The sequence below is a fragment of the Pseudomonas congelans genome, assembly GCF_900103225.1.
Classification (GTDB): Bacteria; Pseudomonadota; Gammaproteobacteria; order Pseudomonadales; family Pseudomonadaceae; genus Aquipseudomonas; species Aquipseudomonas congelans.
Genome location: NZ_FNJH01000002.1, coordinates 332870 through 390540, shown reverse-complemented (window position 1 = coordinate 390540; position 57671 = coordinate 332870). Strand labels below are relative to the sequence as shown.

The window sequence follows — 57671 nt, the reverse complement described above, 5'->3', positions numbered from 1 at the left end:
ATTTCGCATTTTTTCGATCCCAAGCCTAAAAGTAGCGCCGGCGTTCATCCGACGGCAGTGATTGCCGCAGATGCGCTGATTGATCCTGCTGCCAGCATTGGCGCCTTTGCTGTGATCGAGAGCGGTGTGCGCGTTGCAGCAGGTGTCACCATCGGTGCTCACTGCTTCATTGGTGCTCGCTGCGAGATCGGTGAAGACGGCTGGCTGGCACCGCGGGTCACGCTTTATCACGATGTGCGCATTGGCAAGCGCGTGGTCATCCAGTCGGGTGCCGTGCTGGGCGGCGAAGGCTTTGGCTTTGCCAAGGATAAAGGTATCTACCACAAGGTTGCACAGATCGGTGGCGTCACCCTGGGTGATGACGTCGAGGTTGGCGTCAATACCGCAATCGATCGTGGTGCGCTGGCTGATACGCGAATTGGCAATGGCGTCAAACTGGACAACCAGATTCAGATTGCCCACAACGTGCAGGTCGGCGACCACACGGCGATGGCTGCGTGTGTCGGTATCTCCGGAAGCACCAAAATCGGCAAGCATTGCATGCTGGCGGGCGGTGTCGGGCTGGTTGGGCATATCGATATTTGCGATGGCGTTTACATCACGGGTATGACCATGGTCACGCATTCCATCACCGAGCCGGGTTCCTACTCCTCGGGTACGGCCATGCAGCCAGCGGACGAATGGCGCAAGAGTGCAGCTCGTCTGCGCAAGATCGACGACATGGCGCGACGTCTGCAAAAGCTCGAAAAGGTTGTAGAGACGGTGACCTCCTCGGGTAATCGCTCATCTGATGGCTGATACCTTTTTAATATCAAGCGTGCTCAGTCGATAAACTGCCTCCTTGATGTAGAGGGGTGCTGCGCAGTCGCGACGCACTCCTAATCTTTACTACAGGCTTCCCCTCGAAATGATGGACATCAAAGAAATTCGCGAATACCTGCCTCATCGTTACCCGTTCCTGCTGGTGGATCGTGTGACCGAGCTGGATATCGAGAACAAGAACATTCGCGCCTACAAGAATGTCAGCGTCAATGAGCCTTTTTTCAACGGTCACTTCCCTGAGCATCCCATCATGCCGGGCGTGCTGATCATCGAAGCGATGGCACAGGCTGCCGGTATCCTCGCGTTCAAGATGCTCGACTCCAAGCCGTCGGACGGCACGCTCTATTATTTCGTTGGTTCGGACAAACTGCGCTTCCGTCAGCCGGTTCTGCCGGGCGACCAGTTGGTTCTCGAGGCGAAATTCCTGAGCAGCAAGCGTCAGATCTGGAAGTTCGAATGCAAGGCTACCGTTGATGGCAAGGCAGTCTGCTCTGCTGAAATCATCTGTGCGGAACGCAAACTATGAGTTTGATTGACCCTCGCGCAATCATCGATCCGACGGCCGTTCTGGCCGCCAATGTTGAGGTCGGCCCCTGGTCGATCATCGGACCCGGTGTGGAAATTGGCGAGGGTACAGTCGTCGGTCCTCATGTTGTCCTCAAGGGGCCAACCAGAATCGGCAAGCACAACCGTATCTACCAGTTTTCATCGGTGGGTGAGGACACGCCTGATCTGAAATACAAGGGCGAGGAAACCCGTCTTGTCATCGGCGATCACAACGTGATCCGCGAAGGCGTGACCATTCACCGCGGGACCGTTCAGGACCGTGCCGAAACCACGCTGGGCGATCACAACCTGATCATGGCCTATGCCCACATCGGGCATGACAGCGTGATCGGCAACCACGTGATTCTGGTCAACAATACGGCCCTGGCAGGCCATGTTCATGTGGATGACTGGGCTATCCTGTCCGGCTTTACCCTGGTGCATCAGTTCTGCCACATCGGTGCACACAGTTTCTCCGGCATGGGGACTGCGATCGGCAAGGATGTACCTGCGTTCGTCACGGTCTTCGGCAACCCGGCCGAGGCGCGCAGCATGAACTTCGAGGGCATGCGCCGTCGGGGCTTCTCCGAAGAAGCCATTCATGCGCTGCGCAGAGCCTACAAGACGGTTTATCGCCAGGGTCTGACCATCGGTCAGGCGCTGGCCGATCTGGCAGAGCCTGCGGCGCAGTTTCCTGAAGTGGCCGTATTTCTTCAGTCCATCCAGACGTCGACTCGCGGCATCATTCGCTAATCATGACCAGTCCACTCTGTATCGCTCTGGTCGCGGGTGAAGCATCCGGCGATATCCTCGGATCCGGTCTGATGCGTGCCCTCAAGGTGCGCCATCCCGATATCCGCTTCATCGGTGTCGGCGGTCCGTTGATGGAAGCCGAAGGCATGCAGTCCTCCTTCCCGATGGAACGTCTGTCGGTGATGGGGCTGGTTGAAGTGCTCGGGCGACTGCGCGAACTGCTGGCCCGGCGCAAGCTGCTGGTCCAGACCCTGATCAATGAAAAGCCGGATGTCTTCATCGGCATCGACGCGCCTGACTTCACGCTCAATATCGAACTTCAGCTGCGTCGCGCGGGCATCAAGACCGTGCACTACGTCAGCCCGTCAGTCTGGGCCTGGCGTCAGAAGCGTGTGCTGAAGATTCGTGAAGGCTGCGATCTGATGCTCACCCTGCTGCCATTCGAAGCGCGTTTCTACGAAGAGCAGGGCGTGCCGGTGCGTTTTGTCGGTCATCCGCTGGCCGACACCATCCCTCTGGATTCCGATCGTTCCGGTGCCCGCGCTGGCCTGGGATTCGCCGCGGATGCGCCGGTTGTCGCGTTGATGCCGGGCAGCCGCGGCGGTGAGGTGGGACGTCTGGGCGGGTTGTTTTTCGATACGGCCGAGCTACTGCTTGCCCGGCGTCCTGGCCTGCGCTTCGTTCTGCCCTGCGCCAGCCCGCAGCGACGGGCTCAGGTGGAGCAGTTGCTGCAGGGGCGTGATCTGCCCGTCACGCTGCTCGACGGCCAGTCGCACGTCGCCCTGGCCGCGTGCGATGCGGTACTGATCGCCTCCGGCACGGCGACCCTGGAAGCCCTGCTGTACAAGCGTCCCATGGTGGTTGCCTACCGCCTGGCGCCGCTGACCTTCTGGATACTCAAACGAATGGTCAAAAGCCCTTACGTGTCGCTGCCGAACCTGCTGGCCCAGCGTCTGCTGGTGCCTGAGTTGCTGCAGGACGATGCCACGCCCGAGGCCCTGGCGCGTACGCTGCTGCCATTGATCGAAGACGGTCGCGAGCAAACCGCCGGTTTTGATGCCATTCACCGCATCCTGCGCCGCGATGCGTCCAATCAGGCCGCCGATGCGGTATTGAGCCTGCTCGGACGGTCGCCTTCACTGTGAGGTCGCCCATGCTGCAAACAGGTCTGGATTTTACTCTCGTCGAGGACCTGGTGGCGGGTGTTGATGAAGTGGGTCGCGGCCCGCTGTGCGGTGCAGTGGTCACCGCGGCCGTCATTCTCGACCCGACCAGGCCCATCCTCGGTCTCAACGACTCGAAGAAACTGACCGAAGCCCGGCGCGAAAAGCTCTACGTCGAAATTCAGGAGAAAGCCCTGTGCTGGTTCATCGCCAGGGCTGAAGTCGAAGAGATCGACCAGCTGAATATCCTGCACGCCACCATGCTGGCCATGCAGCGCGCCGTCGAAGGGTTGAGTATCACGCCAAAGCTGGCGCTTATCGACGGCAACCGCTGCCCGCAGTTGTCGGTGCCCTCGGCGCCGGTGGTGAAGGGAGACTCCAAGGTACCTGCCATTGCTGCCGCATCGATTCTCGCCAAGGTAAGTCGGGATCGGGAAATGGCAGCGCTTGAACTCATCTATCCGGGTTATGGCATCGGTGGGCACAAGGGTTATCCTACGCCGGTGCATCTGGAAGCACTGGCCCGGCTCGGGCCTACGCCCATCCATCGGCGTTCCTTCGCACCGGTGCGTGCAGCCCATGAAGCGCGCGCCACGATAATGATAGGCGGCTCGCTAGCGCCGTCAGTCGGTTTGCTGCAGGACTGACGTTTCACTCCGGGCCAGCTACAATCCTGCCCTTCGTTTTTTGTACTTTCGCGTTTTATAGGATCACCATGCCGGCTTCTTTCGTTCATCTACGCCTGCACACCGAATATTCGCTGGTTGACGGTCTGGTCCGGGTCAAACCGTTGATCAAGGCGCTGACCGGCATGAACATGCCCGCCGTGGCGGTGACCGACCAGAACAACATGTGTTCGCTGGTCAAGTTCTACAAGGCCGCCCAGGGCTCAGGCATCAAGCCTATCTGTGGTGTCGACCTGTGGCTGGCGGGCAGGGATGAAGATGCCGCGCTCAGCCGCATCAGCCTGCTGGCCATGAATGCCCAGGGCTACCGCAACCTGACCGAGCTGATTTCCCGAGGCTTCATCGAAGGCCAGCGCAATGGACAGATCGTCATTCAGCGCCAGTGGGTGGCGCAGGCTAGTGAAGGCGTGATTGCGCTTTCCGCGGCCAAGGAAGGCGAGATCGGCATGGCGTTACTCGGCGGTAATCCGGGTGAGGCAGACGAACTGTTGCGCGAATGGCTGGAAGTCTTTCCTGACCGTTTCTACATCGAAGTGCAGCGTACCAACCGCGCCAACGACGAAGAACATCTGCATGCTGCGGTGGCTCTGGCCGAGCGTCACGGCGCGCCGCTGGTAGCGACCAACGATGTGCGCTTCATCAAGCAGGCCGATTTCGAAGCTCACGAAACCCGCGTATGCATCGGTGAAGGGCGTGCGCTGGACGACCCGCGTCGCTCGCACAACTACAGCGATCAGCAATACCTGAAAAGCCCGGAAGAAATGGCCGAGCTGTTCAGCGATCTGCCGGAAGCGCTGGAAAATACCGTCGAAATTGCCAAGCGCTGCAACATCGACGTCAAGCTGGGCACGCACTTCCTGCCCAACTTCCCGATTCCCGATGGCATGACCATCGATGAGTATTTCCGCAAGGTCTCCTTCGACGGTCTCGAAGAGCGTCTTGCCGTCCTGTTGCCCAAGGACACCACCGAAGATTACGAAGCCAAGCGTCAGGTGTATGTCGACCGGCTGAATTTCGAGCTGGATATCATTATCCAGATGGGCTTCCCCGGTTATTTCCTGATCGTGATGGACTTCATCCAGTGGGCCAAGAGCAACGGCGTACCGGTGGGACCGGGTCGTGGTTCGGGTGCCGGTTCGCTGGTTGCCTATGTGCAGAAGATCACTGACCTCGACCCGCTGGAATATGACCTGCTGTTCGAACGCTTCCTGAACCCGGAACGGGTTTCCATGCCCGACTTCGACGTCGACTTCTGCATGGACGGTCGTGATCGGGTGATCGAATATGTGGCCGAGAAGTATGGTCGCAACGCGGTCAGCCAGATCATCACCTTCGGTTCCATGGCCGCCAAGGCGGTAGTGCGTGACGTGGCGCGGGTGCAGGGCAAGTCTTACGGGCTGGCCGATCGTCTGTCGAAGATGATCCCGTTCGAAGTCGGCATGACCCTCGAAAAGGCTTACGAGCAGGAAGAGATTCTTCGCGATTTCCTCAAGGTCGATGAGGAAGCTGCGGAAATCTGGGAGATGGCGCTCAAGCTCGAGGGCATTGTGCGTAACGTCGGCAAGCACGCCGGTGGTGTGGTCATTGCCCCGACCAAGCTGACCGACTTCTCGCCGATCTATTGCGACGAGGCCGGTGACGGTCTGGTGACCCAGTTCGACAAGGACGATGTCGAGGCTGCGGGGCTGGTGAAGTTCGACTTCCTCGGTCTGCGTACCCTGACCATCATCGACTGGGCGCTCAAGACCATCAACCGTGACCGCGCCAAGGTCAACGAAGAGCCGCTGGACATCGCCTTCATTCCGCTCGATGACATGCCGACCTATCAGTTGCTGCAGCGCGCCGAGACCACGGCGGTGTTCCAGCTCGAGTCGCGGGGCATGAAAGAGCTGATCAAAAAGCTCAAGCCCGACTGCCTGGAAGACTTGATCGCACTGGTGGCGCTGTTCCGTCCCGGCCCGCTGCAATCGGGCATGGTGGACGACTTCATCAACCGTAAGCACGGTCGCGCCGAGCTCTCCTATCCGCACGTCGATTACCAGTACGAAGGCCTCAAGCCGGTACTGGCGCCGACTTACGGCATCATCCTGTATCAGGAGCAGGTGATGCAGATCGCCCAGGTCATGGCCGGTTACACCCTCGGCGGTGCGGACATGCTGCGTCGTGCAATGGGCAAGAAAAAGCCCGAGGAAATGGCCAAGCAGCGCGGTGGTTTCATCGATGGCTGCAAGACCAATAACATCGACCCCGACCTTGCCGGTAACATTTTCGACCTGGTGGAAAAGTTCGCCGGTTACGGTTTCAACAAATCCCACTCCGCGGCCTACGGGCTGGTGTCGTACCAGACCGCCTGGCTGAAGACTCACTACCCGGCGCCGTTCATGGCGGCGGTGTTGTCGGCGGATATGCACAACACCGACAAGGTCGTGACCTTGATCGAAGAAGTGCGCACGATGAAGCTGCGCCTCGACGCGCCGGACGTGAACACTTCGGAGTTCAAGTTCACAGTGAGCGACGATGGCCGCATTCTTTATGGGCTTGGGGCGATCAAGGGGGTAGGCGAGGGGCCGGTCGAGGCGATTACCGATGCGCGCCAGAGCGGGCCGTTCAAGGACTTGTTCGATTTCTGCGCCCGCGTCGATCTCAAGCGGGTCAACAAGCGAACGCTGGATGGTCTGATTCGCAGCGGTGCGCTGGATCGTCTGGGACCGTACTTCGAACTGGAGCCCAAGGCCTATCAGGCCAATATCGATCGTAACCGTTCGGTGTTGCTTGCCGCTCTGGAAGAAGCCATTCAGGCGGCAGAACAGACTGCACGCAGTCATGACAGTGGTCACGCCGACCTGTTCGGCGGTCTGTTCGTCGAAGCGGATGCCGATGTCTACGCCAACCACCGCAAGACCCGCGAGCTGAGCCTCAAGGATCGTCTGCGTGGTGAAAAGGAAACCCTGGGGCTGTACCTGACCGGGCACCCGATCGATGAGTATGAAGGCGAGATCCGCCGTTTCGCTCGTCAACGGATTATCGATCTAAAGCCTGCAAGAGACACCCAGACGGTCGCAGGCCTGATCATTGCCCTGCGCGTCATGAAGAACAAGAAGGGCGACAAGATGGGGTTCATTACCCTGGACGATCGCTCGGCGCGCATTGAGGCGTCGCTGTTTGCCGAAGCATTCCATTCGGCTCAGTCACTGTTGCAGACCGATGCTATGGTGGTGGTCGAGGGCGAAGTCAGTAATGATGACTTCTCCGGAGGGCTGCGCCTGCGTGCCAAGCGTGTCATGAGCATCGAAGATGCCCGCACCAATCTGGCCGAGAGCCTGCGCGTGACGGTGCGTGCCGAAGCGCTCAAGGGCGACCGGCTGCGCTGGCTGGGCGATCTGTGCAAGCGCCATCGCGGTGCCTGTCCGATCACGGTGGACTACACGGGGCAGGACGCCCGCGCATTGCTGCAATTGGGAGAAGCATGGCGGATTGATCCTGCGGACAGCTTGATTCAAGCTCTGCGTGACCAGTTCGGGCGTGAGAACGTCTTTCTCCAGTATCGTTGAACGTCGCAGGCTCGACTTGCGCTCAACCCTGAATTTTAATTTCGACCTGAACGCGCCGGTTCCGAACAGGAACGGCGCAGACGGATCAACCGGCCGGCCTCTTGGCCGTCGACCCAAGACGGATGCCTATGAACCCGAATTTTCTTGATTTCGAACAGCCTATCGCTGACTTGCAGGCCAAAATCGAAGAACTGCGCTTGGTGGGTAACGACAACTCGCTGAACATCGGCGACGAGATCTCCCGGCTGCAAGACAAGAGCAAGACGCTCACCGAAAGCATCTTCGGCAACCTCACCAGCTGGCAGATTGCGCGCATGGCGCGCCATCCGCGTCGTCCTTACACGCTGGACTACATCGAAAACATCTTTACCGAGTTCGATGAGCTGCACGGTGATCGTCATTTCTCCGATGATGCGGCGATCGTCGGCGGTATTGCCCGTCTGGACAACCAGCCAGTCATGGTCATCGGTCATCAGAAAGGCCGGGAAGTGCGCGAGAAGGTTCGCCGCAACTTCGGCATGCCGCGCCCTGAGGGTTATCGCAAGGCCTGCCGTCTGATGGAGATGGCCGAGCGCTTCAAGATGCCGATCCTGACCTTCATCGACACGCCGGGTGCCTATCCTGGTATCGACGCCGAAGAGCGCAACCAGAGCGAGGCGATTGCCTGGAACCTGCGCGTGATGGCCCGTCTCAAGACCCCGATCATCGCTACCGTTATTGGTGAAGGCGGTTCCGGTGGTGCGCTGGCGATCGGCGTCTGCGACCAGTTGAACATGCTGCAGTATTCGACCTACGCGGTGATCTCTCCGGAAGGCTGCGCGTCGATTCTGTGGAAAACCGCCGAGAAGGCTCCGGATGCTGCCGAAGCCATGGGCATCACCGCTGACCGCCTGAAAGGCCTGGGTATCGTCGACAAGGTCATCGCCGAGCCACTGGGTGGCGCGCATCGTGATCCGGTCGCCGCCGCTGCCCTGATTCGCGAAGAGCTGAGCAGTCAGCTGGCGATGCTCAAGGAGTTCGATAACGACGCGCTGCTGGCTCGCCGTTATGACCGCTTGATGAGCTACGGTCTGTAAGCTGCGTCGCCCCGATTGCTTCCACGTCTTGCGGGCTTCTTCCCGAAAGGCGTGGGAGCGAACCTGTTCGCGAAAGGACTGGTTTGAGCACTGAAGCAGTGAGTGTGCGAATCAGCCAGGCCGGTGAAAAACATCCATGACCACCCCTTCACGCACCGGTCATGATCTTTCTGCCAGGCTTCTTCAAGCCTTGATCCCATGGCACGATGCGCCTGTCTGGCATGTCGGTTTCTCCGGAGGCCTCGACTCAACCGTGCTTTTGCATCTTCTGGCTGAACTCGCCAGTCGCGAAACCCTGCCTGCGCTCAATGCAATCCATGTTCACCATGGTCTGCAGCCCGCTGCCGATGCCTGGCCAGAGCATTGTCAGCAGGTCTGCAAGACGCTCGGGGTGGCATTTGAGTCTGTTCGCGTTCAGGTCGAGCCTGGCGCAAGTATCGAGCAGGCTGCCCGGAAGGCGCGTTACAGCGCGTTCAGCCAGCGGCTGGCTGAGGGGGAGGTGCTGCTGACGGGGCAGCATCGCGATGATCAGGCCGAGACCCTGTTGTTCCGTCTGCTGCGCGGCGCGGGCGTACGCGGTCTGGCTGCCATGCCCTATAGGCGAGTGCTGGGGCGTGGGCATCTGGTGAGGCCGCTACTGGATGTGTCGCGAATGCAGCTGGAGGATTACGCGCGTCGGCATGGGCTGAACTGGATCGACGATCCCAGCAATGACTATCAGCAGTTCTCGCGCAACTTTCTGCGCAGTCAGGTGCTGCCGTTGCTGACCTCCAGATGGCCGCAGGCAGCGGCCAGTCTGGCACGTACGGCACGCCACCTCGGCGAAGCGCAGCATTTGCTGGACGAGCTTGCGCTGCAGGATATTGCCAATGCTCAGGCTGCAACGTCGTTCGGCTGGGTCGGCCTGCCGGTGTTGAGTCTTGGCCCGATTGCCGTGTTGTCCCCAGCACGGCAGCGTAATGCACTGCGTCACTGGCTTGCGCCACTGACACGCTTGCCGGACACCGATCACTGGGCTGGCTGGGAGGCGTTGCGCGATGCTGCGCAAGACGCGGGTCCGCTGTGGCGGCTCGCCGATGGAACGCTGTACAGGGCGCAGGGCTTTCTCTGGTGGGTGCCCGCTGACTGGGAGCCGCTCTGTCATCAGGCAATGGACTGGTCGGACACTGGTGTGGCGCTGGATTTGCCGGGCAATGGCCGCGTGGTTCTGGAAGGTGAGGCGCCGTCGGGGTGTCTGCAAGTCCGCTATCGGCAGGGCGGTGAAGTCTTGCGCCTCGGCGGGCGTGGCAGCCGAGATCTCAAGCGCTTGCTCAACGAGCAATCAGTGCCGGCGTTTCTGCGCGGCAGATTGCCGCTGCTGTACCTCGATAACGTGCTGCTGGCCGTCGCCAACCTGCCTGGACTGGACGGTTCGCCCAATGAAAACTGGCGTTTGCGCTGGGTTACGCCGACCGGCGACCAAAGTTTGAGCTGAAAGGCCCTTTCAGGTAGACTACGCTCCCTTCTTGATACAGCTTCTGTCGGCTCTTTTGAAACGACATGAGTTGCCGGTTACCAACCAGTATTTACTGGGTAATTCTTAAAATGTAGCGCACACCACACTGGCTTTTGCCGGTCGGTTTCAACGCAGCAGTTTCGGGAGTGCACCGTGAATTTTGTCGGTAATCGGGGGCTTCGGCCTTCCTTCGCTATCCCCGGCGGCTCTGACCGCTTTAACGCAGACTTCTAGGGTTTTTCATGACGCGCTACATCTTCGTCACGGGCGGTGTTGTTTCTTCATTGGGGAAAGGCATTGCCTCGGCTTCATTGGCGGCCATCCTGGAGGCGCGGGGACTCAAGGTCACCATGCTCAAACTGGATCCCTACATCAACGTGGACCCAGGCACCATGAGCCCGTTCCAGCACGGTGAGGTGTTCGTCACTCACGACGGCGCCGAGACCGACCTGGACCTTGGTCACTATGAGCGGTTCATCCGCACCACCATGACCCAGAACAACAACTTCACCACCGGCCGTGTGTACGAACACGTCCTGCGCAAAGAGCGCCGTGGTGATTACCTGGGCGCGACCATTCAGGTCATCCCGCACATCACCGATGAAATCAAGCGCCGCATCATCAAGGGTGCAGGCGATGCCGACGTGGCGCTGGTCGAGATCGGCGGTACGGTAGGCGACATCGAGTCCCAGCCGTTTCTGGAAGCCATCCGCCAGTTGCGCTTCGAAGTCGGCGCACGCCGCGCGATGCTGATGCACCTGACGCTGGTGCCGTACATCGCCACTGCCGGAGAGACCAAGACCAAGCCGACCCAGCATTCGGTGAAGGAATTGCGCTCCATCGGCCTGCAGCCTGATGTGCTGGTCTGCCGTTCCGACCACCCGATCGACGTTTCCTCGCGTCGCAAGATCGCTCAGTTCACCAACGTCGAAGAGCGTGCGGTCATTGCCCTCGAAGACGCGGATACCATCTACAAGATCCCGGGCATTCTGCACTCGCAAGGCCTGGACGATTTTGTGGTCGAGCGCTTCGGCCTGCAATGTGGTGGTGCCGACCTGTCCGAGTGGGACAAGGTTGTCGACGCCAAGCTCAACCCGGAACACGAAGTGACCATCGCGATGGTCGGCAAGTACATGGAACTGCTCGACGCCTACAAGTCGTTGATCGAAGCCATGAGCCACGCCGGTATCACCAATCGCACCAAGGTCAACCTGCGTTACATCGACTCTGAAGACATTGAAAACCAGGGCACCGGCCTGCTCGAAGGCGTGGACGCGATCCTGGTTCCGGGTGGCTTCGGTCTGCGCGGCGTCGAAGGCAAGATCACTGCCGTTCAGTTCGCCCGTGAGAACAAGGTTCCGTACCTGGGTATCTGCCTGGGCATGCAGGTCGCGGTCATCGAGTTCGCCCGTAACGTGCTGGGCTGGAAAGACGCCAACTCCACCGAGTTCGACCGTACCAGCGCGCACGCTGTAGTGGGTCTGATCACCGAATGGGAAGACGCCACCGGCGCAGTCGAAACCCGTACCGAAAGCTCCGATCTGGGCGGCACCATGCGTCTGGGCGCGCAAGAGTGCCAGCTTGAAGCCGGTTCGCTGGTCCACGACTGCTACAGCAAGGACGTAATCGTCGAGCGCCATCGCCACCGCTATGAAGTGAACAACAACCTGTTGCCGCAGTTGATCGAGGCCGGTCTGAAGATTTCCGGCCGCTCCGGCGACGGCGCGCTGGTTGAAGTGGTCGAAGCACCGGATCATCCATGGTTCGTCGCTTGCCAGTTCCACCCGGAATTCACCTCCACCCCCCGTGACGGTCATCCGCTGTTCAGCGGTTTCGTCAAGGCGGCACTGGCTCAACATCAGAAAAATTCCTGACAGGGACTGCAGACATGGCTCAGAAAATCATCCGCGTAGGTTCGATCGAGATCGCCAACGACAAGCCAATGGTGCTGTTCGGCGGCATGAACGTACTCGAATCCCGGGATATGGCCATGCAGGTCTGTGAAGAATACGTAAAGGTGACCGAAAAGCTCGGTATCCCTTACGTGTTCAAGGCCAGCTTCGACAAGGCCAACCGCTCGTCGGTGAACTCCTACCGTGGGCCGGGCCTTGAAGAAGGCATGCGTATTTTCGAAGAGATCAAGCGCACCTTCAACGTGCCGCTCATCACCGATGTTCACGAGCCCCATCAGGCTGCTGTGGTGGCCGAAGTCTGCGACATCATTCAGCTGCCGGCTTTCCTGTCGCGGCAGACTGATCTGGTCGTCGCGATGGCGAAAACCGGTGCAATCATCAACATCAAGAAAGCCCAATTCCTCGCACCTCAGGAAATGAAACACATCCTGACCAAGTGCGAAGAGGCCGGTAACGATCAGTTGATTCTCTGTGAGCGGGGCTCCAGCTTCGGTTACAACAATCTGGTTGTGGACATGCTCGGCTTCGGCATCATGAAGCAGTTCGAGTACCCGATCCTGTTCGACGTGACCCACGCCCTGCAGATGCCTGGCGGTCGTTCCGATTCCGCCGGCGGCCGCCGCGCCCAGGTGCTGGATCTGGCCAAGGCCGGTATCAGTCAGAATCTGGCCGGCCTGTTCCTTGAAGCCCATCCGGATCCTGACAACGCCAAATGCGATGGGCCATGTGCCTTGCGTCTGGACAAACTTGAGCCGTTCCTGGCCCAACTCAAGTCCCTGGATGAACTTGTAAAGAGTTTTCCGATCGTAGAGACCGCTTGAACAGGGTTCTCCGGTAAAGTGCCGTTCCCCGTCATTCGTGACGGGGTTGTCGCATTCAGACCTGCCTTTTTCTGCGTCTGATTGCGAGCATTGTTTCCCCAGCTGCGTCGTTTTCGTCAATCTTGGAGTGTTTACAACAATGGCAAAAATCGTCGACATCAAAGGTCGTGAAGTTCTCGACTCCCGTGGCAATCCCACCGTGGAAGCAGATGTGCTCCTCGATAACGGCATCATCGGCAGCGCCTGTGCGCCGTCCGGGGCCTCAACCGGCTCGCGCGAAGCGCTGGAGCTGCGTGATGGCGACAAGAGCCGTTATATGGGCAAGGGCGTTCTGAAAGCTGTGGCCAACATCAATGGCCCTATCCGTGACCTGCTTCTGGGCAAGGACCCGGTTGACCAGAAGGCGCTGGATCACGCGATGATCGAGCTGGACGGCACCGAAAACAAGGCAAGCCTGGGCGCAAACGCCATCCTCGCGGTCTCCCTGGCAGCTGCCAAGGCCGCGGCGCAGGATCAGGACCTGCCGCTGTACGCGCACATCGCCAACCTCAATGGCACACCGGGCGTGTACTCCATGCCGGTACCGATGATGAACATCATCAACGGTGGCGAGCATGCCGATAACAACATCGACATCCAGGAATTCATGATCCAGCCTGTCGGCGCCAAGTCCTTCGCTGAAGGCCTGCGCTGGGGCACCGAGATTTTCCATCACCTCAAGGCGGTCCTCAAGGCGCGTGGCCTGAACACTGCAGTGGGTGACGAAGGTGGCTTTGCGCCCAACCTGGCATCCAACAAGGAAGCGCTCGACGCTATCGCCGAAGCGGTTTCCAAGGCGGGTTACACGCTGGGCACCGACGTGACCCTGGCGCTGGACTGCGCAGCGAGCGAGTTCTACAAGAACGGCAAGTACAAGCTGAGCGAAGAGGGCGAATACAGCTCTGCCGAGTTCGCCGAATACCTTGCCGAGCTGACTCGCAAGCACCCGATCATTTCCATTGAAGACGGTCTGGACGAGTCCGACTGGGATGGCTGGAAAATCCTTACGGACAAGATCGGCGAGAAAACCCAGCTGGTAGGTGACGACCTGTTCGTGACCAACACCAAGATCCTCAAGGAAGGCATCGACAAGAAGATCGCCAACTCGATCCTGATCAAGTTCAACCAGATCGGCACGCTGACCGAAACCCTGGAAGCCATTCAGATGGCCAAGGCTGCCGGTTACACTGCGATCATCTCTCACCGTTCCGGCGAGACCGAAGATTCGACCATTGCCGACCTGGCGGTGGGTACCTCTGCCGGTCAGATCAAAACCGGTTCGCTGTGCCGCTCTGACCGTGTGTCCAAGTACAACCAATTGCTGCGCATCGAGGAGCAATTGGGCTCCAAGGCTGTGTATCGTGGTCGTGCCGAGTTTCGCGGCTGAGCCATAGATGGTAAAAAGACGCAGAGTGCTGCGCAGGTTCGGGTTCCCTGACTCGCCTGTGCAGCTCCGATGCTGACGCTCCGCGGTAATCTGGAGTGATTGAGCCTGGCTTATGTCAGGCTCAATGCCCTCAGTCGTTTGTTGTTCACGTTGGCTCTGCTGTCTTTTTTACTGGGTACCTGATATTTCAATGCGCAGTCCTAACTGGTTGTTCCTCGTCCTGCTCCTGTTGCTGGCTGGCTTGCAGTACCGCCTTTGGGTCGGTAACGGAAGCCTTGCGCAAGTGGCCAGCCTGACTCAGCAGATTGCCGACCAGCACGCTGAAAATCAGGTGCTGCTGGAGCGCAACCGCGTGCTTGATGCCGAGGTCATGGAATTGAAAAAAGGTCTGGAAACCGTCGAAGAGCGTGCCCGACATGAATTGGGCATGGTCAAGGACGGCGAAACCCTTTACCAGCTCGCGCAATAATCAAGTTGGTGCGATGAAAGACTCTCTTCCTGCCTTCTGGGCAGTGATACCTGCAGCGGGCATTGGCGCTCGCATGGCAGCCGACCGTCCCAAGCAGTACCTGCAACTGGGCGGCCTGACAATTCTGGAACACAGCCTGCTTTGCTTTCTCGATCACCCCCGGCTCAAGGGGCTGGTGATCAGCCTGGCTGTGGACGACCCTTACTGGGCTGCATTGCCCTGCGCGCATGACACTCGTATTCAGCGCGTGGACGGCGGCAGCGAGCGCTCGGGCTCGGTGCTCAATGCGCTTCTGCACCTGCACGCGCAGGGCGCCAGTGACAATGACTGGGTGCTGGTTCATGACGCTGCGCGTCCGAACCTGGCGCGCAGTGATCTGGATAATCTGCTTGGCGAACTGGCCGATGATCCTGTCGGCGGCCTGCTGGCCGTGCCGGCCCGCGATACGCTCAAGCGTGCCGACAGCAGTGGTCGCGTGCTGGAAACAGTGGATCGCAGCCTGATCTGGCAAGCGTTCACGCCGCAGATGTTTCGTCTCGGGGCCCTGCATCGCGCCTTGGCGGACAGCCTGGTGTCTAACGTCAGTATCACCGATGAGGCATCGGCCATCGAGTGGGCGGGTCAATCGCCACGTCTGATCGAGGGACGCTCGGACAACATCAAGGTCACGCGCCCCGAAGACCTGGAATGGCTGCGTCAGCGTCGCAGCGAGTTCGGCCGCTAAACGTCTGCTACTGGCGATACTCATCCCTCATCGCCAGCCCTTCCTTAAGATAATCCACCAGCTTGCGCACCTTGGGTGACAGGTGCCTTTGCTGCGGATAGAGCGCCCACACGGCGGTGTTGGGCGGTTGATGCGCCTCCAGCAATGAAACCAGCGTGCCGTCGTTGAGATGTTTCTGCACGTAGTAATCCGGCAACTGACACAAACCGACTCCGTGCAACGCGGCATCCAGCACGGCCTGGCCGCTGTTACAGCGCCAATTGCCCTGCACACGCTGGGAAAACTCACGTCCGTTCTGCTGGAGCTGCCAGGTGTCGCTGCCTCCGATCAGGCAGTTATGGCGATTCAGTTCCGAAAGGCTGTGTGGTCTACCGTAGCGCTCGATGTAGGACGGCGAAGCGCACAGGTACATCTGCCGTGGCGCGAGGCGGGTTGCGACCAGACGCGAATCCTGTAACCGGCCCAGACGAATCGCCAGGTCCATGCCTTCATGAACCAGGTCCAGCGTGTCGTTGCTCAACTCGATATCGACCCGCAGATGCGGGTACACATCCATGAAACGTGTGACCAGCGGCGTAATGAAGCGCTCCCCATAGGCCACGGCGCAGGTCATGCGCAACAACCCCTTCGGTTCGCTGGCCAGATCGCCCACGGCGCGCAGTGCTTCTTCGCGGCCATCTTGCAGGCGCTGGCAGTGATGCAGAAAGGTCTGGCCGGCTTCGGTGAGCGCGACCTTGCGCGTGCTGCGGTATAGCAGACGGGTCTGCAGGCGTTCTTCAAGGCGCACGATCTGACGACTGACGTGCGACGAGGAAACCCCGAGCCGCTGAGCGGCCGCCGTGAACTGCCCGCATTCCGCGACGGCAACGAACTCATCCAGACCTTCCCAGCGATTGGTGTACATCGATTATCCCTGCACAGCATTAATGTTTTGCTTTTAGCCGCATTACTCGTCAATTGGCACTGTACTACACTGCAATCCTTGTTTTTACCCGTCGGAGAAGATTGATGATCAAGTCGCGCGCTGCTGTCGCTTTTGAAGCCAAAAAGCCATTGGAGATCGTTGAAGTCGATGTCGCCATGCCCAAGGCGGGAGAAGTGCTGCTCAGAGTAGTGGCCTCCGGCGTCTGCCACACCGATGCCTACACACTGTCCGGGGCTGACCCAGAAGGGATTTTCCCGTCGATCCTCGGCCACGAAGGCGGTGCGATTGTAGAGGCGGTAGGTGAGGGGGTGACCTCGGTGGTGGTCGGCGACCACGTGATTCCGCTGTACACCCCGGAATGCCGTCAGTGCAAGTTCTGCCGCTCGGGCAAGACCAACCTGTGCCAGGCGATTCGTGCCACTCAGGGTAAAGGCCTGATGCCGGATGGCACCACGCGCTTTTCCTACAAGGGCGAGCCGATTTTCCACTACATGGGCACCTCGACCTTTTCCGAGTACACCGTACTGCCGGAAATCTCGGTGGCCAAAATCGACAAACAGGCACCGCTGGAAAAAGTCTGCCTGCTGGGTTGCGGTGTCACCACCGGTATCGGTGCGGTGCTCAACACCGCCAAGGTCAAGCCTGGCGATACCGTGGCCATCTTCGGTCTGGGCGGTATCGGCCTCTCGGCATTGATCGGTGCGGTCAAAGCCAAGGCCGCCCGAATCATCGCCATCGACATCAACCCGGCCAAGTTCGAGATCGCCAAACAGCTGGGCGCGACTGATTGCGTCAATCCGAAGGATTTCGACCGTCCGATCCAAGAGGTCATTGTCGACATGACCGATGGCGGCGTCGACTTCTCGTTCGAGTGCATCGGTAATGTGCAACTGATGCGTGCAGCGCTGGAATCCTGCCACAAGGGCTGGGGCGAGTCGGTCATCATCGGCGTAGCCGGCGCCGGCCAGGAAATCGCTACCCGTCCGTTCCAGCTGGTGACCGGGCGCGTCTGGCGCGGTTCGGCATTTGGCGGCGTGCGTGGCCGTACCGAATTGCCGAGCTATGTGGACATGGCGCAGACCGGTGAAATTCCGCTGGACACTTTCATCACCCACACCATGGGCCTGGAAGACATCAACAAGGCGTTCGACCTGATGCATGAAGGCAAAAGCATCCGTACGGTCATTCATTTTTAAGGAGCAGCGGCGGGCTCTGCGCTTCACGCAGCAAGCAAGATGATCCGATAGCGCTTGCTGCATGAGGCTGGAAGCCTGCAACTGGAGGAAACCCTATGCCTTTGGAAAATATTTCCTGCCAAAAAAGCTTCGGCGGCTGGCACAAGCGCTACAAGCACCATTCTCAAGTGCTCGGTTGCGACATGGTGTTTGCCGTCTATCTGCCACCGCAGGCGGAGCAGGGCGGCAAGCTGCCGGTGTTGTACTGGCTGTCCGGGCTGACCTGCACGGATGAAAACTTCATGCAGAAAGCGGCCGCCCATCGCCTGGCGGCCGAGCTGGGCATCATCATCGTGGCGCCTGATACCAGTCCGCGCGGTGCCGACGTGGCAGACGACCCTGACGGCGCCTGGGACTTCGGTCAAGGCGCGGGCTTCTACCTAAACGCCACCGAGCAGCCTTATGCGCGGCATTATCAAATGCATGATTACGTGGTCAAGGAACTGCCGTCGCTGATCGAAGGGCATTTTCCGGCGTCACAGGTGCGCAGTATCAGCGGGCACTCGATGGGCGGGCACGGCGCACTGGTCTGTGCGTTGCGCAATCCTGGTCGCTATCGTTCGGTATCGGCGTTCTCGCCCATCAGTAATCCGATCGATTGCCCATGGGGGCAAAAGGCATTCTCGCGTTATCTGGGCGAAGACCGTTCCCGCTGGCGCGAGTGGGATGCCAGCGTGCTGATTGCGCAGGCTTCCGAAAAGCTGCCGACGCTGGTCGATCAGGGCGATCGTGACGATTTTCTGGTCAATCAGCTCAAGCCCGGGGTGCTGGTTCAGGCGGCCAAGGCTGCGGACTATCCGCTGACGCTGCGCATGCAGCCAGGTTATGACCACAGCTATTTCTTCATCGCCAGCTTCATCGAAGACCATCTCAGGCATCACGCTGCAGCCTTGAACAGCTAACGCGCGCCAAAGCAGGTAGAATCACGCCCTGACTTTTTTCAGGGCGTTTTTTTATGCGTATTGGCCATGGCTATGATGTGCACCGTTTCGCTGAAGGCGACTTCATTACCTTGGGCGGCGTGCGGATTGCACACGGGTTTGGCCTGCTGGCCCATTCCGATGGCGATGTCCTGCTGCATGCCTTGAGCGACGCGCTTCTGGGCGCTGTAGCGCTGGGCGATATTGGCAAGCATTTTCCCGACACCGACCCGCAGTTCAAGGGCGCCGACAGCCGCGTGCTGCTGCGTCATGTCCTCACGCTTATTCATGACAAGGGCTGGAAGGTCGGTAATGTCGACGCCACCATCGTCGCTCAGGCACCGAAAATGGCGCCGCATATCGATGCCATGCGTGCAGTGATCGCTGAAGATCTTCAGGTCGAGCTGGACCAGGTCAACGTCAAGGCCACAACCACCGAGAAGCTTGGCTTCACCGGGCGTGAAGAAGGCATCGCGGTGCATGCCGTTGCGTTGTTGCTGCGCGCATGAATGAACTTGAACTGCTGGGGCCGCGAGCTTACGGCGATGCATTGGGACGTGCAGTCCTCAAAGCGACTGCCGAAGATTTTCAGGTCGACGAAGTGCTGGACATCCCGCTTTCCGGGGATGGCGAGCACTTGTGGCTATGGGTCGAGAAGCGCGGTCTTAACACGGAAGAGGCGGCCCGCCGACTGGCCCGCGCTGCGGGCGTCCAGCTGCGCACAGTCAGCTATGCCGGGCTCAAGGATCGTCAGGCACTGACCCGCCAGTGGTTCAGCATTCAATTGCCGGGCAAGGCCGATCCTGATCTGTCCGCTGCACAGGATGACACGCTGCAGATTCTCAAGAGCCGGCGGCACAAACGCAAACTGCAGCGCGGCGCCCATGCGGCCAATGGCTTCACGCTGCGTCTGACTCAGCTGGATGCAGACAAGGACGCCTTGAATCAGCGCCTTGAAACCATTGCCCGGCAGGGCATCCCCAATTATTTCGGCACGCAGCGTTTTGGCTATCAGGGCGGAAATCTTGGCGAGGCTCGTGATTACGCCGCCCGCAAGGCGCTGCCTGAGCAACGTGCGGTGCGTTCGCGACTGTTGTCCACCGCGCGCAGTTACCTGTTCAATCGGGTATTGGCCGCCCGGGTTGCCGATGGCAGTTGGCAGAAGGCTCAGGTCGGTGATTTGCTCGCGTTCACCGACAGCCGCAGCTTTTTCCCGGCCGGGGTGGATGAATGTAGCGATCCCCGTCTGGCGATCCTCGATCTGCACCCTACCGGACCTCAATGGGGTGAAGGCTCTTCGCCAGCTGGCGATGCGACGGCGGCGCTGGAAAATACCATTGCCGACGACGAGTCCGTGTTGCGTGACTGGCTGGTCAGAGCGGGCATGGAGCACGAACGTCGCATCCTGCGACTGCCCATTGGGCGGCTGACGTGGCATTATCCCGAGTCTGACATTCTGCAACTGGAATTCGTCCTTCCGCCCGGATGCTTCGCGACCGTCTTGGTACGCGAACTCATCGATCTGGTGCCGGTTGGGCAGACGGACAGCTCATGCGTATTCTGATATCAAATGATGACGGGGTGAATGCGCCCGGTCTTGTCGCGCTCCATGCGGCGTTGGCGGACTACGCCGACTGCGTGGTAATTGCCCCTGATCAGGACAAAAGTGGTGCCAGCAGTTCTCTGACACTCGACCGGCCCTTGCATCCGCACACCCTGGAAAATGGTTTCATCAGTGTCAACGGTACGCCTACCGACTGTGTGCATCTGGGTATTCACGGGCTACTGGAGCGTCAACCGGACATGGTGGTTTCAGGCATCAACCTGGGGGCCAATCTGGGCGACGATGTACTGTATTCAGGAACGGTCGCTGCAGCCCTTGAAGGGCGTTTTCTGCAGCGCCCGTCGTTTGCCTTTTCGTTTTTGTCACGTCAGCCGGATAATCTGGCGACGGCGGCGCATTACGCGCGCTTGCTGGTCGAGGCCCATGAGCAACTCGACCTGCCACCCCGCACGGTATTGAACGTGAATATTCCCAACCTGCCGCTCGAGCATATCCGCGGCATTCAACTGACCCGATTGGGGCATCGTGCCCGCGCTGCGGCGCCTATCAGGGTTGTCGACCCGCGTGGCCGCGCCGGCTACTGGATCGCTGCCGCCGGCGACGTCGAGGACGGCGGTGCCGGGACCGACTTTCATGCGGTCGTGCAAGGCTACGTATCGATCACGCCGTTACAACTGGATAGAACCTATCAGGACGGATTCAGCAGCCTGAACACCTGGCTGGAGGGACTTCGTTGATGTCACGCGAGCAGGATGATCTATTGCGTCGAGGGATCGGAATGACGTCGCAGCGTACCCGCGAGCGTCTGATTCAGCGCCTCTGTGAGGAGGGTATTTCCAACCAGCGGGTACTGGACGTCATTCGCAAGACGCCTCGTCATCTGTTTGTCGATGAAGCGCTGGCACATCGCGCCTATGAAGACACCGCACTGCCCATCGGCCACAACCAGACGATTTCCCAGCCTTACATGGTCGCGCGGATGAGCGAGCTGCTGCTGGCAGCAGGGCCGCTGGACAAGGTCATGGAGATCGGTACGGGGTCCGGCTATCAGACCGCTGTGCTGGCGCAGCTGGTAGAGCGGGTGTTTTCGGTCGAGCGTATCAAGGTGCTTCAGGACCGTGCCAAGGAGCGTCTGGTCGAGCTCAATCTGCGCAACGTGGTTTTCCGCTGGGGCGACGGCTGGGAGGGCTGGCCAGCCCTGGCGCCGTATAACGGCATCATCGTCACGGCGGTAGCAACCGATGTACCGCAGGCACTGCTCGATCAACTGGCACCGGGAGGCCGTCTGGTCATACCCGTGGGCTCGGGGGAGGTTCAGCAGTTGATGCTGATCATCCGTGAAGAAAACGGTTTTTCCCGGCATGTGCTGGGGGCTGTGCGCTTCGTACCGTTGCTCAATGGGCCCATCGCTTGAAGATTGTCTGCGGTAAACAATGAATTCTGGCGTCAGTCGTCTGTCTACAGCGCGCGGCCCGGAATCTTGAATGGCCTGATGGCATCATTTCCATGCAGATGATTGATACTTAACAGCGTTTTTCAGCGGTTTATCACTGGCTGCCCGTCGCTATTACGGCACAATAGGCATCTTTTTTGAATTCAGTCACCAGTAAAGGGAGTGGCGGGTGAGTCTCACAGTCATTCAGCAGCTCAGATCTTCAAAAAGTTATCAGCGTCTGGTGATTGGCATTGCTCTCAGTGTCCTTTTGGTCGGCTGCTCCAGCTCGCCTTCAGGCGGCGTTCGCGTTGTTGATCGCAACGGCAATGCCGTCGCCCAGCGTCCGACTGTCACCACTGGCCAATACGTGGTCAGGCGCGGTGACACACTTTTTTCCATTGCATTTCGTTACGGCTGGGACTGGAAGGCACTGGCTGCCCGTAATCAGATCCCGGAGCCGTTTACCATCAAGCCAGGTCAGACAATTCGCTTTGACGGACGCTCCTCTTCAACGCCGAGTGTGGTTTCAACGTCTGGCGCCGGGCGTCCGGTGACGTCCACATCCACCAATACCAGCAGTTCCGGATCCGTCAAAACCACGGTCATGTCCAAACCTGTTGCGGTTGTACCTGTGGTTATACCCCCCTCGGCGACCACCGGGACAGGCCCGGCCGGCAAGTCTCCGACGGGTTGGACCTGGCCTTCGAGTGGCATTTTGATAGGAAAATTTTCCTCAAACGGCAGTTTGAATAAAGGAATTGATATCGCTGGTGATTTGGGACAGCCTGTTTTGGCAGCATCTGATGGTTCAGTTGTTTACGCCGGAAGTGGATTACGGGGCTACGGCGAATTGATCATCATCAAACACAGCGATACCTACGTCAGTGCCTACGGTCATAACCGCAGGCTTTTGGTACGGGAAGGTCAACAGGTCAAGGCAGGGCAGACGATTGCCGAAATGGGGTCAACAGGAACTGACCGGGTGAAACTGCATTTTGAGATTCGCCGCCAAGGGAAACCTGTAGATCCTTTAGGATTCTTGCCACGTCGTTGATAGTTGCCAGCCTGTTCCTGGCGTAATAGGAACAGGCTCAAGTGTTGCCATGGAACCAGGCGACGCTGGAGCTTGAGGTCGAACTCACCAAAGGACTAAAACAATGGCTCTTGGCAACGAAGCGCCGGAGTTTGACATCGATGATGAAGTGCTCCTTATGGAAGCCGGCATTGTCCTGAAGGAAGCGTCGAACGAGAAGCAGCCAGCCGCTGTCTCGGGACGTACCAAGGCCAAGCATTCAACATCGCTCAAACAACACAAGTACATTGATTACACGCGGGCGCTCGATGCTACCCAGCTGTACCTCAATGAAATCGGTTTTTCTCCTCTATTGTCCCCGGAAGAAGAAGTGCATTTTGCGCGCCTGTCGCAAAGTGGAGACCCGGCCGGGCGCAAACGCATGATTGAAAGCAATCTGCGCCTGGTGGTGAAAATTGCCAGACGCTATGTCAATCGTGGGCTGTCATTGCTTGATCTGATCGAGGAGGGCAACCTGGGGTTGATCCGGGCGGTTGAGAAGTTCGACCCGGAGCGCGGCTTTCGTTTCTCGACCTACGCTACCTGGTGGATTCGTCAGACCATTGAACGCGCGATCATGAATCAGACGCGGACCATCCGGCTGCCGATTCATGTGGTCAAGGAGCTGAACGTTTATCTGCGTGCGGCCAGAGAGCTGACCCAGAAGCTGGATCACGAACCCTCTCCTGAAGAGATCGCCAACCTGCTGGAAAAACCGGTAGGCGAGGTCAAGCGCATGCTGGGCCTGAACGAGCGCGTCTCGTCGGTGGACGTTTCGCTGGGGCCGGATTCGGACAAGACGCTGCTTGATACCCTTACCGACGATCGCCCAACAGATCCCTGCGAGTTGCTGCAGGACGACGATCTTTCACAGAGCATCGATCAATGGCTGTCTGAACTGACCGAGAAGCAGCGCGAGGTTGTGATTCGCCGCTTTGGCTTGCGCGGGCATGAAAGCAGCACGCTTGAAGATGTAGGGCTTGAGATCGGTCTGACGCGTGAGCGTGTAAGGCAGATTCAAGTCGAAGGACTCAAGCGCCTGCGTGAGATCCTTGAGAAGAACGGTCTGTCCAGCGAGTCGCTCTTCCAGTAGTCCCCTTGCGCAGCATCAATCCCCGGCCGATATGACACAGCATGTGTATATCGGCCTTTTTATATGTCTTTCATCATTTAAATGTCGTTGGTCACTGCATCAGATGGGGGCGCCTTGTCTGGCCGGTAGCAGTGTAATCGTAATCAGAATGTTCAAAGCCTGTAAGTCATTGCGTACGCTTGCTGTAAGTCATCCGGGTAACAGCAGTGAGGCTTGTCGCCAACTTGTCGGTTTTTAAATTTCAAGACTTTGTTTTATAAGGGATTTAATTCCTGCCGTCGCTCATTGCGGAAATATTCTGGAGCGTTTGGGGAGTTGCTCTTCGAGGTTAAGTCTCTAATATCGAAGCTGTGCCAACGGACAGGCACAGGCCATCAAGGATGACGGTCAGGGATATCGCGGGATGCGATTCATCAGGATGATGACCAGGGAATACAGGGAACAAGGAAAAATGTGGGCGGGTCATACCGCCCCTTTTTTTGTCTGCAGAAAATCGTATTCAACAAAAAAGGCCCTCTTGAGGGCCTTTTGTCTGCGTGGAATCTAGCGTTCCAGTTCAGCGATCTTGCCGGTTTTGCCATCCCACTCTGCCGCATCCGGCATGGCGTCTTTCTTTTCGGTGATGTTGGGCCAGACTTCGGCAAGCTCGGCATTGAGCTCAATGAAGTTTTCCATGCCGGCAGGGATCTCGTCTTCCGAATAAATGGCTACGGCGGGGCACTCTGGCTCGCAGAGCGCGCAGTCGATGCACTCGTCCGGGTGGATCACCAGGAAATTCGGGCCTTCGTAAAAGCAGTCCACCGGACAGACTTCTACGCAGTCGGTGTACTTGCACTTGATGCAGTTGTCGGTGACGACGAAGGTCATTTCTAATTCTCTCCTCAGGCGGCTGCGGCAGAGCCCTTCCAGACAGGGGTGCCAGGTTCGGGAGGTTTCCCGGCCCTATGAAAACACGTGCTTTTGGTAGGCGGCCTTGAGACAGCAAGACTGCGTCGTTTGCTACCTGCCCCTGCTACCTACCGGTGGTTCGCTGCATTTTCACGCGGCTCGAAAAACGCCTCGACCAGGCTAAAAGCCGAGAGCGTCCCAAACCGCGCGGGATTCTAACAGTATGTAACGCTTCGCGTCACAGGCGAGTTTGCAATGTGTATAGCAAATCCAGCGCCTGTCGCGGGGTCATATCGTCGACCTTGACCTTCGACAGCTCGTCGAGCACCGGGTGCGGCAGACTTGCGAACATATCGCTCTGTTGCGGGACCGCTGGCTTGCCGGGTTTTGCGCGCGGCTGCTCATGCGGCAGGCTGGTGGTTTCCAGGCGCTGCAAGTGCTCCTTGGCGCGGCTGATGACTTTGCCCGGCACGCCGGCCAGTTGTGCCACGGCCAGACCGTAGCTCTGGCTCGCAGGCCCCGGCAGTACGCGGTGCAGGAACACGATGCGCTCATTATGCTCGGTGGCGTTGAGGTGCACATTGGTCACCAGCGGTTCGCTTTCCGGCAACACCGTCAGTTCGAAATAGTGCGTGGCGAACAGTGTGTATGCGCGCAGTTGCGCGAGACATTCAGCCGCTGCCCAGGCCAGCGAAAGACCGTCGAAGGTACTGGTTCCGCGCCCGACTTCGTCCATCAGCACCAGACTTTTATCGGTGGCATTGTGCAGGATGTTTGCCGTTTCGCTCATTTCGACCATGAACGTCGAGCGCCCGCCCGCCAGGTCGTCGCTGGAGCCGATGCGGGTGAAGATCCGGTCGACCAGTGACAATTCGCAGCTGGCGGCGGGTACGAAACTGCCGATATGGGCCAGCAGCACAATCAGTGCCGTCTGACGCATGTAGGTCGATTTACCACCCATGTTCGGGCCGGTGATGACCAGCATGCGAGTGCTGTCGTCCAGCGCCAGGTCGTTGGCAACGAAAGGCGTGCTCAGGACCTGTTCGACGACCGGATGACGGCCCTGCTCGATACGCATGCAGGGTTCGGCGACAAAGCGTGGGCAATTGAGGTCCAGATTCAGCGCGCGCTCGGCAAGGTTGCTCAGTACGTCCAGTTCGGCCAGGGCCGCTGCCGTATCCTGAAGCGGTGCAAGATGACCGATCAGGTCTTCGAGCAGCGCTTCGTAGAGCATCTTTTCCCGTGCCAGCGCCCGGCTCTTGGCCGACAACGCCTTGTCCTCGAACTCCTTGAGCTCGGGCGTGATAAAGCGCTCGGCACCCTTAAGAGTCTGGCGGCGTATGTAGTCGGCCGGCGCCTGCTCGGCCTGCTTGCTTGGCAGTTCGATAAAGTAGCCGTGCACACGGTTGTAGCCGACCTTCAGGTTGCCAAGGCCGGTACGGGCTTTTTCGCGGGCTTCCAGGTCGATCAGGAACTGACCGGCGTTTTCACTCAGCGATTGCAGGTCATCCAGTTCGGCGTCGTAGCCAGTCTTCAAAACGCCTCCGTCACGGATGACGGCTGGCGGATTGTCGATGATCGCGCGCTGCAGCAAGTCGGCCAGCTCGGGATAGGTGCTGGCTGTCTGCGCAAGTTGCTGCAGATGCGGCGCATCCAGATCGGTCATCGCCTGTTGCAGCTCGGGCAGGGCGCTTAAGGCGTCGCGCAGGCGGGCGAGGTCGCGTGGCCGCGCGTTACGCAGGCCGATACGCGCCAGAATCCGTTCGATATCGCCGATTTCCTTGAGCTGTGGCTGCAGGTTTTCGAAGCGATAGCGTTCCAGAAAGCAGGTGATCGACGTCTGGCGTGCCTGAAGGATGGTCAGGTCGCGCAATGGCCGGTTCAGCCAGCGGGTCAGCAGCCGCGTGCCCATCGCGGTCTGGCAGCGGTCCATGACCGATTGCAGGGTATTGTCACGGCCCCCGGAAAGGTTGGTGTCCAGTTCCAGGTTACGGCGACTGGCGGCATCGAGGATCACGGTATCGTCGAGACGTTCGTGACGCAGGCTGCGTAAATGGGGCAGGGCGGTACGCTGGGTTTCCTTGGCGTAGCTGAGCAGGCAGCCGGCAGCACCGATGGCCAGCGTCAGGTTTTCGCAACCGAAACCCTTCAGGTCCTGGGTTGCAAACTGCTGACACAGACTTTTATGGGCTGAGTCGCGCTCGAAATCCCAGGGTGCTCGACGTCGAGAACCGCGGCGCTTCTCGGCAGGCAGGCCTTGCGGCCAGTCATCCGGAATCAACAGCTCGACCGGATTGATCCGTTCAAGCTCGGCCAGCAGGTTCTCCCAACCCTTGATCTCCAGCACACTGAAGTTGCCACTGGTGATATCCAGCACCGCGAGGCCGAACAGGCGTTCGTCACCCAGCACGGCGGCAATCAGGTTATCCCTGCGCTCGTCGAGCAGGGCCTCATCGCTGATCGTCCCTGGCGTGATGATCCGCACCACCTGACGATCCACCGGCCCCTTGCTGGTGGCCGGGTCGCCGATCTGCTCGCAGATCACCACCGATTCGCCCAGCTTCACCAGTTTGGCCAGATAACCCTCGGCCGCATGGTAGGGAATCCCGCACATGGGAATGCTCTGGCCTGCCGACTGGCCGCGTGCGGTCAGGGTTATGTCCAGCAGCTTGGCGGCTTTCTTCGCGTCTTCATAGAAGATCTCGTAGAAATCGCCCATGCGATAAAACATCAGTTGATCCAGGTGCTGGTTTTTGAGTTTCCAGTACTGCTGCATCATCGGCGTGTGTGCGGAGAGGTCGGAAATTGCTTTGTTCATCAGTGGCTTAGGCAAGTTCTTGAGAGGAGTGAGGCAACCTTCGGGCGTGACGGGTAGTCCCTGTCTGAATCAAGGGGCGTCTGCCGGGTATGTGCGATGGGCGCAAGGTTATCACGCTCGACCGGGTGGTGCAGTTACAGCGTTGCCTGGCCCCGAATTGGTGACTGGTCGTTTCCCGGCAGCCATCAACCTCGATTTGCCGTATAGACTTTCATCGCTGCCACCCGATCACCGGGCGGTCATTTATAAAAAAGGACTTTTATATGAAGAACAGACGAGCAAGGGACTCCGTCAACGGGCGCTTCATCCCCCTGGAAGAAGCCCGAAAAAGGCCGAGAGAAACCACGGTGGAAACGGTCAAAAAGCCTGGGCGCGGGAAAAATGATCGATAAATCGGCAGGCACAGCCCCTCAGCAAGGGGCGCGCGCTGCCTCAGGATTCACTTTTACAGGCCTTCCAGCATGAATGAGGACACCGTGGATGAGATAACCGGGCTTGCCGATACGCTTGGCAGGCTTCTCGATGCAATGAACGCTCAAGTGACGACGGCCGAATCCTGTACCGGGGGCGGAATCGCTGAAGCGATCACGCGCATTGCCGGCAGCTCGGCGTGGTTCGAAGCCGGCTACGTAACCTATTCGAATGCCCAGAAGACCCGGCAGTTAGGGGTGCCCGAGGGGTTGTTCGCACAGGTCGGAGCGGTCAGTCAGGCGGTTGTCGAAGCCATGATGCAAGGCGCACAGCGTGAAAGTGGTGCACGATTCGCCGTCGCGGTCAGCGGTGTCGCAGGGCCCGGCGGCGGTTCGCCGGACAAACCGGTCGGTACCGTGTGGCTGTGCTGGGGCAAGGATGAGGCGCTGATCGCCCGGTGTTGCCACTTCGATGGCGACCGTGATCAGGTCCGTCGACAGGCGGTCGAAGCCGCGCTGCACGGGCTGATACAGCTTGCACGCGGAGAAATGCCAAAACAGGGGTAGGCGCGCGCTCACTGCTGTGGAATAATACTGTCTACTTATACAGGTGTTGCGGCCATCAAGGCCCTAATTGAATTTGATTACGTGAGGACTTCAATGGACGACAACAAGAAGAAAGCCTTGGCTGCGGCCTTGGGTCAGATCGAGCGTCAGTTCGGTAAAGGTGCCGTGATGCGCATGGGCGATCACGATCGCCAGGCGATCCCTGCCATCTCCACCGGTTCGCTGGGTCTGGATATCGCACTTGGTATTGGTGGTCTGCCGAAAGGCCGGATCGTGGAAATCTACGGTCCTGAGTCTTCCGGTAAAACCACACTGACGCTGTCGGTCATCGCTCAGGCCCAGAAAATGGGCGCTACCTGTGCCTTTGTCGACGCCGAGCACGCACTGGATCCGGAATACGCCGGCAAACTGGGCGTCAACGTCGACGACCTGCTGGTTTCGCAGCCGGACACCGGTGAGCAGGCGCTGGAAATCACCGACATGCTGGTGCGTTCCAATGCCATCGACGTGATCGTGGTCGACTCCGTTGCTGCGCTGGTGCCGAAGGCAGAGATCGAAGGCGAAATGGGTGACATGCACGTGGGTCTGCAGGCGCGTCTGATGTCGCAGGCCCTGCGCAAGATCACCGGCAACATCAAGAACGCCAACTGCCTGGTGATCTTCATCAACCAGATCCGTATGAAGATCGGCGTGATGTTCGGTAGCCCGGAAACCACCACCGGTGGTAACGCGCTTAAGTTCTACGCTTCGGTACGTCTGGACATCCGCCGTACAGGCGCGGTCAAGGAAGGCGATGAAGTTGTCGGCAGCGAAACCCGCGTCAAGGTTGTGAAGAACAAGGTAGCTCCGCCGTTCCGTCAGGCCGAGTTCCAGATTCTTTACGGCAAGGGTATCTACCTGAACGGTGAAATCGTCGATCTGGCCGTTCTGCATGGTTTTGTCGAGAAGTCCGGTGCCTGGTACAGCTACCAGGGCAGCAAGATTGGTCAGGGCAAGGCTAACTCGGCCAAGTTCCTGGCAGATAATCCGGAAATCTGCAAAGCGCTCGAGAAGCAGATCCGCGACAAGTTGCTGACCCCAGGCGTCGATACCAAGGCTGTCGGCTCCCGTGAAGCAGTGGCTGCCGATGATATGTCTGAAGCAGATGTCGATATCTGATAGCCATGCCTGCCGTGCTTGATACACCTGTCGCCGTCAGGCGCACTGCAATGGACCTGCTCGCACGTCGCGAGCACGGTCGAGTCGAGCTGACGCGTAAACTGCGTCAGCGCGGCGCTCCCCCCGAGCTTATCGATGCAGCCCTTGATCGTCTGGTCGAGGAAGGCTTGCTCTCCGAGTCCCGTTACCTTGAAAGCTTCGTTTCTTACCGGGCACGTTCGGGCTACGGTCCTGTCCGTATTCGCGAAGAGCTTGGTCAGCGTGGCTTGCAACGTTCCGACATCGAGCAGGCGCTCAGGGAGTGTGGCGTGGACTGGCAGGAGAAGCTTCACGAGCTTTGGCAGCGCAAGTTTGCCGGTGCCTTGCCCGCCGATGCGCGCGAGCGAGCCAAACAGGGACGGTTTCTGAGTTATCGCGGCTATCCGCTGGAAATGATCGGCCGCCTGTTAAGCGGCCGTGGCGGGGATGACTGATATATCAGGGCGCTTACTCTGGCGCCCGTCTCTGAACCGAGTCCTTCGCCGCTGAAGCGTCTTCCCAGTTTTCCTGTTGATTGATGTAATCCACCAGTTCTCGAAGCCTGCCCTGATTGCGTCCTGTGAAGGTGAACGCCAGTCGTGTCAGGTGACTGAATTGCGCTTCATCGTGCTCTTCGCCCTGATAACTGTGCTGATGAAAGTTTTCATTGATGCACAGGTCAGCGAAAGCTTCCTGCATGTGCTCCAGGGCTTGCTCGTTCAGCGCATGATGCATACGGATAACGAACTTGTTTTTCAGCCAGCGGCTGGAATGGAAGTTGGCATAAAACTGGTTGATCTCTTCCACCGCTTCGTCGGCGCTGTACACCAGCCTCATCAGCTTCATGTCGGCTGGCAGAATGTAGTGATTGTCCTGCAACTGATGCTTGATAAAGTCCAGCGCACCTTGCCAGAAGCTCCCGCCAAGCGTGTCCAGTAATACGACGGGTACCAACGGGCTTTTGCCGGTTTGTATCAGCGTCAGCACTTCCAGCGCTTCATCCAGAGTTCCGAAGCCGCCGGGGCACAGCACCAGCGCGTCGGCTTCCTTGACGAAGAACAGCTTGCGCGTGAAGAAGAAGTGGAAAGGCAGCAGGTTTTCGCTGCCCTCTACGGTGGGGTTGGCATGCTGTTCGAAGGGCAGGGTAATGTTGAACCCAAGGCTGTGCTTCAAGCCTGCACCGGCATGGGCTGCCGCCATGATGCCGCCGCCTGCGCCGGTGATGACCATCATGTCGGAGCGGGCCAGCTTTTCACCCAGTTCCATGGCCTGTGCGTACAGCGGATGTTCCGTCGGCGTACGAGCGGAGCCGAATACGGTGACTTTACGGCGGCCCTTGAAGCGTTCGAGCACTCGAAAGGCCTTGTCCAGTTCGCGCAGGGTTTGCAGCGTTATCTTGACGTCCCAGCGGTTGCGGTCGTCCTGGGCCATGCGCAGCACCGTGAGCATCATGTCGCGGTACAGCGGCAGGTTTTTCGTGCCCGGAGCCACCTCATTGATGTGCTCTTCGATCTTGCTGGTCAGGTCGAGGCCGTTGCTTTGAAAGTGTCGGGATAGAAGATCGTCAGGTACATACGGCATTCGGGATTTTTCCTCCTGCAGAGTCAATGGCCTGTTGGGGCGTGTTGAATCGATGATGTCCCGGTTTGCACAGAAAGGCTACCCATTCCCTGCTCATTGCACGGGTGGATGAGTTGCAGGATGTCTTGAGTATTGCTCGACTGACGCGCCTGAGAGACAGGCGCGCGTGGGGGGGCGGCTAAATGTCGGGTGTGGCTTATTGCTTGGGCTTTACAGTGCAGTCGGAAGCCTGAAAGGTCTGCGTCACAACCGGGCGGTTGGTCTTGTACTCGGTGAACTGATACTTGAGTACGGCACCCTTGGTCATCAACTGGCGGAAGCCGTTGTTGTGGCAAACGCTATTGCCCAGCTGGTTGCGCATCACATCCGGATTGGCGCGCATCTGCTGAGCCTGGCCTTCACGAACGCTCAGGTGGTTGATCAGCTGGTTGCCGCTGACGGTATAGCCCTGATCAAGGATGTCTTCGTTGATCGCTCTCGGCGTGCCGACACTGCTTTCCTTAGCGACTTTTTCCAGCATCTTGCTGAGTTCGAACTCCTGTTTCGACGCCGCCTGGGCGCACAGTGGAGCAACGAGCAAAAGCGTAAGGGTGGGTACGATAAGGCGCAGCATTAAACTCTCCTGATTAAGTAACTGGCCGTTGGACCAGCGACTTCAAAGTGCGTTCCGGGCAGCCCACCGATAGCGCGGGGTGCGATGGCGCAGAAGTATAGAGCAGGAGTCTTCATCGGGCCTAGACTCTGTATGAAAAGAGGCGGCCGGACCGAAAGCGCGTTGAAGTGCCGGGGCTCTGATAAACTGCGCGGACTTTAATCCTGCCGAGTCTTTGTGGTGTCGATGTATTTCCCCCGCAGGCGTGTCCTGTAATGAGCCATGCCGTTTCCCGCCTGCGCGATGAGCGTCTGGCCCGCAGTACCAGGCCTTTTATTGCCCGTGGCTCGCGCGCGCCGCGCTGCCCGGAATGCCGGGTGATCTCCAGCTATTGTCTGTGCGAATGGCGGCCCAGCGTCGCTGCCGAGTCGGGCATCTGCCTGCTGATGTATGACACCGAGCCCTTGAAGCCGACCAACACCGGCTGGCTGATAGCCGATGTCATCAAGGACACTCATGCCTTCCTCTGGTCACGGATAGAGGTCGATGAGCAATTGCTCGCCTTGCTGGACGACCCGCAGTGGCAGCCCTACATCGTCTTTCCCGGAGAGTTTGTTGCCGAAGAGCGCGTGGTGAACAAGGTTGCATGCCTGGATGGCAAGCGTCCGCTGTTCATTCTGCTGGACGCCACCTGGACCGAAGCACGCAAGATGTTTCGCAAGAGCCCGTATCTGGAGCGGTTTCCGGTATTGAGTCTGGAGCCCGAGCAGATCTCGCGCTACCGTTTGCGTCGATCGAGGCGCGATGATCACTTCTGCACGGCGGAAGTGGCCGCCCTCTGTCTGGAACTGGCCGGTGACGCCAGTGCCAGCGGAGTGCTGGATGCTTATCTGGACGTGTTCAGCGCCCATTATCTGGGCGCCAAGTACCAGAATCCGATTGATTCCGACGACGCTGCGCATACCCATTTGAAGGCGTTCATTTGAAGGCTTTTCATGGACAAGGGCGGCAGAACTGCGCTGGTTTGGCTAATTGCCATCCATGTTCCCTGGTATCGACGCTTCGCGCTTGACCGTCATGGCCATGCTGGGCATGCTTGGCGCCGCCTGGAAGCCGATTCATGTGGTCTGGCGGTGCGCCGGGGCCCGCTATGGGGTTTCGCACTGCGCGTTCGCCAGCCTCGCTGGGCGGCCGATTCTTCGGCCCCTCACTATAAAAACAGGATCATTACATGACCTACGACATCCTGATCGCTGATGATCATCCCCTGTTTCGCAGTGCGCTGCATCAGGCGCTGAGCATCGGCCTGGGGCCTGACGCACGGCTGGTCGAGGCAGAAAGCATTGCCCAGCTCGAATCGCGCCTGGGGGAGAAGGCTGATTGGGACCTGGTTCTGCTGGACCTGAACATGCCTGGCGCCTATGGCTTCTCCGGGCTGGTCCTGTTGCGTGGCCAGTACCCGCAGATACCGGTGGTGATGGTCTCGGCGCAGGAAGAAGCCTCCATCGTGGTACGTTCCAGAGAGTTTGGTGCCAGTGGCTTCATTCCCAAATCCAGCTCGCTGGAAGTGATTCAGCAGGCGGTCCGCACAGTGCTCGATGGTGACGTCTGGTGGCCGCCGCAGGTCAATGAAGTGATCAGTGTTTCAGACGAGGCGAAAGCTGCCAGCGCAGGCCTTGCCAGCCTCACGCCGCAGCAGTTTCGAGTGTTGACGATGGTCTGTGAAGGTTTGCTGAACAAGCAGATTGCTTCTGAGCTCAGTGTGTCCGAAGCCACCATCAAGGCACATGTCACGGCGATTTTCCGCAAGCTTGGAGTACGCACGCGTACCCAGGCAGCATTGTTGTTACAACAGCTTGAGTCCATTTCATCCAGCTGACGGCTTTCAGGTTGCGAGCATTCACGCTTTTTTGACCTTTATTGCCTTAGCTTTCCTCATCTTTTTACACAGCAGCCTCTCTATGTCGCCCTTCAAAGGCCAAACCGGTCTGAAACGTATTCTTAACGCCGCTGGTTATTCACTGGACGGTATGCGCGCAGCCTACAAAGGTGAAGCGGCTTTCCGCCAGTTGGTACTGCTCAACGTGGTCCTGATTCCGCTGTCGTTTTTTCTGCACGTCAGCAAGGGCGAGCATGCCCTGCTGGTTGCTGTATGCCTGCTGGCGCTGATCGTCGAGCTGCTCAATTCGGCCGTAGAGGCGGCCATTGACCGTATCTCCCTGGACCTGCACCCGCTGTCCAAGAACGCCAAGGACATGGGCAGTGCTGCCCAGTTCATCGCCCTGAGCATGATCGGTCTGGTCTGGGCAATCATTCTGCTGGGCTGACGCCTTTCGTACAGACTCGTCAATACAGGCTTGGCAGCACGATCTCGTCGCTGCGCTGAGCCCCGGCGGTGAAGGCGCGGCACAGTTCGAGAAACTCGCGCATGGCCGAGGTCTGGTATTTCTGTTTGTGCCAGATGAAGTAGAACTGCCTGGCCAGATCCAGCTCCGGCGTGGCCAGTTCCACCAGATTGCCGCGCCGAAAGGCGTCGCGCAGCGCCAGCCTGGAGATGCAGCCAATGCCCAGCCCGGATTCGACTGCGCGTTTGATGGCCTCGGTGTGCTCTAGCTCCAGTCGGACGTTCAGCCCGTTACGATGATGACGCATGGCCTGGTCGAATGTCAGGCGTGTGCCTGAGCCCTGTTCCCGCAGGATCCAGGCTTCATGAGTCAGTTCCTCCAGCGTTACCTGGGGGCGTTTGGCCAACGGATGCTGCGGGGCGCAGAACACCACAAGTTCGTCTTCGACCCAGGATTGCACTTCGATGTCCGGATGGCTGCAATCGCCTTCGATAAGGCCCAGATCTATCTCGTAGTGAGCAACCTGTTGCACGATATGCGCGGTGTTCTGGACGTGCAGCTTGACCTGGCTCTCCGGGTGCCGCTGCATGTAGCCGCCGATCAGCAGGGTCGCCAGGTAATTGCCGATCGTCAGCGTAGCGCCGACCGCCAGTGAGCCGAAGCCTGATTTACCATTGAGCAGGTCTTCGATTTCCTTGGCCTGATCGAGCAGCGCGACGGCTTGCGGCAGCAATTGTCTGCCCGTGGCGTTGAGGCTGAGCCGCTTGCCGGCGCGGTCAAACAGCTGGCAGCTCGACTGGCGCTCCAACTCGGTGATGGAGGTGCTGGCGGCCGACTGCGAAAGCGACAGCAGGACCGCGGCCTTGGAGACGCTTTCCTGCCGTGCGACGGCAACAAATACCTGGAGCTGACGGAGAGTAAATCGCATATCTATATAACCGATAACCTATATCTTGATAATTCATTTAACAGATATTGTGTCTGCCACTAGAATGTCGCGCAATAGCGCAGTGCTTCTGCGCGCACTATTTTTTCAGGAGTCCTCACGTACATGAGCAACATGAACCACGAGCGTGTCCTCAGCGTCCACCACTGGAACGACACCCTCTTCAGTTTCAAGTGCACCCGCGACCCTGGTTTGCGTTTCGAGAACGGTCAGTTCGTGATGATCGGTCTGCAGCAGCCAAACGGTCGTCCGCTCATGCGCGCCTACTCGATTGCCAGCCCGAACTGGGAAGAGCATCTGGAATTCTTCAGCATCAAGGTGCCGGACGGCCCGCTGACTTCCCAGTTGCAGCACCTCAAGGAAGGCGACGAGATCATCATCAGCAAGAAGCCTACGGGCACGCTGGTGCTGGACGATCTCAAGCCGGGCAAGCATCTTTACCTGCTGAGCACCGGTACCGGCCTTGCTCCGTTCATGAGTGTCATCCAGGATCCCGAGACCTACGAGCGTTTCGAGAAAGTCATCCTCTGCCACGGTGTGCGTTACGTGAACGAAGTCGCCTATCGCGAATTCATCACCGAGCACCTGCCGCAGAATGAGTTCTTCGGTGAAGCGCTGCGTGACAAGCTGATCTACTACCCGACGGTCACCCGCGAGCCCTTCGAGAACGAAGGCCGTCTGACCGACCTGATGCGCAGTGGCAAGCTGTTCAGCGACATCGGCCTGCCGCCGATCAACCCGCAGGATGACCGTGCCATGTTGTGCGGCAGCCCGAGCATGCTCGACGAGACCAGCGAAGTGCTCAACAGCTTCGGCCTGACCGTTTCGCCGCGTATGCGTGAGCCGGGCGACTATCTGATCGAGCGTGCTTTCGTCGAGAAGTAAGCCGGCTGCACAAGACCCGCCTCGTCCTTGATTGGATCAGGCGGGTTTTTGTTGCGCGGGGTTTGTCGCCTCGATCGTGTCAGACAAGCAGCGGCTTCAGGCGAGCAGCACTTCCAGCACGCAGATCACGCCGGCCTGCGGGTAGTGCCAGCGCACGTCCAGATCCCAGAACTGAGCACCATAGCGACGTTCCGGCGTGGGGAGCTGGTAGGCCGGGCGCGGGTCCTGGGCCAGACATTGCTCGATCAGTTCGATCAGTGGCTCATTCAGGCGCAGTGCGTGTTCGCGAGCCTGTCGCAGCGCGGCGTCTTGCCAGTGCACCGGTATCAGGTCTGGTGCGGCACTGGCGATGTGGTTGGTTGCGTCGGCAATTGCATCGGCGTAGGGCACGTAGGGCTTGATGTCCAGCACCGGCGTGCCATCCAGCAGGTCGATGCCGGACAGCCAGAGTCTCCCGGCTTCGACCTTGTCCAGCTTGACCACCGATTGGCCGATGCCATTGGGGCGATGGGTGGCGCGGGTAGCGAACACGCCCATCGACTGGTTGCCACCCAGGCGCGGCGGGCGCACCTTCAGGCGTGGCTTGTCTTCCAGCACCAGGTGGAACAGAAACAGCAGCCAGACGTGACTGACCTGTTCCAGCCCCTGAACGGCTTCACCCTGATCGAAAGGTGCCACCAACTCCAGCACGCCGCGTGCCGCCGGGGCCAGCTGTGGCTGGCGCGGAATGGCGAATTTCTCCTTGAAGCAGGAGCGCACGAAGCCGACAGGCGAGACGTTGTAGCTCATCGGGTCAGGTTCAGCCACGCACGCGCAGGGTCAGGCCCTTGAGGAAGTTGCGCAGCAGTTGATCGCCGCAGGCCCGGTAGTTGGTGTGCCCGACCTTGCGGAACAGGGCGCTCAGTTCCGGCTTGGAGACCGGGAAGTCGACTGATTTGAGGATGGCGTGCATATCGTCTTCTTTCAGTTCGAACGCCACGCGCAGTTTTTTCAGAACGATATTGTTGGTGATCGGCAAATCGATCGCCTGTGGCGGACGGCTTTCGTCCTTGCCACGCTTGAAGTAGACCAGGCCATCGAGGAAGTGCGCCATGATTTCATCGCTGCAATCCAGGTAGCCTTCTTCTTCCTCTTTTTTCATGAAGGCGATGACATCGCTCTTCGACACTTCAAAACCGGTCAGTGCGGTGATCTCGACAATCTTGCTGTCGCTGATATCGAGCATGTAGCGCACGCTGCGCAGTACGTCGTTGTTCATCATGAGGCGTGTTTCCTGATAAGTCGTAGGGCAGCGCATGACGGTGGTCATGCGCGCTGTAATAAGGTGGGTGCTGCGAGGGTCAGAACTTTTCCTTGGCCGTCATGTAGCGCCACTGGCCCTCGGGCAGTTTGCCCATGGACACGCCGCCGATACGGATGCGGCGAATGGCGACGATCTTCAGGCCGACGGCCTCGCACAGCAGGGCGATGATGCCGGGCTGCGGATTTTTCATCGCAAAGCGCAGACGGTTCTCGTTCTGCCAGCTGGCCTTCACGGCTGGCAGTTCCTTGCCTTTGTAGGTCAGGCCGTGGTTCAGCCGGTTGAGGCCATGGGCAACCATCTCGCCCGAGATCTCCACCACGTATTCCTGCTCGATCTTGCTGCGGTCATCGGTGAGCTTGCGCAGGATCTTCCAGTCCTGGCTGAACACCATCAAGCCGCTGGCATTGGCCTGCAGGCTTGAAATCGCCTCGAGGCGCATGAAATGGCCCTTGAGCGGACGCTTGCTGTAGCTGTGCTCTACGGAAAGCGTGCCCGGCGTAATCATCTGCAAAGCCTCTTCGGCGCTTGCCGAGGCGGGTTTGTGCAGGATGATCGTCACAGGCTCCGGGGAGTCGGCCTTGGCGTCCGGGCTGAGCTCGATTTTCTGGGTGCTGACCTTGAAGTGCGGTTCTTCGATGACCTCGCCGTCCACAGTGACCCAGCCACCCTCGATAAACAGTTCGGCCTCCCGGCGGGAGCAACCGACCAGCTCGATGAGGCGTTTGGAAAGGCGAATGGGGTCTGTCATGACAAAAAAGCCGTTTGCTAAAATAAAGTCGCCATTGTAACCGCCCGGCGACGGTTAATCGCGGCAACATTGCATTTGCGCTGCAATCGGTGTCAGTCACAGCCAGTCAGACGCATTCTGAGCATGGGGTAAGGCTGGCCCAGACCATCAACTGCAGAGCGGCTGACAACCTCGAAACCATGCCTGCGGTAAAACCCCAGTGCCTGAGTATTCTGTTCGTTGACGTCCAGTTCGCGGATATTGAACCGCTCGATTGCGTGAGTCAGCAACTGCGTGCCCAGCTTCTGGCCGCGGTGGTCAGGGTCGATGAACAGAATATCCAGCCTGGTCTTGCTTGTGCCCGCAAAGCCGGTGATGTTGAGCTGCTCATCCTGGGTACAGAATAGGTTCACGCTACCCAGATACTGCGGCAGCAACCCCTTGAGCCGGGTGATGTAGGCGTCTGGCAGAAAGTCATGGGTCGCGCGCACCGAGCGTTCCCATACTTCGGTCAATTCCGGGTAATCGTGGGTATCCGGTATATATAACGGCATCTCGCGTACTCCATTCGGCCGGTCCTGGATAGACAACAGCCAGAGACAAAAAAGCCCTGCCGATTAAGGGCAGGGCTTTCGCTTGCGGCGAGGGAGGGTGCTTAGAGCATCTCGGCCCACAGGTCGTATTCGTCTGCATCGGTCACCCGGCACATGATCTTGTCGCCAGGCTGAACGGTGCTGCCATCCTCCAGACCGATGAACACGTTGCCGTCGATTTCCGGGGCGTCGAAGAAGCAGCGGCCCACGGCACCCCGATCGTCGACTTCGTCGATCAGCACTTCGATTTCCTTGCCGATCTTCATCTGCAGGCGAGCAGCGCTGATCGCCTGTTGATGAGCCATGAAACGATCCCAGCGGTCCTGCTTGACGTCGTCCGGCACGATGGCCGCGTCCAGCAGATTGGCAGGCGCGCCCTCAACCGGCGAGTACTGGAAGCAGCCAACCCGGTCCAGCTGTGCTTCGGTCAGCCAGTCCAGCAGATACTGGAAGTCTTCTTCGGTTTCGCCGGGAAAGCCGACGATGAAGGTCGAGCGGATGATCAGGTCAGGGCACTGCTCGCGCCAGTTCTTGATGCGTGCCAGGGTCTTGTCTTCGAAGGCCGGACGCTTCATCAGCTTGAGGATTTTCGGGCTGGCGTGCTGGAACGGGATGTCCAGGTACGGCAGGATCTTGCCAGCGGCCATCAACGGGATCAGTTCGTCGACGTGCGGGTACGGGTAGACATAGTGCAGGCGCACCCAGACGCCCATCGAGCCCAGCGCCTGGCACAGCTCGGTCATGCGGGTTTTGACCGGCTGACCGTCCCAGAAACCGGTGCGGTATTTGACGTCAACGCCATAGGCGCTGGTGTCCTGGGAAATGACCAGCAGCTCCTTTACACCGGATTTGACCAGGCGCTTGGCCTCGTCCAGTACATCACCCACCGGGCGGCTGACCAGCTTTCCGCGCATCGACGGGATGATGCAGAAGCTGCAACTGTGGTTACAGCCTTCGGAAATTTTCAGATACGCGTAGTGACGCGGGGTCAGTTTGACGCCTTGTGGCGGCACCAGGTCGATCAACGGATTGTGATCGTGGCGGGGCGGCACCACATCGTGCACGGCGTTGACCACCTGCTCGTACTGCTGAGGGCCGGTCACCGACAGTACGCTCGGATGCACATTGCGAATCACACTGGCATCGACGCCCATGCAGCCGGTCACGATGACCTTGCCGTTTTCCTTGATGGCTTCGCCGATCACTTCCAGCGACTCGGCCTTGGCCGTATCGATGAAGCCACAGGTATTGACCACGACCACGTCGGCGTCCTCGTAGGTCGCAACGACTTCGTAACCTTCCATGCGCAACTGGGTCAGGATGCGTTCGGAGTCAACGAGTGCCTTTGGGCAACCCAGTGAAACGAATCCAACCTTGGGGGCGGACGGCGTGGTGACGGTGGACATGGCAAACCTCGGCGTGAAGGGCGCCCGGACGCGAAGCGCAGGCGCTGACTGGGCGCTTGCTGCGCCTCTGATCAAAAAGTGCGCAATTCTAGCGGTGAGTGGGCAGGATGACCAGCGTTTGCATGAGAATTACGACGTACGCGAGACGCAGCCGGGGCCAGCACTTGAAGAGCCCATCGCATCACGATCGACAGTAAGTCGGTTACACGCAGTGTATCGGGGAGGATGGCCGATATTGCAGAGGGCAGTGGCTTTGTTTACATCGGTTCAGAGCGAGCCGAAGTTAATGGTCTTTCAGTCCGGCTGAATCCAGTCCAGTCCCACCTGCGCGGGCCAGGACTGGCTGTCACATGTTCTCAGCGCTTTGGCTCATGCATCGGGCAGCCGTTGTGCTGACTGCGAAAGCCCGCGGAGTGCTCATACGCAGGTTTGCGTACGCGCATGACGCCGCCCAGCGGACGATGCGCCTCAAGGCCATGCCATGGGCTGAATGCCATGCCTTCGTCGATTTCCTGGACGTTTTCCTCGGACCACGACGACTGGCGTGGCACATCGATTCGAGCGACCGCCACGTAAGGGCTGAGATCTTCCGGCCAGATCGCCGAGGCGTCCTCGATCGGCATTTTTTCCAGATCCGTGGCCAGTTGCACGCGGACCTCCCAGCTGGCGTCGTGTTCAAGAAAGAACGCCTTGACCGCTTCGCGCAAACCGTCCGGGTTGTCTTTCAGGTCCAGCGCCTTGTCGGTCAACGCAATCAGCTCGGCGGAGACAGGCACGACGCTGAGTTTGGCGTAGTAGGGGCCGTACAGAAAAGGTACGACGGTGTAGAACGTCTCGCCCAGAATGTGGGTCATCGGGTGCCCGCCAAGGCTTCTCAGTGTGCCGCTTTCGCCCCCGGCCGACTCGATCACCGATTCGATGCCGCGCAGGACGGCAGACAGCGCGCGTTTCATGCCCGGAGCCTTGTCGGTCGTCTTGGCCAGCAACTTCAAGGTCTTCAGAAAGGCCTTGGGGTCCTTGGCGGTAAAGGCCTTGGCGTTTTGCATGACGAAGTCCTGGGTGGTTGCCTCTGCGCTGCCAGGCAAGCGCGCGCCTTCGACGCCGACCAGTTTGATGGCCAGGCCTCTGGGCGTGGATACCTTGTCGTCGAGAATGTCGCCGGGGTTGGTCGAGAAGCGCATGACCACCGGAAAGTTGCCGGGCGTGGCAAAGGCACCTTGTGCCAACGGCTCGGGCAGGTCGCCGTATACCTGAATCTGACCGTGGAGCAAGCCGTGAGCCTTGGCGTGCACACTGCGAATGGCGTGCCCCGTATCTTGATAAGTGGTTTCGAGGATGGAGTGCATGGCTTCGACCAGCTCTTTGCCGGTCTGCGCTTCATCGTCCGGAACGACTTCAAATGAGGGCTGGAAGAGTAACGGCTGGACAGTCAGGTTTTGTGTGGTCATCAGAGCATCTCGGTCAGAGGTAATCAGGGTGCCCGGGCGTCGATGCGGTTCTTGAAGACCCCTGATGCGGCAGGCTTAACTAATGACCGGCCGATATTTTTGTCGTTCCATGAGAAATATTGCCTCGAATAACGGCTTCGGCAGGCCGTGATCAATGCGTGACGGCAGGCCGGATCGTTGCGACGATCTGCGTTTCACCAAGAATTACGACGAGTGCTGCGTTATGCTTCGCGCCATCGCGCCGAGGCATGTCAATGTCTGGCTGAATCTGAATTGTTACGCCTTGTGATGTTCTCAGTGTTGAACCTCATGTCTGGTTTCCGGGAGTAGTGGATGAGTCAAGCAAACAGTCATGCGGAGGCCGGAGGCGCTGCCAAGCCCATCGGGCTGCTGATCGCCGCAGTAGGGGTGGTTTACGGCGACATCGGCACCAGTCCGCTGTACACCCTCAAGGAAGTGTTTCAGGGTGGTTACGGCGTGGACGTGACCCATGATGCGATTCTCGGCGTGCTGTCGCTGATCTTCTGGTCGCTGATCTGGGTGGTTTCCTTCAAATACATGGCGTTCGTCCTGCGTGCCGACAACCAGGGTGAGGGCGGCATCATGGCGCTGATGGCCCTGGCGCGGCGTGCGTCCGCCAAGCACCCACGGCTGCAAATGATGATGGTGGTGTTCGGGCTGTTCGGCGCCGCGTTGTTCTACGGTGACAGCATGATCACCCCGGCAGTTTCGGTCTTGTCGGCGATGGAAGGGCTGGAACTGGCGTTCGACGGCCTTGATCACTGGATCGTGCCCATGGCGCTGATTGTGCTGGTGGGCCTGTTTCTGATTCAGCGTCATGGCACTGCGCGCATCGGCGTGCTGTTCGGCCCGGTGATGGTGACCTGGTTCCTGGTGCTCGGCGCGCTGGGTGTCTACGGCATCATGCAGTCGCCGGAAGTGCTGAAAGCGGTGAATCCGGCATGGGGCGTGAATTTCTTCATCATCCATCCAGGCATTGGCGTGGCCATCCTCGGTGCTGTGGTGCTTGCTCTGACCGGTGCCGAGGCGCTGTATGCCGACATGGGCCACTTCGGCCGCAAGCCGATTTCACGTGCCTGGTTCATCCTCGTGCTGCCTGCGCTGCTGCTCAACTATTTCGGTCAGGGTGCGCTGGTGCTGGGCAATCCCGAGACGGTTCGCAACCCGTTCTACCTGCTGGCGCCGGGCTGGGCGCTGCTGCCGCTGATCGGTCTGTCGACGATGGCCACCATCATTGCCTCGCAGGCGGTGATCTCCGGCGCCTTCTCGATGACCCTGCAGGCGATCCAGCTGGGCTACATTCCGCGCATGCACATCCAGCACACCTCCAGCGACGCGCAAGGCCAGATCTACATCGGTGCCGTCAACTGGGCGCTGATGGCGGGTGTGATTCTGCTGGTGATCGGCTTCGAATCATCTGGTGCGCTGGCATCTGCCTACGGCGTCGCGGTGACCGGGACCATGCTCTGCACCACCATTCTGGTGTCCACGGTCATGCTGATGCTCTGGAAATGGCCGCCATTGCTGGCCGTTCCGCTGCTGATCTGCCTGCTGCTGGTGGACGGTCTGTTCTTCGCGGCCAACGTGCCCAAGATCTTCCAGGGCGGTGCCTTCCCGGTACTGGCCGGTGCGGTGCTGTTTATCCTCATGACCACCTGGAAGCGCGGCAAGCAATTGCTCGCGGAGCGAATCGACGAGGGCGGGCTGCCATTGCCGATCTTCATCGGCAGCATTCGCGTTCAGCCGCCGCATCGGGTGCAGGGCACGGCGGTGTTCCTGACTGCGCGTTCGGATGCCGTGCCCCATGCGCTGCTGCACAACATGCTGCACAACCAGGTGTTACACGAGCAAGTGGTGCTGTTGACGGTGGTGTATGAAGATTCGCCCCGTGTGCCGTCCGCTCAGCGCTTCGAAGTCGAATCCTATGGCGAAGGCTTCTATCGGGTGATCCTGCACTTCGGCTTTATCGATGAGCCCGATGTACCCGCTGCGCTGGCCTTGTGTCACCTGCCGGAGCTGGACTTCAGTCCGATGCGCACCACGTACTTCCTCAGCCGCGAGACAGTGATCCCCTCCAAGATGGACGGCATGGCGCGCTGGCGTGAAGCGTTGTTCGCTTTCATGCTCAAGAACGCCAACGGCAACCTGCGCTTCTTCAAGCTGCCGTTCAACCGGGTGATTGAGCTGGGTACCCAAGTGGAGATGTAAACGTTGGCCGGGCTATCCGGCAGCGCAGATAAAAAAATCCCGGCAACCTCACGGTGCCGGGATTTTTTTTGTCGCAGACTGTGGCGTTATTGAGCGGCAGTCTTGCCCTGACGCTTGTTGATCGCGTCGATCAGACGTTTGGCCAGCGCCGGATAGTCCTCATCGAAGTGATGACCACCTGGCAACTGAACCGCTTCGCCGACGGCAGTGGTGTCGGTGCAACCGCTGTCTTTCTTCTCTTCGACCCCGTAAACGCAGAACACCTTGGCGGCTGGCAACTTGGCCATTTCCTGTCCGGTGGTGGCTTCCTTACCCGCGTTGCCGAGCCAGCCGTCAACGTGAATCTCGAAGCTGCCGGTGCGCGCGAAGGCCAGCAGAATGATCGCGTCAACCCGGTTCTGATCGTCTGCCGCCAGGCGGTTGTAGATGGCCGGCATGACGTCCGCACCGAACGAGTAGCCAGCCAGGATGAAGCGCTTGGTGCCCCATTTCTGACGGTAGTGGTTCATCAGGTCGGTGAGGTCGACGGCGGTCTGTTCCGGCGTCTTGTGTTCCCAGTAGTAGCGCAATACGTCGATGCCCACTACCGGGTAGCCCATCTTGGCCATGTCACCGGCCACGACTTTATCCAGGTCGCGCCATCCGCCATCACCGGACATGAACAGCGTCACAGTGTCGGAAGGTTGGCTGGCTGGGACTTCGACTGTCGGTATGCCCAGTCCGCCGCTGTCGTTCTCGCCGAGCAGCAGGTGACGAAGTTCGGTGTTGAGCACCTGAGGCAGCGGAATGTCGTAGTCGCTGATGCTGGTGTCGGCGTTGCTCTGGTCGCGTACAAATGCTGCGCTCGGATCATCCGGCGCGTCGTTCCAGGCGGCCAACCAGTGTCCGTGTGCAGCCTTCTGCGGCAGCGGCACGTCGCAGATCTGTGGCGGCTTTTCGTCCTCTTCCACAACGGGCGGCGGATTAGACACGTGCTCAAGCGCAAAATCTACGGAAATGGCTTGCGCCTTGTCGTCGGTCTGCCCGGCCAGCCAGCGCCAGGCCAGTGTCGCGCCAGGGCCTATGCCACCCACTACCTTTGCAGGGCCGTCGAGCTTCGTCAGCGCGTCCTGAAAGGTCTTTTGTTGCAGGACGCAGTCGTCCTTGGGCAACACCACCTGAATGATGCGTGCCGACGCATCCTTGCTGATCGCCAGCAATTGCTTGTCGGTCAGCATGTCTTCAGCGGTGACGGCCAGTGCGATACGGGTCTTGATGCTGGTGGCCGGCGTTACGCTGGTCAGCGGCGCGCCCCCGTCAAGGTTCGAATGTTCCAGTGAGGCGGGCGGGGCGGGGCGGGTCCAGACCCAGACTCCCAGCGCTACGATTAAAAGAACAATTACCAGAGCTGCGAGCAAAAGGCGCCAGGAGCGTCGAATCATCAGCGTTTCACCAATCCAGTCAGGCCGCCCGCAATCAGGGCGGCGGTGTCAGCCAGTGCCACGAGCGGATCAAGTCCGGCAGGCACGGCCATATAACGAGGTTCCCAATCGGGCTGGAACTTGTCCTTGAAGCGACGCAGCCCCTGGAAGTTGTACAGCTGTTCGCCACGGCGGAAAATCATCGAACCCAGACGCTGGGTGATGGGTGCGCCGCGTCGTGGCTGCAGGCCCGACAAAGGCACCATGCCCAGACTGAAGCGCGCGTAGCCTTGGGCTTTGTAATGCAGAATCAGGCCGACCATCATGAATTCCATGGTCAACTTGGGTGCATCCGGGTGCGAGCGCATCAGGTCAAGGCTGGCCAGTTCCGGGCTGGTGGTTTCCAGCAGGTTGGAGAACGCGACAGGCTTGCCCTGGAAGTGCACGATGGCAATGCGGAAGTACTTCAGGTACTCAGTACTGAAGCGGCCCAGCGAGAAGCCTTTTTCACGGACATTCTTGCCCGTCAGCCAGGCATCGGAAATCACTTTCAGCTCGTCGATCGGCGCCTGGCCCGGTTCGTAGATCTCCAGCGAAAGACCGTCGCGGCCACCCCGGTTCCAGGTGTAACGCAGATCTTTCATCTCTTTGCCCTTGGCATCGATGTCGAAGCGACGCAGGTCGACGCGCGCCTCTTCACCCAGCTTGATAGCCGTGAGACCGATGTCCATGTAGAACGGCAGGTTTTCTGCACGTACCTGATAGAACACTGGACGCGCATGGTGCACGTCGCACAGGTCGCGGAACTGCCAGATCAGCTCGGCACGCTGCTGTGTGGGGCCGATCGGGTCGTAAAGCGCTACCAGGCTGCGGCCGCGATGCGAGTACATCAGAAACGCATTGCCAGCCGGATGGAACAGGATGGCCTTGTCGCCGGTCAGCACCAGGCCGCCATCCGGCTGTTTGGATGCTTTGAGGATCTCGGCCGCCTTGTCCAGGTCTGCCGCGTCGGGCAGCTTGATAACCGGTCTGGCAGTGCGCAGCAACCAGGTCAGCGAAACCACCACCAGCAGCACTGCGCTGCCCAGCGCCGAACGCAGGCCACGCGGGGCGTCGGCATCGAGGGTGAACTGCCACCACAACTGGTGACTGTAGGGCACGTCCTGATAGGCGAACAGCAACAGCCAGATCGAGGCCCCGACCACGCAAATGCTGGCAATCAGGTAGACCGGTGAGAACGGCAGCTCCAGCAGGCGGCTTGGACGGTAGAACGAACGGCGGAATGTCAGCAGCAGGCAGGCGGTCAGCAACAGCATGCTTGCCTCTTCCCAGTCGAAGCCCTTGAGTATCGACAGCACTGCACCTACCAGCAGCAAAATAGAGGTCAGCATCCATGCCGCCGACAGTCGACGACGCAGGCCCTGTGCGAGCAGCAGGCACAGCACACCTACCAGACTGGCCCCGAAGTGCGACGCATCGATCAGTCGATGCGGGATCATGAAGCCAACGTTTTCGAGACGGGTATCGATTTCAGGGGTGGCACCAGAGAAGAGCAGCACCACCCCCGACAAGAAAACCAGTAGTGCCAGAATCGGTGCCGCCAGCCCTGAAGCGACGCGCATGGCCTGCCGGGTCGGCAGCAGGCGCTGGGCCTCGGTAAACAGCAGGGTAAGGCAAGCCAGCAGCAGTGGCAGGATCACGTAGATCAGGCGGTACAGCAGCAGCGCAGCAGCGAGGGGGGCGGCACCCAGCTCGTTGGCGAAGGCTGCGAGCAGAATCGCCTCGAAAACGCCGACGCCGCCAGGCACATGGCTGAGCACGCCGGCAGCGAGCGCCAGCAGGTAGATAAGAATGAAGGCGCCCAGCGGTGGCGCATGCGGCAGCAGCAGATACAGCACCATCGCTGCGGCGGCGACGTCCAGCGCGGTGATCACCAACTGAATAAGCGTCAGCTTCAGGTCCGGCAGGCGCAAGGTACGACGACCGAGACGAACCAGAATATTGTGCGGGATATCCTGTTCCGGCAGGCGGCGACGGTAGACGAACACCGCCAGCAGCAGACTGCCGATCAACACCGCTGTAGCGACTACAGCCAGCACGTCGACTGGAAGCTTGAGTGCCAGTGACGCGCCTGACAGGTTGCTCAACGTGGCCAGTGCAGCCAGTGGCGGCAGCGCACAGCCCAGTGACAGGCTGGCGAACACGGTCATGCGGGCGATTTCGATTGCGCCTACGCCATGGCGTGAATAAAGCCTGTAGCGTACCGAACCACCGGACAGCATCGACAGGCCGACCGCATTGCCGATGGCAAACGAGGTGAAGCCGCCGAGAAGCAGCGTCTTGATTGGCAGGTCGACATTGGCGTAACGACTGGCGGACAGTTCATAGCCCATCAGGATGATGTAGCCGACGATTGCCGCGAGCAGCGCACCGCCCAGGGCGGGCAGGGGGACTGCGAACAGCGAGTCGTGCAGCGCATACCAGTCCATTTCGACCAGCATGTGGCGGCAGGCTATAAGGGCCAGGCTGAACAACAGCAGCATCACCGCCAGCCCTATGGGCTGTCGGTATTTGCTCAGCAGCTCCCGCCAGTTATGGCGCGGTGGGCTGACCGGTTGTTCTGCATCAATGGTTTCATTGGAATCGGACATGTTGTCGCGCATCAATCACTCCTTGGATCGTGCGCGACAGGATGGAGGTATGCAGCCAAGTTACCAATCCCTACGCAGAAAATATTTCAGGATGTTAGCGCGTCAACGTCTAACGAGCGAATAGCGAATCGAGCCGGGTGATGCTGTTCAGCTACGGTTCAGTCGTGATTCAGCTTAGTAACACCTATCGGCAGCGCACGCAAAAACTGTCGTAAATGCACGCATTACGTTACAGATGTGATGATAGGGTTTCAAAGGGCTTTGGAAATAGTCTTTTTTGTCAGACAGTTAGCCGTTGCCCGCGCTACTTTTTTACCGGAAACAAAAAAGGCCACTCTTTCGAGTAGCCTTTCTTGATGTTTGGTTGCGGGAGCCGGATTTGAACCGACGACCTTCGGGTTATGAGCCCGACGAGCTACCAGACTGCTCCATCCCGCGTCTGTGTGGCGGCATTCTACAGCCGAACGCTGAAGTGTCAACCCTTAATCCGGAAAGCATGCGAATAAGTAGCGGATTGTGCTCATTTTGCACGCCAGAGGCCGGATGCTCGTTTTTCAGGGCTGCATATCTGCGTGGAGCATTATCAGCAAAGCGGACGGCCAGGCAGTGAGGATTTGCCGCAGGGCGTCGCGAGCGCTTTATAGCTGCGCGAGGCATGGGCAATGTCCTGGCTTGAGAAGGGCGCTTTTCAGGCGCGCACAAAAAAGGCCACTCTTTCGAGTAGCCTTTTTTGATGTTTGGTTGCGGGAGCCGGATTTGAACCGACGACCTTCGGGTTATGAGCCCGACGAGCTACCAGACTGCTCCATCCCGCGTCTGTGTGGCGGCATTCTACAGAGAGATGACGAGGTGTCAATGGTTAGTTTCAAAAAAGTGCTTTTTCTTCAAATGCTTAGCGGATCCAAATGATCGGTCTGCTCGGCATCGGCGCTTGCATGACGGGCCTTTGCAGCTGTTTCGGTCATCCGTGATGGGCTTTTGACTGCTTTTCATGACGACCTTTCACATCATTGGATGTTACTTGCCGGTACGAATGAGATACTGCGCGGCCATTGATTGCAAAATCCCATCAGGTCATGACGCAGCGCAAAATCATCCACATCGACTGTGACTGCTTTTATGCAGCCATTGAAATGCGTGACGAGCCCGACCTCGCTGGCAAGCCGCTGGCGGTCGGCGGCTCTGCGGAGCGGCGCGGGGTGATTGCGACCTGTAATTATGAGGCGCGCGCCTACGGTGTGCGTTCGGCCATGTCGTCCCGGCATGCGCTCAAGCTCTGCCCGGACCTGACCATCGTCAAGCCGCGCATGGATGCTTATAAAGAAGCATCGCGGGAAATCCATACGATCTTTCGGGATTACACCGACCTTATAGAGCCGTTGTCTCTGGATGAGGCCTTTCTGGACGTGTCCGAGGCCGGGCACTTTTCCGGGAGCGCCACGCGCATCGCGCAGGACATCCGTCGCCGGGTCTCGAATCAGCTGCATATCACGGTGTCGGCAGGCGTTGCGCCCAACAAGTTTCTCGCCAAGATCGCCAGCGACTGGAAAAAGCCCAACGGGTTGTTCGTCATCACGCCGGATCAGGTCGAGGATTTCGTCGCCTCCCTGCCAGTCACCAAGCTTCATGGCGTAGGAAAAGTCACCGCAGACAAGCTCGGCCGACTGGGTATCGTCGATTGTGCCGACCTGCGAAGCCGCAGCAAGCTCGCGCTGGTCAGGGAGTTCGGCAGCTTTGGTGAGCGCCTCTGGAGTCTGGCGCACGGGATCGATGACCGGCCGGTGCAGAATGACAGCCGGCGTCAGTCAGTCAGCGTTGAAAATACTTACGACACGGATCTGCCCGATCTGGCGGCCTGCCTGGAAAAGCTGCCCGACCTGCTGGAAACCCTGAGTGGCCGGATGGCCAGAATGGAAGGGCAGTACCGGCCCGGCAAGCCGTTCGTCAAAGTGAAGTTTCACGATTTCACGCAGACGACTCTGGAGCAATCCGGAGCCGGCAGGGATCTGGGCAGTTATGAACAGTTGCTGGCTCAGGCGTTCGCTCGCGGTGGCAAGCCGGTCAGGTTGCTGGGCATAGGCGTACGTCTGCACGATCTGCGTGCAGCCCATGAACAGCTGGAATTGTTCTCTCGATAATGACTGTGACTGGCCGCGGTTAAACGCCGCGGCCTTTCACGTTACTGGCTCTGGGCAGGAACGGCGACCAGGCGGCCGGCGTCTCTGGCGAGTGACTTGAGAAATTCACCCTGCAGTTGCGGATCGTTGCGCGTCAGTTCGATCAGGCTCTGTTCCAGCTCGCTGGCTTCTTCTTCCAGGCCCATATCAGAAAGACGTTTGACGCGATGCACCCACTGGCTGACCTCGTCATCTTCAAGATCGTCGTAGATCAGGGCGTGCGCCTCCAGCAACTTGCCGCGTAGCGAATGGCTGATGGGCAAACTGGCGTTTGCGTGCGCGCTGTCCTGATCGTCTTCGACATTGATATAGATGCGCGTGATGCGGCTCAGGTCCTGTTCGGCAAACGGACTGTCCAGCAGGTTCAGGCGCAGAATGCCGTTGCGGTCAGTGCTCATTTCGTGAGTTTCATTGCCAGCCTTGACCATCACCGGGCGTTCATTCCAGGGCAGCGTGGAGTTCTCGATCCGCTTGTCCTTCTGAACCTCGTCGATGCTCGCCAGATTCTGCTCGGCGCGGCCGTGGGACGGGGCATTCATGAACGGGTTCATGCCTGCCACGCCGTAGTGAATCCAGTCCTTGGTCATGCTTTCCGGCAAATTACCCAGCGCAAACACATTGACCACGTTGGCCCCGACACCCGCGACAACAGCAACCGCGCCGAGCGGGATCTCATAGACCTCCCGCCATGGTTGGTAAGGCGTGTAGCGGTCATAGTGGCGGGTGACTTCAAAGTCGGTGACTTCGAACGATTTGTGCTCGTGAATCCTTACGCGGCGTTGCGGCAACTCCAGTGTCTTGGGTTCGCCGATATCGACTTGCAGGGTATGTTCGAGCAGTTTGCGTTCGACTCGCTCCTCGTGCTCGCTGCGCTGAGAGAGCTGGTTGGCACAGCCGCCGACGAGAAATGAGCCGCACAGAACGGCGCTGCCGAGGCTTAGGGTGCTTCGTTTGAGCATGGGATCTCTGATGCGGATTGGGCGAGTGAAGAGCGGCGCACCTGCGAACAGGTGCGCCTTTTTACTCAGCGGTTCACTTTGCCCTGGATGAACGACAGCACGTCCGCGACCGCAATGGCTTGCGGCTGCGATTCGGTACGGCTCTTGTATTCCAGATTGCCTTCGGCCAGGCCTCGGTCACTCACCACGATGCGGTGCGGGATACCGATCAGTTCCATGTCGGCGAACTTGATGCCCGGGCTGGTCTTCTTGTCGCGGTCATCGAGCAATACTTCAAAACCGGCAGCCGTCAGGTCGGCGTACAGTTTGTCCGTCGCTTCGCGAACGGCCTCTGTCTCGTAGCGCAGCGGGATCAGTGCAATCTGGAACGGCGCGAGGGTGTCGTTCCAGATGATGCCGTTTTCGTCGCTGTTCTGTTCGATGGCAGCTGCAACCACTCGGGAAACACCGATGCCGTAGCAACCCATCGCCAGATTGACCGGCTTGCCGTTTTCACCCAGCACCTGGCACTTCATCGCTTCGCTGTACTTGGTGCCCAGCTGGAAGATGTGACCCACTTCGATGCCGCGCTTGATTTCCAGCGTGCCCTTGCCGTCAGGGCTTGGGTCGCCCGCAACCACGTTACGCAGGTCGGCAACGGTCGGAACCGGCAGATCGCGCTCCCAGTTGACGCCGAAGTAGTGTTTGTCATCGATGTTAGCACCAACACTGAAGTCGCTCATCAGCTCGACGGAACGGTCGATGATGCACGGCAGTGGCAGGTTCAATGGGCCCAGGGACCCTGCGCCTGCGCCGATGGCGTCGCGCAGTTCGGCTTCGGACGCCATGACCAGAGGGTTGGCGACCTGTTCCAGCTGGCTGGCCTTGATTTCATTGAGCTCGTGATCGCCGCGGATGATCAGAGCGATCAGCTTGCCTTCTTCGGCAGCATGGACTACCAGGGTCTTGACGGTTTTCTCGATTGGCAGACCGAAACCTTCGACCAGTTGGGCGATGGTCTTGGCGTTCGGCGTGTCGATCAGACGCAACTCTTCGCTAGGGGCAGGGCGCGTCTTCTCGCGAGGAATCGCCTCGGCCTTTTCGATGTTGGCTGCATAGTCGGAGCCGTCGCTGAACACGATATCGTCTTCGCCGGATTCGGCCAGTACGTGGAATTCGTGCGAGCCTGCGCCGCCAATCGAGCCGTTATCGGCTTCGACCGGGCGGAACTTCAGGCCCAGTCGGGTGAAGATATTGCTGTACGCCAGATGCATGCGGTCGTAGGTGACCTGCAGCGATTCGTGATCGGCGTGGAACGAGTAAGCGTCTTTCATGACGAACTCGCGTCCACGCATCAGGCCGAAGCGTGGGCGGATCTCGTCACGGAATTTGGTCTGGATCTGATACATGTTGATCGGCAGCTGTTTATAGCTGTTGAGCTCATTGCGTGCCAGATCGGTGATGACTTCTTCATGGGTCGGGCCCAGGCAGAACTCGCGGTTGTGGCGGTCGACCAGACGCATCAGCTCCGGGCCATACTGCTCCCAGCGTCCGGATTCCTGCCACAGCTCTGCGGGTTGAATGCCGGGCATCAGAATTTCGAGTGCGCCCGCGGCGTCCATTTCTTCACGAACGATGGCTTCGACCTTGCGCAGTACGCGCAGGCCCATGGGCAGCCAGGTGTAGAGGCCGGAGGCCAGCTTGCGAATCATGCCGGCGCGCAGCATCAGCTGATGGCTGACCACGACCGCATCGGAAGGGGTTTCTTTCTGTGTGGCGAGCAAAAATTGACTGGTGCGCATGGTTGGCCGTTGTCGGTTGCTGAGACAGGAAATGACCTGGCATTGTACGGCGCTGTTCCGGTCGCGTACAGGGCGGGGCTGGCTTGCAGGTCGCAGGAAGACGCTTTCCTGTCCTCATGAAAAAGCCCGGCATGTGCCGGGCTTCTTCTATTAACGAGTGCTGAGTGGTGATTACAGGATCGAGATCGGGTAATCGACAATCAGGCGGAACTCGTTGACGTCGCCATCTGGCTGGTCATCGTTGCTACGGTGCCATGCCTGACGCATACGGAAGGACAGGTCTTTGGCTGGGCCAGTCTGTACGACGTATTTGGCTTCAAGGTTGGTTTCGTGGTGTTTGCCGTCAGCACCGTACATATTGGCATAAAGGCTGGACGCGTCCACCTTGGTGCCATCGATGTTATCACCGTTGATGTAACGGGTCATGAAGCTCAGGCCTGGAACGCCGTAAGGCGTCATGTTCAGGTCGTAGCGCACTTGCCACGATTTCTCGCCTGGGCCGTTGAAGTCAGAGTACTGAACGGAGTTGGCCAGGAAAATCGAGTCGCCGCCACGGTTTTGGCTGCCGATACCGATGTAGTCAAACGGCGTATCACCGTCAACCTTCTGGAAGGCAACGGTAACTGTATGAGCTGCCAGGAATGAATAGGCTGCCGACGCCGAGTAGGTGGTGTTGTTGATCGAGCCCGCTTTGGCGCTGCCTTCGTCGAGTGTGCGATACAGATTGACGTCAAACGCCAAGGATTGATCGTTCCCCAAAGGCAGGGCGTAGTTCACATTGCCGTAGTACTGATCCCAGATGTCTTCAAGCTTGGACGCGTAGAACGCTACGCCAAGCCCGTCAGTGATCGCATATTTGCCGCCCATGAAGTCAGCGCTTTTCGCAGGCAAGCCGTTTTTGTTTGCGTAGGTTGCCCAGATCGTACCCTCATGGCTCGTCGTGTCCTGACCGGTACCCGAGTAGAAGTGACCTGCTTCCAGATCAAGACCGGAAATTTCACTGCTCTGCAGGCTCAGACCGCTCGCGGTTTGAGGCAGAAGGCGTGAACCACCCACAGCAAATACCGGGCTGGTAGGTTGCATGTCACCGATTTTCAGCTCGGTTTTGGAGATACGAAATTTGACGGCTCCGCCTAGTTTGCCAAATGTGTCTTTATTGTCCCGATCAGGCCCGTCAGCGCTGGTGGCGAGGTTACCTGAACCCGAGTATTTATCAGGGCCCCAAAGCTTGAGACCGCCGTAACCGAAAGCCTCAACGCCGACGCCGATGGTGCCTTGGGTATAGCCGGAGCTGAAGTTGGCCAGGATACCTTGAGTCCAGTCGCGATCGTCTTGAGATCCGTCTTTCTTGTCACGGTTGTAATAGTAATTGCGCAACTTCAGGTCAAGTGTGCTGCCTTCCACAAAGCCCTTGGCATCAGCCTGATCGCTGACGAAAGGTGCGGCTGTTGCCATTTGGGCGCTGGCGGCCGTAACGGCCAGTGCGATTGCGCTCCACTTCATCACTCTCATCGTGATTGCTCCTTTGGTTTTTAGAAGATTTTTTCTGCCGTCCCACCTGTTTTTTTATCTGGGCGGCTCTTTCTATTTTTGTCGGCGGAATCTATATCACGCTGACTTGGGTTGCTATAGCTACAGCCTTATCCTTTCAGAATCTTTACGACGCGCTGCCGGGCTGGCCTGTAGTGGCATTCTGCGCATTGTCCGACAGGTCAAAGCGCGGTCCGTCACAGCCTCCCCCGGGGTCGCAAGCCTTGTTTCCCTTGATTCTGGTACCCCTGTTTTCCGCCAGGGTTGCCGTCATCATATGGGTGATAAAGCAACAAGCGTGCACAAAGTTTCCGAAAATGAAAAAATTTTGTGAAAAATCAGAATCAGGATCGCCTTTTTGCTCCATATGACTGTTTTTAATGACTATTTTTATTTTTTTAAAATACCTCTCGCTTTTCTTCGTCAAGGGTGGGTGCTGCCCTTATCGCCTAAAAACGTTACCGGTATCGGCTTGCGTTGAGTAGAAAACGAATCTGCTGTGTTGCTGTCGCAACAGCAGTGTGTGATTTTGGTGCAGTCCTCATCGAACTCGCCTGAACCTGGAGCATTGCTCTGGCTGGCGTTCATGGTGAGGCAATGGATGTTTCATTTTCATGTACGTCAAGCAGGCAATTGTAAGGCGGTGGTTCAAGGGGGTGGGGGTTGCAGCGGTATCTGCTGTCAGTCGGTGGCGTCAAATCGGTGCGGCGACCGTTGTGGAGGGTGCATTCTGGTGCGCAGGTGAAGCCCCGCGCGAACCCTAGTATCCTGCCTGCCTATCGCAGCACCCTGTTACCGATAGGGCAGGTGCATTCACCTGGCAGTCAGGAGCTTTTTATCGTGTTCGTTCTGGATTCCCGCCTTCAACAAGACACCCTGCCGATCGGCGACTTTCCGCTGTGCCGGTTGCTACTCTCCAATGACAGTCATTACCCATGGTTCATCCTGGTGCCGCGTCGGGCAGACATCACCGAAGTCTTTCAGCTCAACGCTGCAGATCAAATGCAGTTGTGGCAGGAGACGAGCGCGTTGTCCAAGGTGCTGAACGAGCTCTTCGATGCGGATAAAATCAATATTGCCGCGTTGGGCAACGTGGTGAGCCAGCTGCATATGCACGTCATTGTGCGCAAGCGTGACGATGCCGCCTGGCCTGCGCCAGTGTGGGGCAAGCATGCTGCCATTGCTTATACCGACGAACAGCTCTCGGCAATCCGTCGGCAACTGAAGCCGGTACTGACAAATGATTTTCGATTTGAGGAGGAACAATCATGAGCCTTGAAGAGCGAGTCATGGAGCTTGAAAGCCGCATGGCCTTTCAGGACGATACGATTCAGGCACTCAATGACGTGCTGGTAAAGCAGCGGCGTGAGCTTGATCATCTGCAACTGCAGATGGCGGCGATGCTCAAGCGTCAGGAGGAAATGGGCAGTCAGTTCGAGACCTTCGAGGAAGATGTGCCGCCGCCTCACTATTGATGGGCTGACATAAAAAAACCGCGACTTCCGTCAGGAGGTCGCGGTTTTTTGTTGCTTGAAACAATTAGCGGCGGGGCAGGGCTGCGATGACATCTTCGGCCTGCAGGCCTTTGTCGCGGTTCATCACGGAAAATTCGACGCGCTGCCCTTCGACCAGTACGCGATGACCCTCACCGCGAATGGCGCGAAAATGCACAAAAATATCGTCGCCGGAGTCCCGGGAGATGAAGCCGAAGCCCTTGGAGGTGTTGAACCACTTTACGGTGCCAGTATCACGATTTCCCATGTCGTGGCTTTGCGGCGCGGACGAAGGGGTGTAAGACCTGTAAAAGCTGACGCCCAGATGCAGGACGACGGCTACGATAGCGACAGCGAGGCTGACCAGAATGGCGGGTTGACCTGCGATGTCGGGTAGAGGAACAAGCAAGGTTAGCGTCTGTACGATTACCGCGATGACAAGCAGTGCACTGACCAGATTTTGCAACGTATGACGCGGGCCTCGATTCCAGTAAGGGATTACCGGAGCAAGTATCAGGTTAAGCAGGCCGAGGAAAGCTAGGCAGATCGCGTCAGGATTTTGCAGGTAGAGAGAGGCCGCTTCACTACGCAGGCTGGGTATGAAAGAGAGCAACAGGGCTGCTGCTCCCGTCACCAGATGGACAATTTTCAACATTTTAAAAAGCTCACATGCAAGAAGGATTACAAGAAATAGCTGGTGGCACCCGGTACGCTTCTGAACACGATGAGGCGTGATGCACGGACGCTGGGCCAGCCTATGTGCCAGCGCTGAATGGCAACTCGATGGCGACACGCGGTGTATTTAACAGCAAAGCCTGATCCTACTCAAATCAGCAATTGATAATGGTGCCGGTGTCTCTCCGGCCTTGGCATTCGACCGTTCTGCAGTGACCCTGCAGGTGCTGAACCAGAGCGCTCGGAGAGCTTTTGCCAACGTTTTTACCGGGCTTGCGAGAATTTCCCACCCCGGGGTGCTCGCTGCGAACCGGCAGGAATCGCCCTGGCATGTGCGTAAGTCGCCGTCGGCAGAAGTCCTCGACGCCAACGGAAAGCTGCGTCATTCGGCTTCTCTTGATAGAGTAGCCTTCTTTACTGCTTTTCAATCCTCACCAAAAGGGCATGAAACATGGCAATCGATATCGGTATCAGTGAAGAGGATCGCAAGTCGATCGTTGACGGTTTGTCGCATCTGCTGTCGGATACTTATGTACTGTACCTCAAGACTCATAACTTTCACTGGAATGTCAGTGGTCCGATGTTTCGCACGCTGCATTTGATGTTTGAAGAACAGTATAACGAACTGGCCTTGGCCGTTGACTCCATCGCCGAACGTATTCGTGCTCTGGGCTTTCCGGCGCCGGGTACTTATTCGACTTATGCGCGTCTGTCTTCCATCAAGGAAGAAGAAGGTGTGCCAAGTGCTGAAGATATGATCAAAAGTCTGGTGCAGGGTCAAGAGGCTGTTGTCCGTACTGCTCGTAGTATCTTTCCTCTTCTGGACAAGGTCAGCGATGAGCCGACAGCTGACCTGCTGACGCAGCGCATGCAGGTTCATGAAAAAACGGCCTGGATGTTGCGCTCGATGCTCGAATCGAAGTAATGGCCAAGGCGAGTGGTGTTATTGCCACTCGCCCGCCTCTTCATCCGTCCCTGGCGGGCCACTGCATGAGCTCACGTCCAGTGCTGTAGCTGCCAGTCAGGTCAACGCCTGCCAGTCGCCGACTGTGTGCGTAACGTCTTGCAGTAGTTGCTTCCTTTTTCACTGTCCCTTCAAGCCTGAACGATATTCCGCTGATTCCTGTAGCCATGTCCTACAGTGACAACGTGTAGGGCCTTCTGGCTATAAAGTCGCCAATCATGTTTTATACATCGGGATATTTATTTGTTTTTGAATATTTCTTTTGGTGTTTAAAACTCAATGATTCGAAGGTGGCGGTTATGGTGTTACGAAGTGCTGAGCGAGAGCTTAAGTTGTTACATCGGGAGGTGGAAATACGCCATGACCCTTTTGTCGAGGATTTCAATATGACGCTGGCGCAGCCGCATTCGAAATCCGTTCGACTTAATGGTCTGGCCA

The 57671-nt window shown here is 58.7% G+C and carries 53 protein-coding genes and 2 tRNA genes (2 of these 55 running past the window's edge); 34 read left to right on the top strand and 21 right to left on the bottom strand.

Annotated features, from left to right (window positions below; translation table 11 throughout):
• The 13 genes from lpxD to ispD form a co-directional block, all read left to right on the top strand.
• On the top strand, positions 1-798 hold the 3' portion of the coding sequence (gene lpxD / locus BLR20_RS08795; RefSeq protein ID WP_054994276.1) for a UDP-3-O-(3-hydroxymyristoyl)glucosamine N-acyltransferase. It extends 258 nt beyond the left edge of the window; the window shows 798 of its 1056 coding nt (coding positions 259-1056); its start codon lies off the left edge, out of view; its stop codon occupies positions 796-798.
• Positions 799-907: 109 nt separating this feature from the next.
• Positions 908-1348, top strand: coding sequence for a 3-hydroxyacyl-ACP dehydratase FabZ (fabZ, locus tag BLR20_RS08790; protein ID WP_002554719.1), 441 nt, complete (start codon positions 908-910; stop codon positions 1346-1348).
• A complete protein-coding gene (gene lpxA, locus BLR20_RS08785) occupies positions 1345-2121 on the top strand; it encodes an acyl-ACP--UDP-N-acetylglucosamine O-acyltransferase (RefSeq protein ID WP_010434243.1) in 777 nt (258 codons plus the stop codon). The genes fabZ and lpxA overlap by 4 nt, the downstream gene beginning before the upstream one ends.
• A gap of 2 nt (positions 2122-2123) precedes the next feature.
• Positions 2124-3266, top strand: coding sequence for a lipid-A-disaccharide synthase (gene lpxB / locus BLR20_RS08780; protein WP_054994275.1), 1143 nt, complete (start codon positions 2124-2126; stop codon positions 3264-3266).
• An 11-nt stretch (positions 3267-3277) separates the two neighbouring features.
• Entirely contained in the window at positions 3278-3931 is a 654-nt protein-coding gene (gene rnhB / locus BLR20_RS08775; protein ID WP_054994307.1) for a ribonuclease HII, read from the top strand.
• Positions 3932-3999: 68 nt separating this feature from the next.
• Positions 4000-7521, top strand: a complete 3522-nt coding sequence (dnaE, locus tag BLR20_RS08770) for a DNA polymerase III subunit alpha (RefSeq protein ID WP_003415548.1) — start codon at positions 4000-4002, stop codon at positions 7519-7521.
• A 128-nt stretch (positions 7522-7649) separates the two neighbouring features.
• On the top strand, positions 7650-8597 hold the full coding sequence (accA, locus tag BLR20_RS08765) for an acetyl-CoA carboxylase carboxyl transferase subunit alpha (RefSeq protein ID WP_003314310.1): 948 nt from the start codon (positions 7650-7652) through the stop codon (positions 8595-8597).
• 136 nt (positions 8598-8733) lie between these two features.
• Entirely contained in the window at positions 8734-10071 is a 1338-nt protein-coding gene (gene tilS, locus BLR20_RS08760) for a tRNA lysidine(34) synthetase TilS (RefSeq protein WP_054994274.1), read from the top strand.
• Positions 10072-10334: 263 nt separating this feature from the next.
• Positions 10335-11966, top strand: a complete 1632-nt coding sequence (locus tag BLR20_RS08755) for a CTP synthase (protein WP_032616036.1) — start codon at positions 10335-10337, stop codon at positions 11964-11966.
• Positions 11967-11980: 14 nt separating this feature from the next.
• On the top strand, positions 11981-12826 hold the full coding sequence (kdsA, locus tag BLR20_RS08750; RefSeq protein WP_010434256.1) for a 3-deoxy-8-phosphooctulonate synthase: 846 nt from the start codon (positions 11981-11983) through the stop codon (positions 12824-12826).
• A 139-nt stretch (positions 12827-12965) separates the two neighbouring features.
• Entirely contained in the window at positions 12966-14252 is a 1287-nt protein-coding gene (gene eno, locus BLR20_RS08745; protein ID WP_010434258.1) for a phosphopyruvate hydratase, read from the top strand.
• A 190-nt stretch (positions 14253-14442) separates the two neighbouring features.
• Positions 14443-14721, top strand: coding sequence for a cell division protein FtsB (gene ftsB / locus BLR20_RS08740; protein WP_003314315.1), 279 nt, complete (start codon positions 14443-14445; stop codon positions 14719-14721).
• 13 nt (positions 14722-14734) lie between these two features.
• Positions 14735-15445, top strand: a complete 711-nt coding sequence (gene ispD, locus BLR20_RS08735) for a 2-C-methyl-D-erythritol 4-phosphate cytidylyltransferase (RefSeq protein ID WP_010434260.1) — start codon at positions 14735-14737, stop codon at positions 15443-15445.
• A 7-nt stretch (positions 15446-15452) separates the two neighbouring features.
• Here the strand turns inward: ispD and BLR20_RS08730 are convergent, their stop codons facing one another.
• Entirely contained in the window at positions 15453-16349 is an 897-nt protein-coding gene (locus BLR20_RS08730) for a LysR family transcriptional regulator (protein WP_003433355.1), read from the bottom strand.
• Between the two features lie 104 nt (positions 16350-16453).
• Here BLR20_RS08730 and BLR20_RS08725 point away from each other — a divergent pair, with 104 nt between their 5' ends.
• The 8 genes from BLR20_RS08725 (at position 16454) to rpoS (ending at position 23689) form a co-directional block, all read left to right on the top strand.
• Positions 16454-17566: an S-(hydroxymethyl)glutathione dehydrogenase/class III alcohol dehydrogenase gene (locus BLR20_RS08725; RefSeq protein WP_003314319.1), complete on the top strand. Its 1113-nt coding sequence runs from the start codon at positions 16454-16456 to the stop codon at positions 17564-17566.
• A 95-nt stretch (positions 17567-17661) separates the two neighbouring features.
• Positions 17662-18507: an S-formylglutathione hydrolase gene (gene fghA, locus BLR20_RS08720; protein ID WP_054994273.1), complete on the top strand. Its 846-nt coding sequence runs from the start codon at positions 17662-17664 to the stop codon at positions 18505-18507.
• A 53-nt stretch (positions 18508-18560) separates the two neighbouring features.
• On the top strand, positions 18561-19034 hold the full coding sequence (gene ispF, locus BLR20_RS08715) for a 2-C-methyl-D-erythritol 2,4-cyclodiphosphate synthase (protein WP_010434267.1): 474 nt from the start codon (positions 18561-18563) through the stop codon (positions 19032-19034).
• Positions 19031-20089, top strand: coding sequence for a tRNA pseudouridine(13) synthase TruD (gene truD / locus BLR20_RS08710; RefSeq protein ID WP_054994272.1), 1059 nt, complete (start codon positions 19031-19033; stop codon positions 20087-20089). Before ispF ends, truD begins: the two co-directional genes overlap by 4 nt.
• Entirely contained in the window at positions 20077-20826 is a 750-nt protein-coding gene (gene surE, locus BLR20_RS08705) for a 5'/3'-nucleotidase SurE (protein ID WP_003415557.1), read from the top strand. The genes truD and surE overlap by 13 nt, the downstream gene beginning before the upstream one ends.
• Positions 20827-20867: 41 nt before the next feature.
• Positions 20868-21503 carry a protein-L-isoaspartate(D-aspartate) O-methyltransferase gene (locus BLR20_RS08700; RefSeq protein WP_002554702.1) on the top strand — a complete coding sequence of 212 codons (636 nt, stop codon included), beginning with the start codon at positions 20868-20870 and terminating at the stop codon, positions 21501-21503.
• Between the two features lie 208 nt (positions 21504-21711).
• Entirely contained in the window at positions 21712-22578 is an 867-nt protein-coding gene (locus BLR20_RS08695) for a peptidoglycan DD-metalloendopeptidase family protein (RefSeq protein WP_074594599.1), read from the top strand.
• 103 nt (positions 22579-22681) lie between these two features.
• On the top strand, positions 22682-23689 hold the full coding sequence (rpoS, locus tag BLR20_RS08690) for an RNA polymerase sigma factor RpoS (protein ID WP_010434275.1): 1008 nt from the start codon (positions 22682-22684) through the stop codon (positions 23687-23689).
• A gap of 543 nt (positions 23690-24232) precedes the next feature.
• Here rpoS and fdxA read toward each other — a convergent pair.
• Together fdxA and mutS are read right to left on the bottom strand one after the other, a co-directional pair.
• A complete protein-coding gene (gene fdxA / locus BLR20_RS08685; RefSeq protein WP_003339547.1) occupies positions 24233-24556 on the bottom strand; it encodes a ferredoxin FdxA in 324 nt (107 codons plus the stop codon).
• Between the two features lie 259 nt (positions 24557-24815).
• Positions 24816-27383, bottom strand: a complete 2568-nt coding sequence (mutS, locus tag BLR20_RS08680) for a DNA mismatch repair protein MutS (protein WP_162235677.1) — start codon at positions 27381-27383, stop codon at positions 24816-24818.
• A 488-nt stretch (positions 27384-27871) separates the two neighbouring features.
• On the opposite strand from mutS, the gene BLR20_RS08675 reads away from it, so the two are divergent.
• From BLR20_RS08675 to recX, 3 genes are all read left to right on the top strand, one after another.
• Positions 27872-28372, top strand: a complete 501-nt coding sequence (locus BLR20_RS08675) for a CinA family protein (protein WP_032616134.1) — start codon at positions 27872-27874, stop codon at positions 28370-28372.
• A 93-nt stretch (positions 28373-28465) separates the two neighbouring features.
• Positions 28466-29530, top strand: coding sequence for a recombinase RecA (recA, locus tag BLR20_RS08670; RefSeq protein WP_002554688.1), 1065 nt, complete (start codon positions 28466-28468; stop codon positions 29528-29530).
• Positions 29531-29535: 5 nt separating this feature from the next.
• The gene (gene recX / locus BLR20_RS08665; RefSeq protein ID WP_010432287.1) at positions 29536-30003 is read left to right on the top strand and encodes a recombination regulator RecX; all 468 of its coding nucleotides are present in this window, start codon (positions 29536-29538) and stop codon (positions 30001-30003) included.
• A 13-nt stretch (positions 30004-30016) separates the two neighbouring features.
• Here recX and BLR20_RS08660 read toward each other — a convergent pair whose 3' ends face one another.
• Both BLR20_RS08660 and BLR20_RS08655 read right to left on the bottom strand, forming a co-directional pair.
• Positions 30017-31129, bottom strand: a complete 1113-nt coding sequence (locus tag BLR20_RS08660; protein ID WP_010432284.1) for an LOG family protein — start codon at positions 31127-31129, stop codon at positions 30017-30019.
• A 196-nt stretch (positions 31130-31325) separates the two neighbouring features.
• A complete protein-coding gene (locus BLR20_RS08655; RefSeq protein WP_003314332.1) occupies positions 31326-31742 on the bottom strand; it encodes a quorum-sensing-regulated virulence factor family protein in 417 nt (138 codons plus the stop codon).
• 254 nt (positions 31743-31996) lie between these two features.
• Between BLR20_RS08655 and BLR20_RS08650 the strand changes: the two genes are divergently transcribed.
• The 3 genes from BLR20_RS08650 to BLR20_RS08635 all read left to right on the top strand — a co-directional run bounded on the left by BLR20_RS08650 (position 31997) and on the right by BLR20_RS08635 (position 34048).
• Positions 31997-32707, top strand: coding sequence for a tRNA-uridine aminocarboxypropyltransferase (locus tag BLR20_RS08650; RefSeq protein WP_010432280.1), 711 nt, complete (start codon positions 31997-31999; stop codon positions 32705-32707).
• 245 nt (positions 32708-32952) lie between these two features.
• Positions 32953-33600, top strand: coding sequence for a response regulator transcription factor ErdR (erdR, locus tag BLR20_RS08640; RefSeq protein ID WP_003319664.1), 648 nt, complete (start codon positions 32953-32955; stop codon positions 33598-33600).
• Positions 33601-33682: 82 nt separating this feature from the next.
• Positions 33683-34048 (top strand): diacylglycerol kinase, encoded by a 366-nt coding sequence (locus BLR20_RS08635; RefSeq protein WP_010432274.1) that lies wholly within the window; start codon positions 33683-33685, stop codon positions 34046-34048.
• Positions 34049-34067: 19 nt separating this feature from the next.
• Here the strand turns inward: BLR20_RS08635 and BLR20_RS08630 are convergent, their stop codons facing one another.
• The gene (locus tag BLR20_RS08630) at positions 34068-34994 is read right to left on the bottom strand and encodes a LysR family transcriptional regulator (RefSeq protein ID WP_010432271.1); all 927 of its coding nucleotides are present in this window, start codon (positions 34992-34994) and stop codon (positions 34068-34070) included.
• Between the two features lie 123 nt (positions 34995-35117).
• Here BLR20_RS08630 and fpr point away from each other — a divergent pair, with 123 nt between their 5' ends.
• Positions 35118-35897 (top strand): ferredoxin-NADP reductase, encoded by a 780-nt coding sequence (gene fpr / locus BLR20_RS08625; RefSeq protein WP_002554680.1) that lies wholly within the window; start codon positions 35118-35120, stop codon positions 35895-35897.
• Positions 35898-35993: 96 nt separating this feature from the next.
• On the opposite strand, the gene tsaA is transcribed toward fpr, so the two are convergent.
• From tsaA to BLR20_RS08590, 6 genes are all read right to left on the bottom strand, one after another.
• Positions 35994-36686, bottom strand: a complete 693-nt coding sequence (gene tsaA, locus BLR20_RS08620; protein ID WP_054994270.1) for a tRNA (N6-threonylcarbamoyladenosine(37)-N6)-methyltransferase TrmO — start codon at positions 36684-36686, stop codon at positions 35994-35996.
• Between the two features lie 10 nt (positions 36687-36696).
• A complete protein-coding gene (locus BLR20_RS08615; RefSeq protein WP_003314340.1) occupies positions 36697-37158 on the bottom strand; it encodes a YehS family protein in 462 nt (153 codons plus the stop codon).
• A gap of 79 nt (positions 37159-37237) precedes the next feature.
• A complete protein-coding gene (locus BLR20_RS08610; protein WP_003339519.1) occupies positions 37238-37948 on the bottom strand; it encodes an rRNA pseudouridine synthase in 711 nt (236 codons plus the stop codon).
• A gap of 92 nt (positions 37949-38040) precedes the next feature.
• Complete coding sequence (locus tag BLR20_RS08605) at positions 38041-38481, bottom strand: GNAT family N-acetyltransferase (RefSeq protein ID WP_054994269.1); 441 nt, start codon at positions 38479-38481, stop codon at positions 38041-38043.
• Positions 38482-38582: 101 nt separating this feature from the next.
• Entirely contained in the window at positions 38583-39926 is a 1344-nt protein-coding gene (gene rimO / locus BLR20_RS08600) for a 30S ribosomal protein S12 methylthiotransferase RimO (RefSeq protein WP_010432259.1), read from the bottom strand.
• A 356-nt stretch (positions 39927-40282) separates the two neighbouring features.
• Positions 40283-41374 (bottom strand): catalase family protein, encoded by a 1092-nt coding sequence (locus tag BLR20_RS08590; RefSeq protein ID WP_054994268.1) that lies wholly within the window; start codon positions 41372-41374, stop codon positions 40283-40285.
• A gap of 333 nt (positions 41375-41707) precedes the next feature.
• On the opposite strand from BLR20_RS08590, the gene BLR20_RS08580 reads away from it, so the two are divergent.
• Positions 41708-43603 carry a potassium transporter Kup gene (locus BLR20_RS08580; protein WP_004406174.1) on the top strand — a complete coding sequence of 632 codons (1896 nt, stop codon included), beginning with the start codon at positions 41708-41710 and terminating at the stop codon, positions 43601-43603.
• An 86-nt stretch (positions 43604-43689) separates the two neighbouring features.
• On the opposite strand, the gene BLR20_RS08575 is transcribed toward BLR20_RS08580, so the two are convergent.
• The 4 genes from BLR20_RS08575 to BLR20_RS08560 all read right to left on the bottom strand — a co-directional run bounded on the left by BLR20_RS08575 (position 43690) and on the right by BLR20_RS08560 (position 48469).
• Entirely contained in the window at positions 43690-45024 is a 1335-nt protein-coding gene (locus tag BLR20_RS08575) for a virulence factor family protein (RefSeq protein ID WP_054994267.1), read from the bottom strand.
• Entirely contained in the window at positions 45024-47666 is a 2643-nt protein-coding gene (gene mprF / locus BLR20_RS08570) for a bifunctional lysylphosphatidylglycerol flippase/synthetase MprF (protein ID WP_003409381.1), read from the bottom strand. The genes BLR20_RS08575 and mprF overlap by 1 nt, the downstream gene beginning before the upstream one ends.
• Before the next feature lie 349 nt (positions 47667-48015).
• Positions 48016-48092 (bottom strand) — tRNA-Met (locus BLR20_RS08565).
• A 300-nt stretch (positions 48093-48392) separates the two neighbouring features.
• Positions 48393-48469 (bottom strand) — tRNA-Met (locus tag BLR20_RS08560).
• Positions 48470-48730: 261 nt separating this feature from the next.
• Between BLR20_RS08560 and dinB the strand changes: the two genes are divergently transcribed.
• Positions 48731-49792: a DNA polymerase IV gene (gene dinB / locus BLR20_RS08555; RefSeq protein WP_003364753.1), complete on the top strand. Its 1062-nt coding sequence runs from the start codon at positions 48731-48733 to the stop codon at positions 49790-49792.
• 41 nt (positions 49793-49833) lie between these two features.
• On the opposite strand, the gene BLR20_RS08550 is transcribed toward dinB, so the two are convergent.
• The 4 genes from BLR20_RS08550 to BLR20_RS08535 all read right to left on the bottom strand — a co-directional run bounded on the left by BLR20_RS08550 (position 49834) and on the right by BLR20_RS08535 (position 54528).
• Positions 49834-50790 carry a hypothetical protein gene (locus tag BLR20_RS08550; RefSeq protein ID WP_032616059.1) on the bottom strand — a complete coding sequence of 319 codons (957 nt, stop codon included), beginning with the start codon at positions 50788-50790 and terminating at the stop codon, positions 49834-49836.
• Between the two features lie 65 nt (positions 50791-50855).
• Positions 50856-52571 carry a proline--tRNA ligase gene (locus tag BLR20_RS08545; protein WP_032616061.1) on the bottom strand — a complete coding sequence of 572 codons (1716 nt, stop codon included), beginning with the start codon at positions 52569-52571 and terminating at the stop codon, positions 50856-50858.
• A gap of 171 nt (positions 52572-52742) precedes the next feature.
• On the bottom strand, positions 52743-54083 hold the full coding sequence (locus tag BLR20_RS08540) for an OprD family porin (protein WP_054994266.1): 1341 nt from the start codon (positions 54081-54083) through the stop codon (positions 52743-52745).
• A gap of 145 nt (positions 54084-54228) precedes the next feature.
• The gene (locus BLR20_RS08535; RefSeq protein ID WP_054994265.1) at positions 54229-54528 is read right to left on the bottom strand and encodes a hypothetical protein; all 300 of its coding nucleotides are present in this window, start codon (positions 54526-54528) and stop codon (positions 54229-54231) included.
• A 413-nt stretch (positions 54529-54941) separates the two neighbouring features.
• Here BLR20_RS08535 and BLR20_RS08530 point away from each other — a divergent pair, with 413 nt between their 5' ends.
• Together BLR20_RS08530 and BLR20_RS08525 are read left to right on the top strand one after the other, a co-directional pair.
• A complete protein-coding gene (locus tag BLR20_RS08530) occupies positions 54942-55373 on the top strand; it encodes an HIT domain-containing protein (protein ID WP_054994264.1) in 432 nt (143 codons plus the stop codon).
• Positions 55370-55576: a SlyX family protein gene (locus BLR20_RS08525; RefSeq protein WP_054994263.1), complete on the top strand. Its 207-nt coding sequence runs from the start codon at positions 55370-55372 to the stop codon at positions 55574-55576. Before BLR20_RS08530 ends, BLR20_RS08525 begins: the two co-directional genes overlap by 4 nt.
• Before the next feature lie 64 nt (positions 55577-55640).
• On the opposite strand, the gene BLR20_RS28220 is transcribed toward BLR20_RS08525, so the two are convergent.
• Positions 55641-56249, bottom strand: coding sequence for a cold-shock protein (locus BLR20_RS28220; RefSeq protein ID WP_025990972.1), 609 nt, complete (start codon positions 56247-56249; stop codon positions 55641-55643).
• 471 nt (positions 56250-56720) lie between these two features.
• On the opposite strand from BLR20_RS28220, the gene BLR20_RS08510 reads away from it, so the two are divergent.
• Positions 56721-57194: a Dps family protein gene (locus tag BLR20_RS08510; RefSeq protein WP_003314356.1), complete on the top strand. Its 474-nt coding sequence runs from the start codon at positions 56721-56723 to the stop codon at positions 57192-57194.
• 338 nt (positions 57195-57532) lie between these two features.
• A protein-coding gene (locus BLR20_RS08505; RefSeq protein ID WP_025990971.1) for a ribbon-helix-helix domain-containing protein crosses the window boundary here: on the top strand, positions 57533-57671 show its beginning. It continues 206 nt past the right edge of the window; the window shows 139 of its 345 coding nt (coding positions 1-139); its start codon is at positions 57533-57535; its stop codon lies beyond the right edge, outside the window.

Coding starts and splice junctions, on each gene's coding strand:
- BLR20_RS08755 (WP_032616036.1), top strand. CDS start 10,335: ATGACGCGCTACATCTTCGTCACGGGCGGTGTTGTTTCTTCATTGGGG.
- tsaA (WP_054994270.1), bottom strand. CDS start 36,686: ATGAGCTACAACGTCTCGCCTGTCGGCTTCGTGCGCTCCTGCTTCAAG.
- BLR20_RS08525 (WP_054994263.1), top strand. CDS start 55,370: ATGAGCCTTGAAGAGCGAGTCATGGAGCTTGAAAGCCGCATGGCCTTT.
- surE (WP_003415557.1), top strand. CDS start 20,077: ATGCGTATTCTGATATCAAATGATGACGGGGTGAATGCGCCCGGTCTT.
- fabZ (WP_002554719.1), top strand. CDS start 908: ATGATGGACATCAAAGAAATTCGCGAATACCTGCCTCATCGTTACCCG.
- BLR20_RS08540 (WP_054994266.1), bottom strand. CDS start 54,083: ATGAGAGTGATGAAGTGGAGCGCAATCGCACTGGCCGTTACGGCCGCC.
- BLR20_RS28220 (WP_025990972.1), bottom strand. CDS start 56,249: ATGTTGAAAATTGTCCATCTGGTGACGGGAGCAGCAGCCCTGTTGCTC.
- mprF (WP_003409381.1), bottom strand. CDS start 47,666: ATGCGCGACAACATGTCCGATTCCAATGAAACCATTGATGCAGAACAA.
- BLR20_RS08725 (WP_003314319.1), top strand. CDS start 16,454: ATGATCAAGTCGCGCGCTGCTGTCGCTTTTGAAGCCAAAAAGCCATTG.
- lpxB (WP_054994275.1), top strand. CDS start 2,124: ATGACCAGTCCACTCTGTATCGCTCTGGTCGCGGGTGAAGCATCCGGC.
- tilS (WP_054994274.1), top strand. CDS start 8,734: ATGACCACCCCTTCACGCACCGGTCATGATCTTTCTGCCAGGCTTCTT.
- ftsB (WP_003314315.1), top strand. CDS start 14,443: ATGCGCAGTCCTAACTGGTTGTTCCTCGTCCTGCTCCTGTTGCTGGCT.
- fghA (WP_054994273.1), top strand. CDS start 17,662: ATGCCTTTGGAAAATATTTCCTGCCAAAAAAGCTTCGGCGGCTGGCAC.
- erdR (WP_003319664.1), top strand. CDS start 32,953: ATGACCTACGACATCCTGATCGCTGATGATCATCCCCTGTTTCGCAGT.
- ispD (WP_010434260.1), top strand. CDS start 14,735: ATGAAAGACTCTCTTCCTGCCTTCTGGGCAGTGATACCTGCAGCGGGC.
- BLR20_RS08655 (WP_003314332.1), bottom strand. CDS start 31,742: ATGCTGCGCCTTATCGTACCCACCCTTACGCTTTTGCTCGTTGCTCCA.
- BLR20_RS08610 (WP_003339519.1), bottom strand. CDS start 37,948: ATGACAGACCCCATTCGCCTTTCCAAACGCCTCATCGAGCTGGTCGGT.
- BLR20_RS08590 (WP_054994268.1), bottom strand. CDS start 41,374: ATGACCACACAAAACCTGACTGTCCAGCCGTTACTCTTCCAGCCCTCA.
- accA (WP_003314310.1), top strand. CDS start 7,650: ATGAACCCGAATTTTCTTGATTTCGAACAGCCTATCGCTGACTTGCAG.
- fpr (WP_002554680.1), top strand. CDS start 35,118: ATGAGCAACATGAACCACGAGCGTGTCCTCAGCGTCCACCACTGGAAC.
- BLR20_RS08635 (WP_010432274.1), top strand. CDS start 33,683: ATGTCGCCCTTCAAAGGCCAAACCGGTCTGAAACGTATTCTTAACGCC.
- dnaE (WP_003415548.1), top strand. CDS start 4,000: ATGCCGGCTTCTTTCGTTCATCTACGCCTGCACACCGAATATTCGCTG.
- BLR20_RS08580 (WP_004406174.1), top strand. CDS start 41,708: ATGAGTCAAGCAAACAGTCATGCGGAGGCCGGAGGCGCTGCCAAGCCC.
- rimO (WP_010432259.1), bottom strand. CDS start 39,926: ATGTCCACCGTCACCACGCCGTCCGCCCCCAAGGTTGGATTCGTTTCA.
- ispF (WP_010434267.1), top strand. CDS start 18,561: ATGCGTATTGGCCATGGCTATGATGTGCACCGTTTCGCTGAAGGCGAC.
- dinB (WP_003364753.1), top strand. CDS start 48,731: ATGACGCAGCGCAAAATCATCCACATCGACTGTGACTGCTTTTATGCA.
- BLR20_RS08730 (WP_003433355.1), bottom strand. CDS start 16,349: ATGTACACCAATCGCTGGGAAGGTCTGGATGAGTTCGTTGCCGTCGCG.
- BLR20_RS08510 (WP_003314356.1), top strand. CDS start 56,721: ATGGCAATCGATATCGGTATCAGTGAAGAGGATCGCAAGTCGATCGTT.
- lpxA (WP_010434243.1), top strand. CDS start 1,345: ATGAGTTTGATTGACCCTCGCGCAATCATCGATCCGACGGCCGTTCTG.
- BLR20_RS08650 (WP_010432280.1), top strand. CDS start 31,997: ATGAGCCATGCCGTTTCCCGCCTGCGCGATGAGCGTCTGGCCCGCAGT.
- BLR20_RS08700 (WP_002554702.1), top strand. CDS start 20,868: ATGACGTCGCAGCGTACCCGCGAGCGTCTGATTCAGCGCCTCTGTGAG.
- recA (WP_002554688.1), top strand. CDS start 28,466: ATGGACGACAACAAGAAGAAAGCCTTGGCTGCGGCCTTGGGTCAGATC.
- BLR20_RS08615 (WP_003314340.1), bottom strand. CDS start 37,158: ATGATGAACAACGACGTACTGCGCAGCGTGCGCTACATGCTCGATATC.
- kdsA (WP_010434256.1), top strand. CDS start 11,981: ATGGCTCAGAAAATCATCCGCGTAGGTTCGATCGAGATCGCCAACGAC.
- BLR20_RS08605 (WP_054994269.1), bottom strand. CDS start 38,481: ATGCCGTTATATATACCGGATACCCACGATTACCCGGAATTGACCGAA.
- BLR20_RS08545 (WP_032616061.1), bottom strand. CDS start 52,571: ATGCGCACCAGTCAATTTTTGCTCGCCACACAGAAAGAAACCCCTTCC.
- BLR20_RS08660 (WP_010432284.1), bottom strand. CDS start 31,129: ATGCCGTATGTACCTGACGATCTTCTATCCCGACACTTTCAAAGCAAC.
- fdxA (WP_003339547.1), bottom strand. CDS start 24,556: ATGACCTTCGTCGTCACCGACAACTGCATCAAGTGCAAGTACACCGAC.
- eno (WP_010434258.1), top strand. CDS start 12,966: ATGGCAAAAATCGTCGACATCAAAGGTCGTGAAGTTCTCGACTCCCGT.
- BLR20_RS08550 (WP_032616059.1), bottom strand. CDS start 50,790: ATGCTCAAACGAAGCACCCTAAGCCTCGGCAGCGCCGTTCTGTGCGGC.
- rpoS (WP_010434275.1), top strand. CDS start 22,682: ATGGCTCTTGGCAACGAAGCGCCGGAGTTTGACATCGATGATGAAGTG.
- BLR20_RS08630 (WP_010432271.1), bottom strand. CDS start 34,994: ATGCGATTTACTCTCCGTCAGCTCCAGGTATTTGTTGCCGTCGCACGG.
- recX (WP_010432287.1), top strand. CDS start 29,536: ATGCCTGCCGTGCTTGATACACCTGTCGCCGTCAGGCGCACTGCAATG.
- truD (WP_054994272.1), top strand. CDS start 19,031: ATGAATGAACTTGAACTGCTGGGGCCGCGAGCTTACGGCGATGCATTG.
- BLR20_RS08575 (WP_054994267.1), bottom strand. CDS start 45,024: ATGATTCGACGCTCCTGGCGCCTTTTGCTCGCAGCTCTGGTAATTGTT.